Raw genomic sequence first — 56,547 nt, forward strand, 5'->3', positions numbered from 1 at the left:
CAGCGGACCGGAGCGGGACCATGCCGGAAACGCCGCCTTGGCCGCGGCGATTGCCTGGCCGGCCTGTTCGACGCCAGCCGAGGCATATTCGCCGACCACATCGCCGGTATCCGAGGGGTTGATGTTGCGGGAGCCGGCGTCGCCGACCCACTCGCCATCGATGAGGTTCTTGCGAAATACGTTCATGATCTTGCCTTCCTTGCCTTGGCTGCTGGCTTGGCTGCTGGCCGCGCGGCGGCATCCGTCTGAATTGGTATTTGCCAGACAATTGCCTTGCGGGAAAGCACGCACTGGCCGAGACGCCGCGACAAAAATGCCCAGGCTTGTCTCCGCGCTGATGGTGCGGTGCATTCCGAAAACCAATCCGGCTAATAACCACGCGGCGTCATCCACGCCCCGATGAATCGCCCTGTACAGTAGTGTCCATGAGCTTGATTTGGCCGGTGCGGCGTGTCATGCGTCGTGCGATGGCGGCACTCGAAACGACGATCCAGCGCACCGGCGCCACCGGCAACGTCAAGGCCACTCGTGAAGACTGGCTGAAGCTTGCGCTTGAAACACTGATCTCTGATGGTGTCGAGCGCGTCCGCGTGCTGACGCTGGGCCAGCAGCTCGACGTCTCGCGCTCGAGCTTCTACTGGTATTTCAGGAGCCGGCAGGATCTCCTCGACCAGCTGCTGGATCATTGGCGGCAGACCAACACGAAATTCATCGTCGAGCGCGCCAGGCGGCCTTCCGCCACCGCGGTCCGCGGGGTGATGAGCATCTTCGAATGCTGGGTCGACGAAAGGCTGTTCGATCCCCGGCTGGATTTCGCGATCCGGGCCTGGGCGCGCCGTTCGCCGGCAATCCGGCGCGCGCTCGACGAAGCCGACGAGGAACGCGTCAACGCCATCCGCGACATGTTCATGAGTCATGGTTATGACGAGGAGGACGCATTCGTTCGTGCCCGCATCCTCTACTTCATGCAGATCGGCTATTACTCGCTCGAACTCGACGAGCCGATGAGCAGCCGTTTGCCTCACGTCGCTTCGTACCTGCGCAGCTTTACCGGCCAGGAACCCACGACCAAGGATGTCGAGGATTTCTCGCATTATGTGGTGGAGACGATGGCACGCAAACGCTAACGCCAGTCGTTGTGTACAAAGCCGGCACGCAAACTAGACATATATGTACAATGCCACTACGCTTCCCTGAGAAATCAGGCTTGTCCGCCGCACCATGACCAGACGCTATTCCGCGTTATCGCTCTTCAAGGAAGGCGTGGCCGGCCAGACCGGTTGGAAGCAGGCCTGGCGCTCGCCCGAGCCCAAGCCGGCCTATGACGCAATCGTCATTGGCGGCGGCGAACACGGGCTGGCTACGGCCTATTACCTGGCCAAGAACCACAACATCGCCCGAGTGGCCGTGCTGGAAAAGGGCTGGATCGGCGGCGGCAACACCGGCCGAAGCAAGCTGCGTATCCATGTCGACCGCGGTCTTGCCGCCTACCTCTGGACGTGGATGGAGCAGGCCACGTCGCGGCCGGAAGCTAGAGCGTGAAGGACCAGAACAGGCAGGCCAGCATCGCGGCGGCGAAGACCACGAAGAACAGGCTGCGCAGCAGCACGTTGCGGCGCAGCTCGTTCATGACGAAGTGACAGCCGATGACGACCACGGCAAACAGGAACCGCCAGTTCAATAATGCCAGCAGGGCGCTGCCCTGGCCGAAGGCCCATCTTGCAAGAAGACCACCGACAATGGTGGCAAGCAGCACGATCACTGTCCAGAAGATCGCGTCGGCGGCATGGGTCAGCACGATGCTGGCCGCACGGATCGGCAGGATCATCATCAGCAGCGCGGTGAAGAAGTAGACGGCGGCCAGCGGAATGAACGTCCCGGCATCGGCAATGCCGTCGAGACGCCTGACGCCGATCGCCCCATAGGGATAGCCGTGCCTGGCCACCGCAAGGCTCAACGCCATGAGCAAGGCCGTCAGCACAGCGACCAGCGCGAAGGATATGAGGGCTTTGCTCATGATGTTCCTGTCCCAGACGAATCAGACAGGAACGTTGTAGCCGGCGGTCGTAAACTGCGGGTAAGCGAGCTTACCCGGGACGCCGATTTCGACCTCTGCGCAAGCCGATGACGAGAGGCTATTCGGCGGCGACCCTGCCCGCCGAGCGGTTCGCCAGCACGAAGCCGACTTCGACCACGGCCTGCGCGGCGCGCTTCAGGATCGCCTCGGAGCGCAGCACGCCGTCGGTGAAATCCTTGTCGGTGGCGTAGACGGCGGTCGGCAGGGTGAAGGCCGCCCCACTGCCCGCTGGGGCCGATCGCGCTCGCCGCCTGCCTGCAGCTCGACGCGGTCAGCTACAATAGCTTCATCCAGGAGCAGAGCCTCGGCATCCATTACAACGCCGGCAACGACCTGCTCGACTATGCCGCCAACAAGGACGTCTTTCGCTACGAGGACGGCTATGTCGCCATTCCCGACGGCCCGGGCCTGGGCGTCGAGATCGACGAAGAGTCAAGGAGCGCGCCAAGGAAGGCCATCGCTGGCGCAATCCGATCTGGCGCCACAAGGACGGCTCCTTCGCAGAGTGGTGAAGAGATTAGATCGCCGGTCTCGGCAGGTCAGCTATTTCTTTGCAATCGCTAATTTAAGGCCTATGCTTGGGCATCGGCCGCCAGTTCTTCGGATGCGTCCGACAGTGAGAGGTGTGTGCTCTTGCCCGTATGGGAGAGAGCCTTGCCCCAATCCCTCTTTCGCAACCAGGTGCTGAAGGCCCTCTCCTCGCAGGACTTCGCGCTTTTGCGGCCATCGCTGCATCACGTCGAACTGGACATCAGGGACCAGTTGGAGGTCGCGCATCAGCCGATCAAGAACGTATACTTTCCCGAGAGGGGCATCGCGTCGGTGGTCGCCACCATGACCGGCGGGCGGCAAAGTGAAGTCGGCATTATCGGCTATGACGGGATGACAGGAATTGCCGTCATTCTCGGACAGGAAAGCACTGCCAACGAGACCTATATCCAGGTCGCGGGCAATGGGTGGCGCCTGCCGGTTGAAAACCTTCGCCCTGCGATTGCGGAAAGCCCGTCGCTTCGCACGTCAGTGCTGGACTATGCCCACGCATTCCTTGTGCAATCGTCGCGAACGGCACTGGTCAATGGTCATTCGAAAATCGAGGAACGCCTGGCCCGCTGGCTGCTGATGATCCATGACCGCGCCGAAGGAGACAAGATCTACCTGACGCATGAATTTCTGGCGACCATGCTCGGCGCCCACCGTCCCGGGGTCACCACGGCCCTGCAAATGCTTGAATATCGAGGACTGGTGCACGCCAAGCGCGGCGAGATAACGATCGTCGACCGCGCCGGATTGATAAAGCTCACACACGGTGCTTACGGCGAGGAGGAGCAGCGTTACTTCGGCCTGGCCGCTGCCTGAAGCATGCCCAAAAGCATATGCAGTTTTGGGCGGTTCGCAGCGACTGTCCGCTATCGGACATAGGCTTGAAGGCGGTCGAATTCGTGCCATAAAGTCGGGCTGGTCAGGGTTTCAGGGAGGAATTCTTCATGACCAATTCGTTTCGCACCATCACTGTTGAAAAAGCCGCCGAAGCCTATGTCCTTTCCAGGGGAAGGACCCGGTTTCTCTCCATCGCACAGGCGATCCTTGCCATCCGAACACTGATGCCGGCATGCAAGGCCACCGACCGCGAGTTGGAGGAATTGGTGGCGGCCGCATCCTTCGTTCATGGCGTGCCCGTCGCCTTCGACGCAAGAAGGGCCAAAGCACCACGGCTCCATTCGTAGGCCCGTTGATGTCCGCGCCCGTGGAGACGCCAACCTTGTCGGACGTCCGACTGGCGATCGTCCGGCACCTGATCGACAATGTCGAGAGCACGAGCATTTCGATATCCGAGGTGAACCGCGCCGTGAGGCGCGTGTTTCCGCTTTGCGAACTTACCGATTGGGAACTTGACGATCTCATTGCGCGAAGCGCGATCGGCGCTGGATTTGCGATCGATTTCGATGCGGGAGGATCCTGGCCGGATCGGAAACCGATCGGAAAATCAGCGGCCTAGAAGGTGACTGGTGGAGCCAATCGGAATCGAACCGACGACCTCTTGAATGCCATTCAAGCGCTCTCCCAACTGAGCTATGGCCCCACTTCCGGAGTCAACCGGCGCCGTTGCCGGCGAAGAGATCCGGCGCGGGTTGGAACACCGCGCCGTTAGTGCAGGCGGCTTCTAACCCCGCCTTTCCCAGATATCAAGCCTTGAGTTCCGGCTTTTTGTTCACAGGCCGAGAAAGCCTGCAAACACTTGCATTCCAGGCCGATCAGACCTCGTCGTCGTCGTCGCCGACGCCGATCATGTCGGCGACGTCGTCGTCTTCTTCCTCTTCGTCGGCAAGGAAGGTGTCATCCTCGTCGTCGCCCAGCTCGACATCCTCATCGTCGCCGAGATCGGGCAGATCGTCGCCCTTGGCGTCCTCGTCAGCCTCTTCGAGCGAGACGACTTCAACGCCCTCTTCGTCCTCGGCGTCCACTTCCTTCTCGGCCACTTCCTCTTCCTCCTCGAGGGCGGCGATCTTGCCTTCCTCGAAATAGGAACGCGGATAGGTCTTGCCCGTATAGGGCGAGACGATCGGGTCCTTGTTCAGGTCGTAGAATTTTCGACCCGTCTCAGGGTCGATACGCTTTGTGCCAAGTTCGTTTTTTGCCACGGCAAGCCTCGTCAATAAAAGAGTGGTCCCCTTAACCACAGTTTGGGGCGCTGTCAAAGCGAAAAGCCGGCGTCACAAAACCAAGTCCTGAAAGGCCTCGCGCCAAGTGACGGCCATGGGGATGACCATTTCGCCCCGCCGTGATACGAGACCGCCGCAACAAATGAAAAGCGCCGGCCCGCCGGCACTGCGTCCAGGGAAATTCCATGTCTCACGCCGCCGCTGCCAAGCCGGCCACCGCCCGCAAATCGTCAGCCCTTTCCGGCACCGCACGGGTGCCGGGAGACAAATCGATTTCGCACCGCTCCTTCATGTTCGGCGGCCTCGCCTCCGGCGAGACCCGCATCACCGGCCTGCTCGAAGGCGAAGACGTGATGCGCACCGGTGCGGCCATGAAGGCAATGGGCGCGCATATCGAAAAGCGCGGCACCGAGTGGGTGATCCGCGGCACCGGCAACGGCGCGCTGCTGCAGCCGGAAGGCCCGCTCGATTTCGGCAATGCGGGGACCGGCTCGCGACTGACCATGGGCCTCGTCGGCACCTATGACATGGAAACCACCTTTATCGGCGACGCCTCTCTGTCGGGCCGGCCGATGGGCCGCGTGCTTGAACCGCTGCGCCAGATGGGCGTGCAGGTGTTGAAGGCGACGCCAGGCGATCGCATGCCGATCACGCTGCATGGACCCAAGCACGCCGCCCCGATCACCTACCGCGTGCCGATGGCCTCGGCGCAGGTGAAGTCGGCGGTGCTGCTCGCCGGCCTCAACACGCCCGGCATCACCACGGTGATCGAGCCGGTGATGACACGCGACCACACCGAAAAGATGCTGAAGGGGTTTGGCGCCAATCTGTCGGTCGAAACCGACGAGCGCGGCGTGCGCCACATCTTCATCGAAGGCCAAGGCAAGCTTAACGGCCAGACGATCGCGGTGCCGGGCGACCCGTCCTCGGCCGGCTTCCCGCTGGTGGCGGCACTGATCGTGCCGGGTTCCGACATCACAATCGAAAACGTACTGATGAACCCGACCCGCACCGGCCTTCTGCTGACGCTGCAGGAGATGGGCGGCAACATCGAAATCCTCAACCCGCGCAATGCCGGCGGCGAGGATGTCGCCGACCTGCGTGTGCGTTATTCCGAGCTCAAGGGCGTCACCGTGCCGCCCGAGCGGGCGCCGTCGATGATCGACGAGTATCCGGTGCTGGCGGTCGCGGCGAGCTTTGCCGAGGGCGAGACGCTGATGCAGGGGCTGGAGGAACTGCGGGTGAAGGAATCCGACCGACTGTCGGCGGTGGCCAACGGGCTGAAGCTCAACGGCGTCGACTGCACCGAGGGCGAGGCTTCGCTCGCGGTACGCGGCAAGCCGGGCGGAAGGGGGCTGGGCGGCCATCCCAACGGGTTGGATACGACGGTGCAGACCCATCTCGATCACCGCATCGCCATGAGCTTCCTGGTGATGGGCCTGGCGACGGAAAAGCCGGTGACGATCGACGACCAGGCGATGATCGCGACGAGTTTCCCGGAATTCATGGGGCTGATGAAGGAACTGGGCGCGGAAATAGGGTAAAGGTTGATGGCAAGCGCGAAGCAAGCAGAGATGTCGCCGGGACAGCGCCCCCCTCTGTCCTGCCGGACATCTCCCCCACAAGGGGGGAGATTGGCAGCTTGGGCGCCCCGTTCAATTCTGCAACGTGGACAATTGGTGAAGGCCGCGATCATAGGCGATCTCCCCCCTCGTGGGGGAGATGTCCGGCAGGACAGAGGGGGGCGTGAAGGATCGCGGCGCTCAACCCTTTTGTTGGCCCGCCAATGACACACGTCTTCACCATCGCCATCGATGGACCCGCCGGCGCCGGCAAGGGCACGCTGGCCCGGCGACTGGCCGACCATTACCGGCTGAACCTGCTCGACACTGGCCTCACCTACCGCGCGGTGGCCCATGCGCTGCTGCGGCTCGGCCTGCCGCTCGACAATGTCTCGGCTGCCGAAACCGCCGCGCGCCAGGTCGATCTGGCGACGCTTGACCGCGCGGTTTTGTCGGCGCATGCGGTCGGCGAGGCTGCCTCGAAGGTCGCGGTGTTCCCGACCGTGCGGCGCATCCTGGTGGAAAAGCAGCGCGCGTTCGCCAAGACGCCGCCGGGCGCGGTGCTCGACGGGCGTGACATCGGCACCGTCGTCTGTCCCGACGCCGACATCAAACTCTATGTCACGGCAAGCGCCGAAGTACGCGCAAGGCGCCGGCTGGCGGAGATCGAGAGCATCGGCGGCACCGCCAATTTCACCGAAATCCTCGCCGACATCGAGCGCCGCGACGAGCGCGACATGGGCCGTGCCGACTCGCCCTTGAAGCCGGCCACCGACGCGCACTTGCTTGATACCAGCGAAATGGCTATAGAAGCCGCGTTTCTCGCGGCCATGACTGTCATCGACGACGTGCTGGCCAAGAGAAATAAAGCCTGATCCGGGTTTTCCCTCGTTTTCCGTTGCCGGAAGCGCAGAAAATACCCATATCGGGCACGAACCAGCCTGCCAGCATTCTTCATGCGCCGGAATTGCCGCTTGAAAAGCGGCCCAGGGCTTTTTTAGCCCGGAACGCCGGCAGGCCAACGCAACGCTAACCCACGGCGCCCGTCCCGCTTCAGATGCGGGACACTCCAGGAGAAAATATGTCAGCTGCAAATCCCACTCGCGATGATTTCGCGAGCCTGCTCGAAGAATCATTTACCGCCGGCCATTCCGGCGAAGGCCAGGTCGTCAAGGGCACGATCACCGCGATCGAAAAGGACATGGCCATCATCGACGTCGGCCTCAAGGTCGAAGGCCGCGTGCCGCTGAAGGAATTCGGCGTCAAGGGCAAGGACACCACCCTCAAGGTCGGTGATACCGTCGAAGTCTATGTCGAGCGCATCGAGAACGCGCTTGGCGAAGCGATGCTTTCGCGTGAGAAGGCCCGCCGCGAAGAGAGCTGGGTCCGTCTCGAAGAGAAGTTCACCAAGGGTGAGCGCGTCGAAGGCGTCATCTTCAACCAGGTCAAGGGCGGCTTCACCGTCGACCTCGACGGCGCCGTGGCCTTCCTGCCGCGCAGCCAGGTCGATATCCGCCCGATCCGCGACGTCTCCCCGCTGATGCACAACCCGCAGCCCTTCGAGATCCTCAAGATGGATCGCCGCCGCGGCAACATCGTGGTCTCGCGCCGCACCGTGCTCGAGGAAAGCCGCGCCGAACAGCGTTCGGAAATCGTGCAGAACCTCGAAGAGGGCCAGGTTGTCGAAGGCGTCGTCAAGAACATCACCGATTACGGTGCGTTCGTCGACCTCGGAGGCATCGATGGCCTGCTGCATGTCACCGACATGGCATGGCGCCGCGTCAACCATCCGACCGAAATCCTCAACATCGGTCAGACGGTCAAGGTGCAGATCATCCGCATCAACCAGGAAACCCACCGCATCTCGCTCGGCATGAAGCAGCTCGAGAGCGATCCGTGGTCCGAGATCGGCACCAAGTTCCCGATCGGCAAGAAGATCAAGGGTACCGTCACCAACATCACCGACTACGGCGCGTTCGTAGAGCTGGAGCCGGGCATCGAAGGCCTCATCCACGTTTCGGAAATGTCGTGGACCAAGAAGAACGTGCACCCCGGCAAGATCCTGTCGACGACGCAGGAAGTCGACGTCGTGGTGCTCGAGGTCGATCCGGCCAAGCGCCGCATCTCGCTCGGCCTCAAGCAGACGCTTGAGAATCCGTGGCAGGCGTTCGCCTCTAGCCATCCGGTCGGCAGCCAGGTCGAGGGCGAGGTCAAGAACAAGACCGAGTTCGGCCTGTTCATCGGCCTGGAAGGCGACGTGGACGGCATGGTGCACCTGTCCGATCTCGACTGGACCCGTCCGGGCGAGCAGGTCATCGAAGAGTACAATCGCGGCGACATGGTCAAGGCGCAGGTGCTCGACGTCGACATCGACAAGGAGCGCATCTCGCTCGGCATCAAGCAGCTGGCCAAGGATACGGTCGGCGAAGCGGCCAACAGCGGCGAACTGCGCAAGAACGCCGTCGTCACCTGCGAGGTGATCGGCGTCAAGGATGGCGGTCTGGAAGTGCGGCTTGTCGAAAGCGGCATCGAGACCTTCATCAAGCGTTCCGACCTCAGCCGCGACCGCGACGAGCAGCGCCCCGAGCGCTTCACCGTCGGCCAGAAGGTCGATGCCCGCGTCATCGCCTTCGACAAGAAGACCCGCAAGCTGCAGGTCTCGATCAAGGCGCTGGAAATCGCCGAAGAGAAGGAAGCCGTCGCTCAGTACGGCTCGACCGACTCCGGCGCTTCGCTGGGCGACATCCTGGGTGCCGCGCTGAAGAAGCAGGGCAACTAAGGCGTCAACCATCGACGGCACGCCTCGCGTGCGACCTCACAAAAAGACCCGCCGGAGCGATCCGGCGGGTCTTTTCTTTACGGGAACATAAACTTCGTCGCGTATTTGCCAGTGGTCCAAGGGAATACCTTCCATGAGCAATGGCGCCAACAATGCCGCCGCGCGACCTTCCTGGTTGCTGCGTCTTTACACCAACGCGCCTGTCCTGTTCTGCTTTTGCGCAATGGCGATCCTGATGACCGCCCTTTGGAGCCTGGGCTTCAGGCTCAACAATGACGCGGACGATCTGCTCAAGCTCCACGAAATCCGTACTTTGCTTGAGACGGGCAATATCTTCGACCGGACGCTGCCCGGTATCGTCCAGCCCGAGCCCTATGTCTCGCACTGGCCATGGATCGTGGACTTGCCCTATGCCGCCTTCGCGCGGCTGGTCACCCCGTTCGCCGGCTTCGAGCCGGCTCTGATGCTGGCAAGCTTCGCCGTCCCGCTGCTGCTGCTTGCGCCGGCGCTCTATTTCTACAACCGGCTGGTGATCGCCACCGGCTTTGCCTATCCGGCCGTTGCATTCCCGTTGGCGCTGATCTTTGCCGCGCGCACCTTCTTCGAATTCGCCCCGGGACGGATCGACTATCACAATCTGCAAATCCTGCTGCTTCTGGCAGCGCTGGTGTTGATGATGTCGCGAAATCGCTTTTCCGCCTTCTTCAACGGGCTGCTGGCGGCCCTGTCAATCGCCGTCAGCGCCGAGTTCGCGCCGTTCTATGCGCTGGTGATCGCGGTGTACGCTTTCGACTGGATCTTTGACCGCGAAGGCGGTGAAAGCCGGATCGTCGGTTTCGGCCTCGCCTTGGCCGCCGGGGCGATCGGCCTGTTCGCGGCGATCGTGCCGCCCTCCGCCTATACCGCGGTCAGATGCGACAGCTATTCAACGCCGCACGTGACGGCGCTGGTCGCGGCCGGGCTTTCATTTGCCGTCGTGCCTTTGCTTGCCGGCCGGCGTGGAGGATGGCCCATGCGCACGGCAATCCTGCTGGGGTTCGCGGCGGCAAGTGCCGCGGCGCTGGCCGTGTTGTTTCCGCAATGCCTGGCCAGCCCCTATGCCTCGCTCGACGCCTATGTTCGCGACAACATGATCAACAGAATTCTTCAGGAACTGAGTCTGTTCCGGCGCCCTGATTTCGTCCTGTCGGCTGGCTTTCCCAGCATGGCGCTGCTGTTTGTCGGCGCGCTCGCGCCAACCGTCCTCTGCGCCGGGCCGCACGGTCGATGCCGGCCTCTCGTGATATTGGCGCTGTTCTCGCTGTTATCGCTGGTGCTTGCGATCGGCTATGTCCGCTACTTCCGCTACCTTCCGGTTTTTTCCGGCATCGGCCTCATCTTCGCCCTGGCGAGCCTCCTGCCGCCAGATGCTAGTTTGGGGCGCTATTTGAAATCTTCGGTGCCGGCGGCATCGCGGAAATACGCGTTGATCCTGCCCGGTCTCGTCTTGTCCGGCGCAATGGCGCTGTACCATCTGTCGGTAAAGACGTCCGAAGCGGCGGTCCCCGCCGCCGAATTCGCCGATAGCTGCTATTCCAGCCGTTTTGAGCCGCAACAGGGTTGGCCATCGAACGCCGTCGTTCTGTCTCCACCGCTGATCGGCTCGCATTTTGTCGCCCTTGCCGAAGGTCCCAAGGTGGTGACGATCGCCAATCATCCGTCGGCCAAGGGAATCGAACGAAGCTACCGTTTTCTTGATCCGGCGACCGCCGACCCACGCGCGATACTCGATGCCACCAAGGCAACGCATGTCGCGATTTGCGCCTGGCGAGGCCCGGCTTTGCCGGCGCTGGAAGCCGCCTATCCATTCGCGGCGGGGTTGATTGAAGGCCGGCCGCCGGCATGGTTGCGCGAGTGCCCCACAGCCGCTTCATCGCCGCTGCGGATCTACAGCTATCGCAATGCCGATGGATCGGATGCCGTGTGCCCGGCTTCGACGCTCGCGGTTCAGGCCCGGCCGTAGAGCGGCACCAGCGTTCCGCTCATCGCCTGATTGGCGGGTGAGGCCAGGTAGGCGATGGCCTCGGCCGCGGCTTCGAGGCTGACCCATCTGGTGAAATCGGCGTCCGGCATATCGGCACGGTTCGCCGGCGTGTCGAGCGTCGACGGCGCCACGGCATTGACCAGGATACCCTCGGCCTTGAGTTCCTCCGCCATCGCCACCGTCATCGCCGCGACGGCTGCCTTGCTGGCCGCGTAGGCAACCATGCCGGCACCGCGCCTGAGGTCGAGCCCGGCGCGCGCGGTGACATTGACGATGCGGCCGGCGGTGCCTGACTCCAGCATCGAGCGGATGGCCGCGCGGCTGCACAGGAAGGTGGTGCGGGCGTTGGTGTCCATCATCTCGGCAAAGGACGCCGATTCGATCTTTTCCACCGGCGCCGCGGCAAAGCCGCCGGCCAGATGGACCGATCCCCACAAGGCGGGAACCTGAGCATAGAAGGCCTCGACCTTGGCGGAGTCCGACAGGTCGACATTGTGTGCCAGCATGACGTTCTCGTGCGCGGCGAAAGGAAAATGCTGGGGTGCCGCGGCGTGCGCGTTCGGCACGTGGCAGATCGCACCTTGCTCCAGCAGCCTGCCGACCACCGCGCCACCGAGCGCGCCGGTTCCGCCGGTCACAACGATATGCCTGCCCTTAAGTGTTTCCGTCATCCTGGACCGCTCCTGTCGTTTTTTATGATTTTGTCGCTTGTTGCCGCCCGACGCGAAGCGTCGCGCCTTTCGGGCGATCACTCAATTGATATATCGACATGGCAGCCGTCACGTCTTTGCATGCGTCAGGCAGCCGCGCGACAGGCAGAGCCGCCGCGCGCGGCTCAACCTGCGCAAAAGCCAAGCCGGCGAAGGATACGATACTGGATGGAAAATCAACGCTGTCCCGAAGGCTTCAATCGATCGTGATTTCGATGACGCATGGCAGTCCCGTCGCCCGGGCGCGCTTCAGGGCCCGCGGCAAGGCGCCGACATCGGCCAGCCGTTCGGCGCCGATGCCATAGGCCTCGGCCAGCTTGCAGAAATCCGGCGGCGCCGGCGATACGCCGACAGGTTCCACGCCGACATCGAGCATCGAGGTTTCGATCTCGCGATAGCCGCGATTGTTCCAGACGATGAAGATGACGGGGGCCGCGGCATCGAGCGCCGCGCCGAGCTCCGGCAACGTGAACTGGAACCCGCCGTCGCCGGTCAGGCAAATGACCGGCGCATCGGGCACGGCAAGTGCTGCGCCGATCGCCGCCGGCGGGCCGTAGCCGAGCGCGCCGAAGCCGGTGGAGGCGTTGAACCAGCCGCCTGGCCGGTCGTGATCATAGTAGAGGTTGGCGGCGTAGATCGGCTGTGTCGAATCACCGACGATAATCGCGCCCGGCAAGGTGTCGCGTATCATTTCCACCGCATGCACCTGCGCCACATAGGCCGGGCTCAGCTCGGCAAAGCCGGCCTCGCGTGCAGCCGCGGCGCGTACCTGGCCGTCCGGCGCGGCCGGGTGAGCGGCGCCGATCGCGGCAAGCAGGGCCTCGATCGCCTCGGTGCAATCGGCCTGGATGGCGACCGTCACCGGACGTCGCGCAAGCTGGTCGGCGCCGATGTCGATGCGGATCAGATTGGAAGGCAGGACGAAGCCGCCGTCGCCATAGCCGTCATAGTCGGTCGGCCCGAATTCCGTGCCGGCGGCAATCACCAGATCGGCGTCCGCCATCAGGGCGCGAACCGCCTTCAGGCTCGGGCTTGCCGGAACGCAGAGCGGATGGCGGTGCAGCAGGCCGCGCGCATTGGTGGTCTCGACGACCGGTGCGCCCATCGTCTCGGCCAGGCGACGCAGCGCCATGTCGGCACGCTTGGCGCCGCCGCCGGCAAGGATCAGCGGACGGCGCGCGGCGGCGATGAGTTTGGCCGCATCCGCAATTGCCGCGCCGTCGGGCGCCGGCGGTGCGACGTTGCTCAACAGGGCGGCGATGCCGTCCGCCGGCTCGACCATGACATCGGTCGGGATCTCGATATGCACCGGGCCGGGGCGGGAAGACGAAAACAGCGCGAAGGCCCGTGCCAGCGCGCCGGGCAATTCATCGGCTTCGGTTATGCGTTGCGAAAACAGGGCCACCGTTTCCATCATGCCGCGCTGATCCGGCAGCTCATGCAGGAAGCCCAGCCCCTTGCCCAGCGTCGGCATGGCGTTGACGCCCGAGATGACCAGCATCGGCACCGAATCGGCGCGCGCCTGGCCCATGGCGGTGATGGTGTTGGTCAGCCCCGGTCCGGTGATGACGAAGGCGACGCCGGGCCTGCCGCTGGCGCGGGCATAGCCGTCGGCCATGAAGCCGGCGCCCTGCTCATGGCGCGGCGTGACGTGACGGATTTTCGAGCGCGCCAGGCCACGGTAGAGCTCGACCGTGTGGACGCCTGGAATGCCGAAGACGGTATCGACGCCATGCGCTTCAAGCAGCGTGATGAGGGCTTCGCCGAGTGTCGTCATTGGTTTTCCTCCCCTTCCGGCTCGAGGCCCAGTTCGGCCTCGACGGTCTTGATGCCAATCGCCGCCAGTTCGCCGGGCGAGAACATCTCGCCGGCCAGGCAGCCTTCGATCCAGAGTCCGTCGATGATCGCATTGATCGCGATGGCATGGTGGCGCAATTGGCTTGTGTCCGGATTGCGCTGCTCGGCGGCGAGTACCTCGGCCACAACCGCCTCCACCTCATTGCGAAAACCAAGGTAGCCTTCGCGGTGGGCATGAGCCAGGGTCGGATCCGCGCTGGCGCGGCCGATGAAGGTTGCCCAGAGCGAAAACACCCGCGTATCGATGATCGGCGCATCGAGGTTGGCGGTGATGAAAGCCGCAAGACGCTGACGAGGCGAGGCGTCTTCCATGACCAACGCCGCTTTCGCCTGCTCGGTCATGCGGCCCATCAGCGCCGCATAGGCTTCCTGCAGCAATTCTTCCTTGCTGGGAAAATAGTGCCGGATCAGCCCGGCGGTGACGCCGGCCCGCAATGCGATGGTGCGCAAGGTGGCGCCCTGCAGGCCATGTTCCGCCACGCTGTCCAGGGTGGCCTCGATCAGATCCTGCCGCCGCCGCTCCTCGCCCTCGCGACGGAAGCTGCGGCGGGATGGCGTATTCATTGGCGCAGGATCGGCCGCGTCAGGCATGTCGGCCCGCCCTCGCAGGCGATGCAGAGCGCATCCGCCTCGAAGATTTCGACCGTGCAGCCGGCGGCTTCCATCGCGGCTTTGGTCTTTGGAAAGCCTGCAACGGCAATGACCTTGAGCGGGCTGGTCGGCAACACGTTCAGGCTGAGGCCATTGGAAGCCGCGAACTCTTCCGCGTCGCCTTCGACCAGGCGGATGTTGCGCGCCTTCAGCATCTGATAGAACGGAGCCGGCAAAAGCGGTGAATAGACCAGTGCGAGGTCGTCGGCCAGCGGGCTGATCACCGACATCAGATGCAGGCACGCCTCCTCGCCCTGCCACAGCGGCAGGTCAAAGCCGTAGACGGAAACGCCGAGCGGCGTCAGCAGGTTGGAAACCTGCTGGATGCCTTCCTGGTTGGAGCGGACACCGCGCCCGATCACCAGCGTGCGGGCATCAAGCCATACACAATCACCGCCTTCGACCTGGCCGGGAGCCTCGACCCGGCCGAGGATTGGAATGCCCAGCCTTCGGTAGGTTTCCTCATGCAGCGAGGGCTCCCTGGCGCGCAAGGGCTTGCCCATGGACAGGATCAACGCGCCGCGGTCGGTCATCAGCGACGGGTCGTGCGTGAACACCGAGTCCGAAAGTCCATCCGCGGTGTCCTCGATCCATTCGATCTCGGCACCGGAAGCCGTCACCAGTTCAGCAAGGAGCGCGTGCTGCGATGCCGCTTTCGCCGGGTCGAAACCCGGGCCATAGTGCCAGGCAGCCCTGTCGGCATTGCGCATGGCGTTGGCCGCCGACCGCATCAGCACGCGTCGCAGCGGTGCCGCCATGGACTGTGATCCGAAAGCGCTCATAGAGGCCCTTTTTCTGCTGAAAAAAATCGAAAAAATTTCATGGAAGGCTATTTATACACTTGCACAACAAGCTCGCAAGTGCCGTAATGAGCAGGATTGACGGGCTCTCGCCGTTGGGTCCATGCTGAAGTCTGGAGTGGGCAGTACAGCGTATATGTTGATTAGCTGGATAGACGTTCGACGAACCGCCGACCCTACAGAGGTCACCCAGTGACCGTGGTGGAAGCTGCCACAGTCCAATCCGGCAAGGTGCAGGACGGTGCCGCCGAAGCCATCCACGTCGAGAACCTGCACAAGAAATTCGGCGAACTGCACGTGCTGAAGGGCGTGTCGCTGTCGGCGCGCGACGGCGAGGTGATCGCCATTATCGGCGGCTCGGGCTCGGGCAAATCGACACTGCTGCGCTGCATCAACTGCCTGGAAAATCCAACCAGCGGCATCATCCGCGTCAATGGCGAGGAGATCAAGCTCAGGGCCGACAGCTATGGCCACACTGTTCCGGCGGACCGCAAGCAGATCGAGCGCATCCGCTCCAAGCTCGGCATGGTGTTCCAGAATTTCAACCTGTGGAGCCACATGACGCTGATCGAGAACGTCATCGAGGTTCCGGTGCATGTGCTCGGCGTCAAGCGCGACGAGGCGATCGCCCAGGCCGAGAAATTGCTGGCGCGCGTCGGGCTTGCCGAAAAGCGCGATGTCTATCCGGCCTATCTTTCAGGCGGCCAGCAGCAGCGCGCCGCGATCGCTCGCGCGCTTGCCATCAATCCGCGCGTCATGCTGTTCGACGAGCCGACCTCGGCGCTCGACCCCGAACTGGTCGGCGAGGTGCTGAAGGTGATCGGCGACCTGGCGCGCGAAGGCCGCACCATGGTGCTGGTCACCCACGAGATGAAGTTCGCCCGCGAGGTCGCGACCCACGTCGTCTATCTCTACAACGGGCTGGTCGAGGAAGAAGGGCCGCCGGAGCAGATCTTCGGCGCACCGAAATCCGAAAGGCTCAAGCAGTTCATCCGCAACATCGGCTAGGGACAGGCCGGGACGGAAGAAAACCGGGAACCAACAACAACTGGGAGTTTGAAATGAAGACTGTTCTGAAGACATTCGCCGCGGCACTGCTGCTCGGCGTCGCCGCCATAGGCGTGGCCAAGGCCGACCCGGTGAAGGTCGGCGTCGCCGCCGAACCCTATCCGCCCTTCGCCTCGCCGGATGCCTCGGGCAAGTGGGTCGGCTGGGAGATCGAATTCATCGACGCCGTTTGCGCCGAGGAGAAACTCGACTGTGTCATCACCCCGGTCGCCTGGGACGGTATCATCCCGGCGCTGACGACCAAGAAGATCGATCTGATCGCCGCTTCGATGTCGATCACCGCCGAGCGCGAGAAGACGATCGCCTTCTCGGACAAGTACTACAACACGCCGACCGCCATCATCGGACCGAAGGACCAGAAGTTCGGCGCCACGCCTGAAGACCTCAAGGGCAAGGTGGTCGGCGTCCAAGTGTCGACCGTGCATGCCGTTTACGCCAAGAAGCACTTCGGCGCCACGGCTTCCGAGATCAAGGAATACCAGACCCAGGACGAAGCCAACCAGGATCTCGCCGCCGGCCGCGTCGACGCGGTGCAAGCCGATGCCATCGCGCTTGGCGAGTTTCTGAAATCCGATCAGGGCAAGGCGTGCTGCGACATGAAGGGCAACGTGGCTCCTGATCTCGAGGTCCTTGGACCTGGCGTCGGCGCCGGCCTCCGCAAGGAAGACACAGAGCTGAAGGACAAGATCAACGCCGGCATCAAAGCCATCCGCGCGAACGGCAAATATGCCGAGATCACCAAGAAATACTTCGACTTCGATGTCTATGGTGACGATCCGCAGTCGAACTGACATCGCCAAGGCATGAGCAACAGCCGCACGGCATCCGCCGTGCGGTTTCGCCGAAACCTGTCCAGGCACGCTTGCCGCTGACGAGAATTGACAGCGGCAGACGCCAGCAATTCGGGGGCGACGCTGATCGACGCATTTCTTTCGGCCTCCGCGGCCGGCATCATCGAACTGCTCTCGCCCTATCCGCCAGGCTGGGGCGGAACGCTTCTGTTCGGACTCCTGCATTCGATCGAGATCGCGCTCGGGGCCACCTGCCTGGGCCTTTTGATCGGCACTGGCGGCGCCTTCGGCAAGCTTTATGGCGGCCCGGTGGTACGCGATCTGCTGGCGGTTTACACCACCATAGTGCGCGCCGTGCCCGAACTGGTGCTGATCCTGCTGCTTTATTATGCCGGAACCGATCTGATCAACCAGGCGCTGACGGCAATGGGCTATCAGCGCATCGACATCAGTGGCCTTGCCGCCGGCATCGCCGTGCTCGGCTTCGTCCAGGGCGCGTATTCGACGGAGGTGATACGCGGCGCGATCCTGGCTATTCCCCAGGGACAGATCGAAGCCGCCCGTGCCTACGGAATGTCTCCCGGGCTGATGCTGCGGCGCATAACACTGCCGGCCATGCTGCCGTTTGCCATACCGGGCCTCGCCAATCTCTGGTTGATCGCCACCAAGGACACCGCCCTGCTGGCGGTCGTCGGATTCTACGAACTGGCGCTGGCAACGCGGCAGGCCGCAGGCGTCACCAAAGCCTATTTCACCTTCTTTTTCGCCGCAGCCGTTCTCTACCTGCTGCTATCGCTGATTTCCAATTTCCTCATCGGCCGCGTCGAGGCATGGTCGCGGCGCGGCATGCCTTCGCTCAAGGAAACACGCTGATGGCGAACGAAGCGGCCATCATCAACGTTGTCGCGCGAACATCGCTGTGGCTGCAGCCGCACCGCATCGTGCTGATCCTGATCGCTCTGGCGCTGGTGCTGTCGGCGGTGTTTTTCATGCGCTGGGATTGGCTGCCGCAATATTGGGAAATGGGATTGATCGGCATCTGGCGCTCGCTGTGGATCCTGGCCGTCACTTGCGTGCTGGGCTTCCTGTTCGCCGTGCCGCTCGGGCTGGCGCAGGCCACCGGCTCGTTCTGGTTCGCGGCACCAGCCAAGGCCTTCTGTACGGTGATCCGGGGAACACCGCTGCTGATCCAGCTGTGGCTGCTCTATTACGGTCTGGGTTCGCTGTTTCCCCAATATCCGTGGATCCGTGAATCGTGGATGTGGCCGTATCTGCGGCAAGCCTGGCCTTATGGCGTGCTGGCGCTGACCCTGTCGTTCGCCGGTTACGAGGGCGAGGTGATGCGCGGTGCCTTTGCCGGCGTGCCTAAGGGACAATTGGAGGCGGCTCGCGCCTTTGGCATGAGCCGCTGGAAAATCTTTCGGCGCATCTGGCTGCCGCAGGCCTTCTACAGGGCGCTGCCGACACTGACCGGCGAGACCGTGCTGCAATTGAAATCGACGCCGCTGGTGGCGACGATCAGCGTCATCGATATCTTCGCCGTTTCGTCCAAGGTGCGGCAGGACACCTACCTCACCTATGAACCCTTGCTGCTGCTGGCGCTGATCTACATGACGATTACCGGCATCCTGGTGTTCGCCTTCGGCAGGATAGAGGCGCGCATCCCGAACAAGATCGGCTAGAGCATTTCACCGTTTCACGGAAACGGCGAACCGCTCTATCTCTTTGTTTTTACGCAATTCCCAAGGGAAAGCGCTACGCGCTTTTCCCGGGAAAACCGTGTCACACTTTTCCTGGAATTGCTCTCGTGAGGAGTGAGTAGCGAATAGTGAGTGGAAGCGGCTCGCCGCATCCTCTATTCACTACCCACCACTCCCTACCCACTTAAAGGCAGCTACGATGCAACTCAGTCTCGACCAGGCAAGAGGACTGTGCCGGATGGCGGCACTCGGCGCCGGCGCCAATGAGGAAGCGGCGCAATCGCTCACCGCCTCCATCATTTCGGCCGAGGCGGAAGGGCTTTCGAGCGTCGGGCTCACGCATTTCATCGACTATCTCGAAGCGCTCGAGGCCGGCCGCATCGACGGCAATGCCGATCCGGTGATCACGAGGCCGGCGCTGGCGGTCTATCTCTCCGACGCGCGCGGCGGGCTGGCGCATACCGGCTTCGACCGCACCATCGACGACCTCGCCAAGGCGGCAAGGCTGTTCGGCGTCGCCATCTTCTCGCAGAAGAATGCCTATACATGCGGCGCGCTCGGCTACTTCACCGGCCGGCTGGCGGCGCAGGGGCTGGTGTCGTTCGCCGCCACCAATGGCCCGGCCGTTCTGGCCGGCTCCGGCTCGGTCAAGCCGGTCTATTGCACCAACCCGATGTCGTTCGCCGCCCCTGCCGCCGACGGCGCGCCGCTGGTCATCGACCAGTCATCGAGCGCCACCGCTTTCGTCAACATCCGCAAGGCGGCCGAGGACGGCAAGAAAATTCCCGAAGGCTGGGCGCTGGACGAGAGCGGCAACCCGACCACCGATCCGGCGGCCGCCATGAAGGGCGCCATGCTTGCTTTCGGCGGCCAGCGCGGCGCCAACATCGCGCTGATGGTCGAAGTGCTGGCGGCCGGCCTGTCGGGCGCCAACTGGTCGCTCGACGCGCCATGGTTCAGCGGCGGCCCGGACAGCCCCGGAACCGGCCTGTTCGTGCTTGCCGTCGAACCCAAGCTGCTCGATCCGGATTTCGAGCAGCGCATGAAGGACCAACTCGACCGGCTGCGCCGCCGCTACGGTGTGCATGTGCCGGGGCGCGCCCGGGCAGAGGCAGCCGAGAAGGCGCAGGCACGCGGCATCACCGCGCCGAAGGCGGTCGTGCAGCGCATTTCCGAATTCGCCGAGCGCTATTCGGCCTGAACAGCCCAATATTTCAGACAGTTACCTGAAAGCCGCCGGCGCAGAGAGCGGCGCGGTGCGTTTTTTTCTGCGCGCTGCTGAACCTTTTTGCGCGTTGCAAACACCCAGCTTTGTCCAGGGCAAGGCGAGCTTGCCCGATCCAAACCGGGGGAAACAGCAAACCGAAAGCGAAAGCCTGCTTCACGCGGAGGATGTCCCTTCGCGCCTCGGAAAACCCAACCGAAATCAAAAGGAAAATTGCCATGACCAACACCAAGATCACCATACTCACCGCGGTCCTTCTTCTCGGCTCGTTCATGGGCGCCACCCAGGCAGCCACATTGAAGGCCGCTTCGGTGAAACCGTCCACGCCCGGCGTCATCACCGCCCCGAGCGGCGGCGCCACCGAGGACCACTACTGCAAGAACGGCCACGCCAAATTCGCCAATTGCAGCGCCGATTTCGTCGCGGCCTGCAAGAAGGTTGGTGGCACCATGTCGGATGTTCAGGGCTGGGGTGGGCGTACTTGCTTCACGCCCTCCTGATACCGTCTCAGGTCAGGCCGCTCCGTCGGCCCCTGGCTTCGCATGATGTCATCCGGAAAACCCCGCTTCGGCGGGGTTTTCTGCGTCGACGCCCGCATCGGCAAGGCGTTCTGGGGTGTTTTTGTCCTGACGCAATTCCCAAGGAAGAACCGCCTTGCACTTTTCCTGGAATTGCTCGGAGACAAGGGTGACAGCGACGTAGCGTCACCCTTTGCCTTTGGCGCAAAACGGACTATGAAACGGCTTCAGCCAAGCCATCTGGAACGTGCGCCGGAGCCCGCCATGACCGAAATCCTGCAGACCCCGAAGCTCGTCGTCGTGTTTGGCGGGTCCGGCTTTGTCGGCCGCCATGTCGTGCGCGCGCTGGCCAAGCGCGGCTATCGCATCCGGGTCGCCTGCCGGCGGCCTGACCTTGCAGGCCATTTGCAGCCGCTCGGCAATGTCGGCCAGATCCAGCCGGTACAGGCCAATGTGCGGGTCCGCTGGTCGGTCGACCGCGCCGTCCAAGGCGCCGATCACGTCATCAACCTGGTCGCCGTCCTGCATGAGAGCGGCCGGCAGAAATTCTCCGCCGTGCACGAGTTCGGCGCCCGCGCGGTGGCCGAAGCGGCGCGCTCCGTCGGCGCCGGCCTCACCCATATTTCGGCGATTGGCGCCGATCCGAACTCCCAATCGGATTACGCGCGCACCAAGGCGCTTGGCGAAAAGGCCGTGCTGGAGACGATCGCGGATGCCGTGATCTTCCGGCCATCAATCAATTTCGGGCCTGAGGACTCCTTCTTCAACCGCTTCGCCAATATGGCGCGCTATTCACCGGTGCTGCCACTGATCGGCGGCGGCAACAACAAGCTGCAGCCGGTCTATGTCGGCGATGTCGCCGAAGCGGTGGCGCGCTCGGTCGACGGCAAGGTCGATGGCGGCCATATCTACGAGCTTGGCGGCCCCCAGGTGCTCACCTTCAAGGAATGCATGGAAGAGCTGCTCGAGGTGATCGAGCGCAAACGCCTGCTGGTGCCGGTGCCGTGGTGGGTGGCCAACATCCAGGCCTCTATCCTCGGACTGTTGCCCAATCCGCTGCTGACCAAGGACCAGGTGAGGCAGCTGCGCGAGCACAACATCGTTTCCGACGCGGCGGCCAAGGCCAACCGGACACTCACCGGGCTGGGCATCCAGCCGCAATCGATCGCGACGGTCCTGCCCAGCTATCTCTGGCGCTTCCGCGCCGCCGGCCAGTTCCAGCAGCGCAAGCCCGCGGCATAAACTGCCGCAACCGATCCAAAGGTCAGGCCGGCACCACCTGACTATTGGCACGCCTAGCGGGGCGTGACCTGCATGGGCAAGCCACCTTGCGGCTGCGTGGTGAGTTTCTGCACCGGCCAGGGCCTCGTTTCAGCGGTCACATCGAAGCGGAAGCGCGATAGCAGGATGGCGAGCGCGATGATCGCCTCCTGCATGGCGAAGCTGGCGCCGATGCAGACGCGCGGCCCCGCGCCGAACGGTAGATACTGGAAGCGGTTGATCTTTTCGCGGTTTCCTGGGTGAAAGCGCTCCGGCAGGAAGGCATCGGGCCTGTCCCAAAGCTTGCGGTGGCGGTGAACGACCCATGGCATGACCAGCACGGCCGCGTGCTTGGGGATGTAAAGATCCTTCCACATCTCGGGCACGATCGGCTCACGGTTGATGGATGGCGCCGGCGGATAGAGCCGGAGCGCCTCTTCGAAGGCGGCGCGCGTCAATGGCATGGCGTCCAGCCACTTCGTCGGATCGGCTTCGCGCGCCAACACGTGATCTATCTCCTGTTCGACCCTGTTGCGCTCCCATGGCGATTCGGCCAGGCAATAAAGCGTCCAGCCGAGTGCGCGCGCCGTGGTCTCATGGCCGGCGCCAATGAAGGTGATGATGTTGTCCTCGACCTCGGCCCGTGTCAGCCCCTCCGGGCCTTCGGCCTTGAGCAGGAGCGTCAGGAAATCCTGCGGCACGGCATCGGGATCGCGCCTGACCTTCTCTTCGCGCATCTTGACCGTGTCGGTGACGATCTTGCGGAAATAGGCCATGGTCTTGCGGCCGCGGATGCGGGTGAGCCGCGGCAGCCAGTCGGGCGCGCGCAACAGGTCGAGCGGATCGACACGGCCCATGGTCTCGAACAGACGATCGATCTCATTGGCGAAACTGCCCTGCTCGCCGGCGATCTCGCCGGAAAACAGCGTCTCGGCCAGGATGTCGTAGGTGAGCATCGTCATGTCATGGGCGATATCGGACATGCCGCCCGCTTCGTAGCGGGTGGCGAACTCGCGCGTGCGCTTCAGCATCGGCTGGGCGAAGCCAAAAATGTGGCGCGGGGTGAACACCGGCGCCATCGCCTTGCGCGACCGCTTCCAAACCTCGCCCTCGGCGGTCAGCAGGCCATCGCGCAGGATCGGGCGCAGGATCTTCTGGCGCACCGTCGCCATCTTGTAGTTCCTGGCATTGTCGACCAGCACATGGCGGATAAGACCGGGGTCGTTGGCGATGACCAGCGGCCCGCCGGCGCCGTTGGCCGAAATCCAGGGTTCGTTGTAGGTCTGCTCGCCCCAAAGTTCGAGCGGGTTGCGGTAGACGATGCGGATCATCTCCAGCGTCGAAGGCGGCGACGTGCGCGGCTTCGGCGCGGGCGGAACGAATGGGGCGGGCTGCGTGTCCATGAAGTGCTCCGCTGTTCGCCCTCAATGTAGTGACTGGCGATGCGGGCGTCCATGTGGCCGAACGGCAGGACGAACCAGGCCAGCACGAGAAGCGAAAGCAGACGGTTTGTTCATCCGATCGTGACCGCCGGGCGCAGGCTCCCGCCTTGTCCGTCGCTGCGCTCTGCCGTAGGGACCGTCACCAACGGATACCGCCAATAGAAGGAGCCCGCCTTGAAGCACCAGTTGAACATCATCATCGGCAGCACGCGGCCCGGCCGCGCCGGTCCGGTTTTTGCCGAGTGGCTGGAGGCGTTCGCGCGCGAGCATGGAAAATTCGAGCCGGTGCTGACCGATATCGCGGCGTTCGACCTGCCGGTGCTGGACGAGCCACACCATCCGAGACTTGGCAATTACCAGAACGACCACACCAAGGCCTGGTCGAAGGCGACCGACGCCGCCGACGCGTTTGTGTTCGTGGCGCCGGAGTACAATTATTTCGTCGCGCCGGCGATCGTCAACGCGATCGATTACCTCGCGCGGGAATGGAAATACAAACCCGCCGCCATTTTCAGCTATGGCGGCGTTTCCGGTGGCCTGCGCGCGGCGCAGGCGCTGAAGCCGTTGCTGACATCGGTCGGAATCATGCCTATCCCGGAAGGCGTCGCGCTGCCGATGTACCAGAAGCTGCTCGACGAAAACCGCGCTTTCAACGCCAGCGAGCAGGTGGCTGGCGGAGCCAAGACCATGCTGGACGAGCTGTCGCGCTGGAGCGAGGCACTGAAGCCGATGCGCGCGGCCTGAACGAGCCGGTTCGAGCCGGCTTGCCCGCGCGATAAAGAGGTGGAATGGTCGGCAAACGACCGAGCCGGGGGGCGGTTCCACTTGCGTTTGCTGTTTGCCTTGCTGCTGATGCTCGCGACCACCGCCACGGCGGTGGCCGAGCGGCGCGTGGCGCTGGTCATGGCCGACGACGACTACCGGCTGGTCCGGCCGCTCGCCAATCCCGTCCATGACGGCGAGGCGATGGAAGCGGCGCTGAAGAAGCTCGGTTTCGAGGTGGTGCTCGAAACCAACCGGGATCTGCGGCGCATGCGGCGCGCACTCGACGATTTTCGCGAAAACGCCAAGGGTGCCGACGTGGCGCTGGTCTATTTCTCCGGCCATGGCGTCGAAATTTCAGGCGACAACCGGCTGCTGCCGGTCGATGCCGACGCGTCCTCGCTCGACGCGCTGGACAAGACCAGCCTGCCGCTGGAAGAGGTGCGCGACGCGGTCGCCGCCACGGCCAAGGTCGGGCTGATCGTGCTCGATGCCTGCCGCAGCGATCCGTTCTCGGGGAGCAGTGGCGAAGGACGCGGCGCCACCGCCCTGGCAAAGGATGTCGCGGACAAGGTCAAGCCGGGCCTCGGGCGCGTTGGCCGGGCGGAAAACATCCTGTTTGCTTTTTCGGCCGCGCCCGGCGAGACGGCCGCCGACGGAACCGGCCAGAACTCGCCCTTCACCACGGCGCTGACCAAATATCTCGGCACCGACGGGCTCGAAATCCGCTCCGTCCTGACGCTGGTGCAGCAAGAAGTCTACGACCTATCGCGCGGCAAGCAGCTGCCCTATGTCGAGAGCGGCCTGCCGAAGCTGTTCTTCGCCGCCACCGCCAGGGAACAGTTGCCGGAGCGCGAACGCCTGCTGCTGGCCATGGCCGACGTGACGCCGGAAATGCGCGGCCAGGTCGAGCAGATCGCCAGCGATGCCGACATGCCGCTGGCGCCGCTCTATGGCGCGCTGATCGGCGCCGACACCAGCCACCTGTCGGCGGACAGCCTGAATGCCCGGCTGCGCGAGGCGGCCGATGCCTTCGTCAAAGTGCGCGCCGAGATGAAGACGCTGGCTGCCGACGATCCGCGGGTGACCGAACTGCGCCGCCAGGCCGAGGAGCAACTGGCCCTAGGCGCCTTCGACGCGGCCCAGGCGAAGCTCGCCGAAGCGGTCGCTGTCGACGAGATGTCGCGCAAGGCGCTGAAGGCCAATTTCGTCGACCGCACGCTGTCGCAGGCCGCAACACTGTTCCTGTCGGCGGGTGCGGCGCGCGCCGACCTCAGCTATGCGGCGGCCATCAAGGGCTATGAAACGGTGCTCTCGCTGTATGGCGAAGCTGGGCAGACCGCTCTCAACCTGGAACAGGCCGACCGTCAGAGCCGCACGCTGGAGGAACTCGGTCAGCTCTATACGACGGTCGGCAATGTCGAGGCGGCCGGCCGCGCCTTCACCGCCCTGTTGGGTGATCTCGAGCAGCGGTCGCGTCAGGAAGCCGATCCCAGCGTCAAGCGGGATCTCGCCATCAGCCACATCAAGCTCGCCAACATAAAAATGGCGCAAGGCGACCTGCCGACCTCGCTGGAAAATTATGAGGCGGCCAGGGGCATGCTGCAGGCGCTGACCGCAAGCATGCCGGATAAGAAGGACTGGCTCGGTGATCTTGCCATGGCCAATGACAAGATCGGCAACGTGCTGGCGACGCAAGGCGATGTGGGAGCGGCGGCCCAAGCCTATCGAGAGAGCCTGTCGATCAAGCAGAAATTGGCCGATGCCGAGCCGGACAGCGGCTATCGGCTGCGCGACCTGACCATAGGCTATGACGAGATCGGCGACCTTGCCCGCACAGCCGGCCAGTTGGACGATGCCCAGACGGCTTTTGAAGAGAGCCTGAGAATTCGGCTGGTGCTGGCCGGGAACAAACCCGATGACCCAGAGCGCCAGCGCGCTGTCGCCGTCAGCCAGGAGCGGATCGGTGACGTGCTGCGCCAACGCGGCGACGCCGCCGGTGCGCTCGTGGCCTACAGCAGGAGCCAGGCAATCGCCGAAGACCTGGTGCGCCGCGACCCCAACGATACCGACTTGAAGCGCGACCTGTCGATCAGTTACGCCAAGATCGGCAACGCGCTCAACGACCAGGAGAACTGGCCGGCGGCACTGGCTTCCTACCGGCAAGCACTGGCCGTGGCGCGTGACCTTGCCGCTGATGACCCCGCCAACACCGAATGGCAGCGCGACCTGTCGGTCTGCCTGGAGAAGGTTGCCGGCGTGCTCGACGCCCAGGGCAATACCAGCGGCGCACTGCAAAACTACCAGGACAGCCTCGCCATTGCCAACCGGCTGGCGAAGCTCGACCCAGGCAATTCCGACTGGCAACGCGATCTGTCGATCACCCTGTCGGAAATCGGTATGCTGGAGACCAAGCAGCGCCACTTCGAGGCCTCCAAGAAAACCTTCGAAGCCAGCCTTGGCATTCGCCAGCAATTGGCCCGGTCCGACCCGAACAATGCGATCTGGCAATTTGACCTGGTGCAGGCCTACATCAACTACGCGTATGTGGCCAAGGATCCGAAGGCGGTGCTGACCAAGGCCCTGAACCTGACGCTGGAGCTCGACCGCACGGGCCGGCTGGCGCCCAGGGACAAACCCACGATCAAATATCTGCGCGGCCTTGTCGCTAAATTCGGCGCCCGAAAAAAATAGCTGGCTGCCGGCTCGGCATTTGGGCCGGAAATGCCTGCAAACCTTGGAAAAACCGCCTTTAGCGCCTATATCTTGTGCATAGCAGAGGCGCGATTCGGGGCCGATTTTTCGCGCGGCACAAGCGGCATCTAGACAACAGGTTTTCATGAGCGACCAGATCGAGAACACCAACGGCGCTGAAGCCGAATACGGCGCCGATTCCATCAAGGTTTTGAAGGGGTTGGACGCCGTCCGCAAACGCCCCGGCATGTATATCGGCGACACCGACGACGGTTCGGGCCTGCATCACATGGTCTATGAGGTGGTCGACAACGCCATCGACGAGGCCCTGGCCGGTCACGCCGACCTGGTCACGGTGACGCTCAACCCCGATGGTTCGGTGACGGTTATCGACAATGGCCGCGGCATTCCGACGGATATCCACACCGGCGAAGGCATTTCGGCGGCCGAAGTGATCATGACGCAGCTGCATGCGGGCGGCAAGTTCGACCAGAATTCCTACAAGGTGTCGGGCGGCCTGCATGGTGTGGGCGTCTCGGTGGTGAACGCCCTTTCGGCGTGGCTGAAACTCAAAATCCGCCGCAATGGCCAGATCTTCGAGATGAGCTTCACGCATGGCAATGCGGACGCGCCGCTGAAGGTGACCGGCACTTATGAACAGGACAAGCAGCCGGGCACCTATGAGGGGCGCAGCGGCTCGGAAATCACCTTTTTTCCGTCGGCCGAGACTTTCACCATGGTCGAATTCGACTTCGGCACGCTGGAACACCGGCTGCGCGAACTCGCCTTCCTCAATTCTGGCGTGCGGATCGTCTTGACCGATGCCCGCCATGCCGACGTGTTGCGGCATGAGCTGCATTACGATGGCGGCCTCGAAGAGTTCGTCAAATATCTCGACCGGGTCAAGAAACCGCTGATCGACAAACCGATCGCCATCAAGGCCGAGCGCGACGGCATTACCGTCGAAGTGGCGATGTGGTGGAACGACAGCTACCACGAGAACGTGCTGGCCTTCACCAACAACATCCCGCAGCGCGATGGCGGCACCCACCTGGCCGGCTTCCGTGGCGCGCTGACGCGCCAGATCACCGGCTACGGCGACTCCTCCGGCCTGACCAAGAAGGAAAAGGTCTCGCTGATCGGCGACGATTGCCGCGAAGGCCTGACGGCGGTGCTGTCGGTCAAGGTTCCCGACCCGAAATTCTCCTCGCAGACCAAGGACAAGCTGGTCTCGTCGGAAGTCCGTCCGGTGGTCGAGGGGCTGGTCAACGAGGCGCTCGGCACCTGGCTGGAAGAGCACCCGACCGAGGGCAAGGTGGTCATCGACAAGGTGATCCAGGCCGCGGCGGCGCGCGAAGCCGCGCGCAAGGCGCGCGACATCACCCGCAAGAGCTCGCTCGGCGTCACGTCCCTGCCCGGCAAGCTGGCCGACTGCCAGGAACGCGACCCGGCGAAATCCGAAATCTTCATCGTCGAGGGTGATTCCGCCGGCGGCTCGGCCAAGGGCGGTCGTTCGCGGCAGAATCAGGCGATCCTTCCCTTGCGCGGCAAGATCCTCAATGTCGAGCGGGCACGCTTCGACCGCATGCTCGGCTCCGACATGATCGGCACGCTGATCACCGCGCTCGGCACCTCGATCGGCAAGGACGAGTTCAATGCCGACAAATTGCGCTACCACAAGATCATCCTGATGACCGACGCCGACGTCGACGGTGCCCATATCAGGACCTTGCTGTTGACCTTCTTCTTCCGGCAGATGCCGGAACTGATCGAGCGCGGCCACCTCTACATAGCCCAGCCGCCGCTCTATAAGGTGACGCGCGGCAAGAGCTCGCAATACATCAAGAACGAGAGCGCCTTCGAGGAATTCCTGATCGGCTCCGGGATCGAGGAAGCCTCGCTTGCGCTGGGCTCCGGCGAGGTTCGGGCCGGGCAGGACCTGCGCAGCGCCATCGACGATGCGCTGGCCGTGCGCCAGCTCATCAACGGCTTGCACACGCGCTACAACAGGGGCGTGGTGGAACAGGCCGCGATCGCCGGCGGGCTGAACCCCGACGTCTTTGCCGACCTCGGTCGTGCCAACGCAATGGCGGAGCGGGTCGCACAACGTCTCGACATCATAGCCGAGGATACCGAGCGCGGCTGGACGGGGCGGATGTCGACGTCGAACGAAGGGATCGGCGGCTATGTGTTCGAGCGCACCGTGCGCAGCGTCAAGGAATACGCCCATCTCGACATGGCACTGATCAATTCGGCCGACGCCCGCCAGCTCGACCGCTACGCACAGCGCCTCAGCGAGGTCTATGGGACGCCGCCGGTGCTGCGCCGCAAGGATGTGTCCGAAACCGTGTCGGGGCCGCTGGCGCTGCTCAACGCCGTCTTTGCGACCGGCCGCAAGGGGCTGACCATGCAGCGCTACAAGGGTCTCGGCGAGATGAATGCCGAGCAGCTCTGGGAAACCACGCTCGACCCGAATGTGCGCTCGCTGCTGCAGGTCAAGGTCAATGACGCCACCGACGCGGACTCGCTGTTCTCGCGGCTGATGGGCGACGAGGTCGAGCCGCGGCGCGAGTTCATCCAGGACAATGCGCTGTCGGTCGCCAATCTCGATATTTGAGGTCTCGGCAAGCTTTTTTGAGACATTGGCGTGCCCCAGGGCCCGCCAATGTCGGCTTGCACAATCAAAATCATTGAGGAGCTGCCGGAACAGAAGGCCTTCAAAGACATTGTGACAGTGTCGATCACAATTTCTTACAGGAGGCTTTCATGGGACGCGGCATTCTACTGTGGCTGCTTGGAGTTCCGATTCCGATCATCATTCTACTCATGCTTTTCATGCGATAGGAGGCCTCCATGCAGTCCTCCACCCTATCGGCTGTCGGCGTATCGACTGCAACGGAATCATCCTCCACGGCTGTCAGCTGGGGACCGATCATCGCCGGTGCCTTCGCGGCCTCGACGCTGACCTTCATCCTCATGCTGCTCGGCTCCGGGCTTGGGCTAACGATGGTTTCACCCTGGTCGGGCTCTGGCCTCTCGGCGACCAGTTTCGCGGTATCGACTGCGATCTGGCTGGTCGTCGTGCAGTGGTTGTCGTCGGGTGTCGGCGGCTATCTGGCGGGCCGGCTGCGCACCAAATGGGTCGGCATCCACACCGACGAAGTCTATTTCCGTGACACCGCTCACGGCTTCCTCGCTTGGGCATTGGCCACCTTGCTCGTCGTCGGCGTGCTTGGCTCGGCACTTTCGGCGGCGATTGGAACGGGCGTGCAGGCAGCATCCAATGTGGCTTCGGGCGCCGCCATGGGAGCGTCGGCGGGCGCCTCCGCCAATGCCAGCAACGCATCGGCATCGGCCGACAATGCGACCTCCTATCTGGTGGATTCGCTGTTCCGGCCGGCCGATCCGGCCAAGCTCGCGACCGGCAACCCCGGCGATCAGGCCGCCGCGGCGGGGCAGGCCTCGCGCATCCTGATCGCCGGTGCCGTCGCGGGTGAAGTATCCGCGGAGGACAAGACATACCTGTCGCAACTGGTGGCCGCGCGCACCGGCCTCTCCGAGGCGGACGCCAAAACGCGTGTCGATGCTGTCCTGGCCAAGGCGCAGGATGCCAAGGTCAAGGCACAGCAGGCGGCCGACACAGCCCGAAAAGCAAGCGCGACTTTCGCCCTGCTCGGCGCCCTGTCACTCGTCATCGGCGCCTTCATCGCCAGTGCCGCCGCGGCGCTGGGCGGCAGGCAGCGCGACGACGAGGAAGCGGTATTTCTCGCGAACCCCTGAACGCAATCGTCCATGGAAACGAGAAGAGCCCGGCTTTGAAACTGGGCTCTTTGCGTTTGTACGTCGAGATTTCTGCCGGCCGGATCAGTGATCCATGGCCTTGACGATTTCCTCGGTCATTTTCTTGGCGTCGCCGAGCAGCATCATGGTGCCGTCCTTATAGAACAGCGTGTTGTCGATGCCGGCATAGCCCGAGCCGAGCGAGCGCTTGACGAACAGGCAGGTGCGCGCCTTGTCGACGTCGAGGATCGGCATGCCGTAAATAGGTGAGCTCTTGTCATCCCGCGCGGACGGGTTGGTGACGTCGTTGGCGCCGATGACATAGGCGACGTCGGCCTGCGCGAATTCGGAGTTGATGTCCTCGAGTTCGAACACCTCGTCATAGGGCACGTTGGCCTCAGCGAGCAGCACGTTCATGTGGCCAGGCATGCGGCCCGCGACCGGATGGATGGCGTATTTGACGTCGACGCCGTTGGCCTTGAGCTTGTCGGCCATTTCGCGCAGCGCGTGCTGCGCCTGGGCGACCGCCATGCCGTAGCCCGGCACGATGATGACCTTCTGTGCATTCATCATCAGATAGGCCGCATCGTCGGCAGAACCCTGCTTGACGGTGCGTTCGATGCCATCGTCGGCAGCAGCAGTCGTCTCACCGCCGAAGCCGCCGAGGATGACCGAGATGAAGCTGCGGTTCATGCCTTTGCACATGATGTAGGACAGGATCGCACCGGACGAGCCGACCAGCGCGCCGGTGATGATCAGCGCCAGATTGCCGAGCGTGAAACCGAGTGCGGCCGCCGCCCAGCCCGAATAGGAATTCAGCATCGAGACGACCACCGGCATGTCGGCGCCGCCGATCGGGATGATCAACAGGATGCCGAGCACCAGCGAGGCGGCGACGATCAGCCAGAAAACCAGTTTTGACTCGGTGGTGACGAGCAGGATGATCAGCACGATCAGCGCCACGCCGAGCGCCGCGTTGATGAAATGGCGGCCGCCGATCATTATCGGCTTGCCCGACATGCGACCGTCGAGCTTGAGGAAGGCGATGACGGAGCCGGTGAAGGTGATGGCGCCGATGGCGACGCCAAGGCTCATCTCGATCAGCGCCTGGGCATGGATGTCGCCCGCGGTGCCGATGCCGAAGCTTTCCGGCGCGTAGATGGCCGCAGCAGCGACCATGACGGCGGCGAGGCCGACCAGCGAGTGAAAGGCGGCGACCAGCTGCGGCATCGAGGTCATGGCGATGCGGCGCGCGGTGACGGCGCCGACACCGCCGCCAATGGCGAGGCCAAGCACGATCAGGCCGAAGCGCGGGGCGGATGGGGTTGCCAGCGCCAGCGTGGTGGCGATCGCGATGCCCATCCCGATCATGCCGTAGAGATTGCCCTGGCGGCTGGTGGTCGGATGCGACAGGCCGCGCAGCGCCATGATGAACAGGACGCCGGAAACGAGGTAGAGGAAGGACGCGAAGTTGGCGTTCATGGCGCTCTACTTGTCCTTCTTCTTGTACATGGCCAGCATGCGCTGGGTGACCAGGAAGCCGCCGAAGATGTTGACCGAAACCAGCATCAGCGCAACGAAGCCGAAGCCGGCGGCAACACCGGAGGCGGCGATGCCGACGGCCAACAGCGCGCCGACGACGATGACCGAGGAGATGGCGTTGGTGACGGCCATCAGCGGCGTGTGCAGTGCGGGGGTCACCGACCAGACGACGTAATAGCCGACGAAGATCGCCAGCACGAAGATGGCGAAACGGAAGACGAAGGGGTCGATGGCGCCGCCCGACAGCGCATGCGCGGCATCACCCGCCGCATCGGCGCCGGGAGCATTGGCCAGGTTCTGCACCGCAAGCCGGACGGCGGCACTTGCCTGGTCGAGCTGGTCGAGGGCTTTCTGCAGGGTCTGGTCCATCACGCGATCCCTTTCGGCTTCGACGAGGGCGACTTGGGTGCGGCTGCCTTCTTGGGCGCGGCTTTCTTAGGCGAAGCGTCGGCGACCATGGTCTTGGCCGGGATCGCGGCCGGCTCGACATATTGGCCCTTTGGCGGCCGTTGATCGGCCTTGGCGAAGGCCGGATGAACGACCTTGCCGCCATCGGTCAGCATCGTTGCCTTGACCAGATCGTCATCGCGGTTGATGGCGAGCGTCTTCGTCGTCTTGTCGACCAGCGTCTCGAGGAAAGCGAACAGGTTCCTGGCGTAGAGCAGCGAGGCGGATGCGGCGACGCGGCCGGGCACGTTGAGGTGGCCGACGATTTTTACACCATTGGCCGTGTTCACCACCTGACCTGGAACCGCGCCTTCGACATTGCCGCCACGCTCGACCGCGAGGTCGACGAGCACCGAGCCCGGCTTCATCGACGCGACCATGGCCGCCGACACCAGCTTGGGCGCCGGCCGGCCGGGGATCAGTGCCGTGGTGATGACGATGTCCTGCTTGGCGATGTGCTCGGCGGTGAGCGCCGCCTGCTTGGCCTGGTATTCCCTGGACATTTCCTTGGCGTAGCCGCCTGCCGTCTCGGCGGCCTTGAACTCGTCGTCCTCGACGGCCAGGAATTTTGCACCGAGCGAGGCGACCTGTTCCTTGGCGGCGGGGCGCACGTCGGTGGCGGTGACGACCGCACCGAGGCGGCGCGCGGTGGCGATCGCCTGCAGGCCGGCGACGCCGACGCCCATGATGAACACCTTGGCGGCAGGAACAGTGCCGGCCGCCGTCATCATCATCGGCAGCGCGCGGTCATATTCCGAGGCGCCGTCGATCACCGCCTGATAGCCGGCGAGGTTGGCCTGGCTGGACAGGACGTCCATTGATTGCGCGCGGGTGATGCGCGGCATGAATTCCATCGAGAAGGCGGTGACACCGGCCTTGGCCAGGGCCGCGACGGCGGCATCGTTGCCATAGGGGTCCATGATGGCGATGACGGCGGCGCCGGATTTGTAACCCTTCAGCTCGGCTTCCGATGGCCTGCGCACCTTGAGCACGACATCGGCCTTGCCAACATCCGCGGCCTTGCCGATGGCAGCTCCCGCCTTGGCGAACTCTTCGTCGGGAATGCGCGACCTGGTGCCGGCACCGGTCTCGACGACGACATCGAAGCCAAGCCCGGCCAGCCGCTTCACCGTATCTGGCGAGGCCGCGACACGCGGCTCGTTCGCGTCAAGCTCACGAGGGATGAAAACCGTCTGTCCCACCGCATGATCCTTTCGGCTGGAACCTGTCTGCGCAAAGTGTCGGCCGGGGTGTCCGGCGATCAAGGCAAGAGGGTTTTGGAAAGTCTACCGCAGAATGAAGGCGCCAACGGCCATGATCAGGATGAACAGGATGGTCGCCGAGAAGAAGCCGCCAGCGAAGAAGCCGAAAGCCATCGCCAGGAGTATGGCGCCGCAGAAAAGCGATCCGTATTTGGCCAGCATGAGAAAGCCCGCATAGGTGCGGTCATGCTCGGCGTAGTCCATCTTCGCGCCCAGTTCTACAGGACCGCTCGGCGTGTGATCAGCCATAGGAATACCCCTTCGAAGACATCTTTGAGGCACATAGCGAAAAGCCGGGCCAAGAGCAATGGCGCTATTGCCGCATCGCAGATGACAACTGCCTCAAGGGAAAATTGAAACTGCCGGCATCATGTGTCAGCTCCGTTGAAGCTGCTGTGAGAATTTGGCGGTTCTGGACGTTGTCGCGGGGGAGTATCGTCGCCGGATGAACAGCCGGCTGGTGAAGCGCCATGACCACACAGACATTTGACTGGAACGGCACTGCCATTGCGTGGGGGACCGCCGGCTCAGGCCCTCCGATCGTGCTCGTGCATGGCACGCCGTTCTCCTCGCATGTCTGGCATCGCGTCGCACCGGAACTGGCTCGCGAGCACACGCTGTATTTCTACGATCTTCCCGGATATGGGCGATCCACCAAACGGGAAGGCCAGGATGTTTCGCTGGGCATCCAGAACGAGGCGCTGGCGGCGATGCTGGCCTTTTGGAAGCTCGATCGACCCAAGGTCATCGCCCATGATTTCGGCGGCGCCACGGCGCTACGCGCGCACCTGATCGACGGCCGTGACTATGACAGGTTGCTTTTGATCGACCCGGTGGCGGTGCGGCCATGGGGCTCGCCCTTCGTTCAGCATGTCCGGCGACATGAGGCCGCCTTCTCCGGCATGCCTGACTACATACAGGTGGCGATCCTGAAGGCGTATGTTTCGGGCGCTGCGGCCAGGCCTCTGTCGGACAGCGAACTGGAACCCTACATCGCGCCTTGGACCGGGCCTGTTGGCCAGCCAGCCTTCTATCGGCAGATCGCCCAGATGGATCAGCGTTTCACCGACGAGGTGGAACCGCTCTACGGCGAACTCCGCTGCCCCGTCGCTTTGCTGTGGGGAGAGGACGACCGCTGGATATCGCCGCAAAGCGGCCAAAGGCTCGCGGCCATGTTGCCGGATTGCGCCTTGACCCTCGTCCCCGGTTCCGGCCATCTCATGCAGGAGGACAGGCCGGAGGCCGTCGTCGCCGCAGCGCTACGCTTCTTCGCCGGCTGAGAGTTGATGCTGACGCAACTCCCAAGGGAAAGCGCCTTACACTTTCCTGAAATTGCGCCGGCTTCAGCCGGCGAGGTGCGGGAACAATCCAAGCACGCCGGCGATGATCAGGTAGATCGCGACAATGTAGTTCAACAATCGTGGCATCACGAGGATCAGCACGCCGGCTATCAAGGAGATCAGCGGCGTGAGCGCGAGCGTTGAAACGGTCATATGGGAACTCCTTTTGACCCCTGTCTGTTCGACGACTGTCTGGCCCGCGCGATAACGACGCCGCTGCCGCCGGCGCACATTCCCGGCGCGCCCGCCGTCACCCAGAACGCGGAAACCGCCTGGAAGCTCCACGGATGTCGGGAAAATTGCGCGCGGCGTTGGTCGCGAGGCCTCAGGCGGCTTCGCGAAAATACTTTGCCGTCGGCAGGATGGTCAGCGGTGCCAGTTCGCCCGCACCAGGCGTCTCGAACAGCATGCGCTGCTCCAGCGGCGTCGAGCGGAAGAAGGGGAACCGGGAGAAGGAGCGCTCGCGGATTGCGTTGACGTTGGCGCGGTAGAGCACGACCTTGTAGTTCAGGCCCGGATAGTCGCGCAATTCGCCGATCTGCTCCGAGCAATAGATGCGGCGATAGAAGCCCGCATGCTCAGGCCGGATGGTGGAAAGGCAGTAGGGCGCATCGAAATAGAAGCAGGCCATGCCGGCAAGGCGCAGCGTGAGATAAGGGATCTGCGGATAAACCCTCGACCAATCCGGGTCGGCGGCAAAGCGGCTCGGATCGGCAAAATGCGCGCCGGTGGCAAGCATTGGCCGCAGGATATCACCGTAAACCGTGGTGGAAGGCGACTGTGGCGTCTCGTGGCAGGCATGGTGGATGCGCAGCGTGCTGACCAGGTCGCCGTCAATGTAGATGCCGAACTTCGAACAGTTCTCGGCTTCATCGAGCTCGTCATGGATAATATGATCCGGATTCTCCGGGACCATGTCGCTCAACCGATACGATTTGTAGCGCAACCTGTAGATGTCTTCGAGGTCTTCGCCCTTGTCGCAGCGGCGATATTCAGTGCGCTCCAACATCGCTGAGATGTTTCGGGCAAAGCTCGACATGTTGTCGGGCGAATTTTCTTCGCTCACGCCCGCCACCTGGCGAAGCGCTGTCAAATGCGCGTCCATGGACTTTCCCCGTAAATGCCGCCGCGTTTCAACCCTACGACGAGACCACGGGATGTAAAGATGAAAATGATCCGGGCACTGTTTACCGAACGTTAAGGTTAACAATCGGTAAACTTTTACTAAAATCAAAAGCACCCCTCCGCAAACTAGCCGCGGGATGCCCTCTTGGCGCTTTTGATTTCCTTGGCAAAGGGCCAGACCGTGGTCGACATGGTCTCGATACCCGACGCGCTGAGCGCGGAGCCGAACAGGAAGCCCTGCACGAGATCCGGCTTGACCTCGAGCGCCAGGATCTTGAGCTGTTCGAAGGTTTCGACGCCTTCGACCGTTACCGAAAGCCCCAGCGGCCGCGAAAGATTGACGATGCCCTTGAGCAGCTCCAGCGAACGGGAGTTCTGGGTGACGTCCATGAGGAACGAACGATCGATCTTGATCTTGTCGAGCGGCAGCTTGTGCAGATAGCTCAGGCTCGAATAGCCGGTGCCGAAGTCGTCGAGCGCGATGCGCACGCCAATCTGCTTCAGCTCCTCGATGTACTGGCGCGTCAGCGACTTATCGTCGAGCAGCGCCGTTTCGGTGACCTCGATCTCCAGCCGGCCGGCAGCGAGACCGGAGTTCGCCAAGGCATCGCGAACCTTCTGGATGACGTCGCGGCTGCGGAAATCCTTGGCGGAGAGGTTGACCGAGACGCTGGTCTGGTCAGGCCATTTGGCACATTCGGTGCAGGCCGCATGCAGCACGAAGGTGCTGATTTCCGAAATGATGCCCATTTCCTCTGCCAGCGGAATGAAGATGCCTGGTGAGACCGGGCCGAGATCGGGATGGTCCCAGCGGCACAGCGCCTCGCAACTGGCGATGCGCATGGTGCTCATCGCCACGATCGGCTGGTAGACCACCCGCAGGCCCTTGCTTTCCACCGCGCTGCGCAGGTCAGCTTTCATCAGCTGGCGATTGCGGAAGGCGGCGTCCATCGCCGCCTCGAACAGGCGCCACCCGTTCTTGCCGAGTTCCTTGGCCTTGTAGAGCGCCAGATCCGCCTTGACGATCATGGCATCGACATCGCTGTCGCTGACACGCGACAGCACCGCGCCGCCGCTGGCCTGGATGCGCAGCCCGTGACCGGCGACGTCCACTTCGCCCTGCAATGCGGCAAAGATCTCGTCGATCTCGATGGTCAGGTGGCTCTCATCCTCGATGCGGTCGAAGAAAACCATGAACTCGTCGCCGCCGAAACGGCTGACGGTGATGCCTTGCCCGGCGACGGCGGCAAGACGTTCGGCGACCGCATAGATCAACCCGTCGCCGATCGGATGCCCAAGCGTATCGTTGACGCTCTTGAAGTCGTCGAGGTCGAGCACGGCGAGGCCGCAGAGACGGTCGCGATCGCCCGAAGCCATCGCCTCGCCGATCAGTTCATGGAAATAGGCTCGATTGGGCAGGCCGGTGAGATTGTCGTAGCGCGCCATGAAGCGGATCTTGTCTTCCGCCTCGACGCGCGCCGTCACGTCCTCGAAGGTGATGACCCCCAGTTCCTGGCTGCCTTCGCGGGCCGAGAATTCATAATGCTGGCCATTGGCGAGGGAAACCAGAACCTTGCGGTCGCGGCCTTCGCGCAGCGCGCGCGTCAGCTGGGCCTCGATGTAGCGGCAGTCCTTCGGCGCCAGCATGCCGCCGGCGACGCCGCGCATCAAGAGACCGTGGATTGATCGTCCGAGCAGCGCGTCGGCCGATTTGAGCGACATCAAATGCGCGGCCTCGGCATTGGCGACCGCCACCCGGCCGTCCGGGCCAAGCATGACAAGGCCGTGCGACATGGTGTTGAGCGCCCGGTTGAAACGCTGGGCGAGGCGGTTTGCCTTCTTTTCCTCCGACAGCGCCGCGAAAAGCACCTCGCGGACCAGATCGGCGAAGCGCTTGATGGCGAACAGGAAGGGCGCCGAAAGCAGGCCAAGAATGAAATGGTAGGGATCGCCGCGCAGGATAAAGCCGAGAGAGATCGGCCATGTCATGGTCATGATGAAGATCATCACCATCCTGGGCGAACCATAGTTGCGGCCGGCGATGGACGTGGCTGACGCCAGCGTCACGCAGACCGCGGCGATCTCGGCAAACCCGTCATAGGCGAGATAGATGCCGACGAAACAGAAGGCTCCCAGCATGAAACCATGCATGGAGCCGTACAAAATATAGTCGTTCTCGCGCCGGCGGGCCTCCTCCCAGCTCTTGGGCGTCGGTGCGTGCCGGTACTTGCGGATGTTGCGCAAGCGCAGGAAGGCGACGGTCAGGAAACCAAACGTCACCGCAAGGTAAGCCGGGTCCCTGGTCTTCCAGTAGACGAGCACCACCAGCAGGGTCTGGGCAAAGAATCCGATCGAAAGCGTCAATCCGTCGCGAAACAGGGTTTCCACGAACGGAATGTAGACGTCGACCGGGATCTCGTTCTTTTTTCTCAGATTCACGCCTGAATCCCAACCCTTGGGAGCCAAGCAGTGCCATATTCGCCTTAAGAAACATTTAGAGGGGCGGCCGCCCGCTCGCGGTCAAGGGAGTTGACGCAAGGGAAAGTCGGGAAAATGCGGTTCAGGTAAACAAGCCGTATCCGTCATTCGGCGGCCTGGAGTTCCGGCCGCTTCGAGGCGGCTGACAGCCGTTCGAGGAGCCTTTGGCGCTCTCCAGCGGCCTTTTCGGCGCTGGCCTGCCGGACATGGCCATAGCCACGGATGAGTGCCGGAACCGACATGAGGGCGGTCGCTGCCTCGACCTTGCCCGGCGCCAGCGACTTCGAGACAAGCTCGAGATCGCTCTCATACCGTGCCAAAAGCTGCCGTTCCATGCGCCGCTCGCCGGTGTATCCGAACAGGTCGAAAGCGGTGCCGCGCAGGCCCTTGAGCGCCGCAAGCAGGCGAAACCCCTTCATCATCCAAGGGCCGAAGCTCGATTTCCTCGGTTTGCCGTCATTGCCGCGCCGTCCCATGATCGGCGGCGCGAGATGGAATTCGAGCTTTTCGTAGCTCTGGAACTGCTTGCCAAGCTCGGCGGCGAAGGAACCGTCGGTGTAAAGCCGCGCCACCTCGTACTCGTCCTTGATCGCCATCAGCTTGAACAGGTTCCTGGCCGCGGCCTCGGTCACGGCGGTCGAACCCGGCACGGCCTTCGTTTCGGCAGCACGCAGGCGGGCCAGCGTGTGGGCATAACGCTTACCGTAGGCCGCGTTCTGGTAGGCGGTCAGGAAGGCGACACGGCGGCCAATGATCTCGTCCAGCGTCTGCGCGACCGGGGCGGCCTGCCCGGCCTTGCCCGGCTGCGCGACGAGGCCCCGCACGAAATCCGGCTCGTGTGCCGCGCGGCGGCCCCAGCGGAAGGCGGCGATGTTCATCGCCACGGCTTCGCCGTTGAGTTCGATCGCCCTTTCGACCGCCTCGGCCGACAGCGGCAGGCCGCCATGCTGGAAGGCGAAGCCGAGCATGAACATGTTGGCGCCGAGCGAATTGCCGAACAGCGCGGTGGCGGTGCGGGTGGCATCGAAGAAATGCGCCTTGTCGTCGCCGGCCGCGCTCCGGATCGCCTTCTTCAGGCGCTCGATGGGCAGCGAGAAATCGGCCGAGCGCGCAAACTCGCCGGGCATGATCTCGGCGGTGTTGGCGAGAAAGATCGTATGGCCCTCGCGCACCGCCGTCAGCACCTTCTTGGCGCCCGACACGACGAGGTCGCAGCCAAGCACCAGGTCGGCCTTGCCCGCCGAAACGCGGATGGCATGGATGTCGTCCGGTGTGCGGGCGATGCGCACATGGGTAAACACCGAACCGCCCTTCTGGGCGAGGCCGGCCATGTCGATCATGCCGCAGCCCTTGTCCTCGAGATGGGCCGCCATGCCGAGCACCGCACCTACGGTGACCACGCCGGTGCCGCCGACGCCGTCGATGATCGCCGCCCAGCCCTCGGAGCCCAGCGGGAATTCGGCAGGGGTCGGCACGCCGTCGAGCGGATCGGCCTTGCCGGCCAGGCCTTCGGCCTTCCTGATCTTGGCACCGTGCACGGTGACGAAGGAGGGGCAGAAGCCGTTGACGCAGGAGAAGTCCTTGTTGCAGCTCGACTGGTCGATCTTGCGCTTGCGGCCGAATTCGGTTTCGACCGGCTGGATCGAGACGCAGTTCGACTGCACGCCGCAGTCTCCGCAGCCCTCGCAGACCAGCTCGTTGATGAAGACGCGCTTGTCGGGATCGGGAAAGGTGCCGCGCTTGCGGCGCCGGCGCTTTTCGGCCGCGCAGGTCTGGTCGTAGATCAGGATCGACACGCCCTTGACGTCGCGCAGCTCGCGCTGGACGAGATCGAGGTCGTCGCGGTGATGGATGGATGCGCCGGCCGGGAATTCGACCTTGCCCGCATATTTGTCGGGCTCGTCGGTGACGATGGCGATGCGGTCGACGCCCTCCGCCCGCACCTGCCTGGCGATCATGTCGACGGTCAGGCCGCCCTCATGCGGCTGGCCGCCGGTCATCGCGACGGCGTCGTTGTAGAGGATCTTGTAGGTGATGTTGGCCTCGCTCGACAGGGCGAAGCGGATCGCCAGCGTGCCGGAATGGTTGTAGGTGCCGTCGCCGAGATTCTGGAAGATGTGGTCGCGCTTGGAGAACGGCGCCTGGCCGACCCATTGCGCGCCCTCGCCGCCCATGGCCGTGAAGCCGAGCGTGTTGCGGTCCATCCACAGCGCCATGAAATGGCAGCCGATGCCGGCGGCGGCGATCGAGCCGTCCGGCACCTTGGTCGAGGAATTGTGCGGACAACCCGAACAGAAGAAGGGCGTGCGCGAGCCGATGTCGGTGGCGTCCGCCAGCATCGCCTGGAACTGGCGCAGCTTGCCCACCCGCGCCGAAATCTCTTCCGACGGACCAATGGTCTTCACGATCCTCTCGCCGAGGGCAATCGCGATCTCGTTGGGATCGAGCGCGCCCTTGGCGGGAAACAGCCAGTCGCCGCGCTCGTCCTTCTTGCCGACGATGACCGGCTGCGAGGCGGTTCCGTAGAGGCTTTCGCGCAGTTGCACCTCGATCAGCGAGCGCTTTTCCTCGACCACGACGATAGTATCGAGGCCGCGGGCAAAGTCGGCGATGTGATGCAGGTCGAGCGGCCACGGGCAGCCGACCTTGAACAGCCGCACGCCGATACGGTTGGCGGCCGCCTCGTCGATGCCGATGTCCTCCAGCGCCTGGCGCACATCCAGATAGCTCTTGCCCAGGGTGATGATGCCGATCTTCGGGCTGCGGCCGCCCGAATAGACGATGCGGTTCAAACCGTTGGCATGGATGAAGGCGGATGCCGCGGCGCGCTTGTGTTCATGCAGGCGCTCCTCCTGGCCCAGCATGTCGATCTCGTGGCGGATGTTGAGGCCGCCGGGCGGCATGTCGAACTCCGGCACGACGATGCTCAGCCGCTCGAGCGAGGCATCGACCGAGGCCGTCGATTCGATATTGTCCTTGACGCATTTGATCGCCGCCCAGGTGCCGGCAAAGCGCGACATGGCAAAGCCGTAGAGGCCGTAATCGATGATCTCCTGGACACCGGCCGGGTTGAGGATCGGCACCATGGTGTCGACGAACAGGAATTCGGTGGCATGCGCATTGGTCGAGGATTCGGCCATATGGTCGTCGCCCATCAGCGCAAGCACGCCGCCATGCTTCGACGAGCCGGCGAGATTGGCGTGGCGGAACACGTCGCCCGAACGATCGACGCCAGGCCCCTTGCCGTACCAGACGGAAAACACGCCGTCATGGGTGCCCTCGCCCAGCAATTCCGTCTGCTGCGATCCCCAGCAGGCGGTCGCGGCAAGCTCCTCGTTGAGGCCGGGCTGGAAGACGATGTCGGCTCCCGCGAGCTGCTTCTTGGCCTTCCACAGCTGCATGTCGAGGCCGCCGAGCGGCGAACCGCGATAGCCGGAGACGAAACCGGCCGTGTTCAAGCCGGCGCGACGGTCGCGCTCGCGCTGCATTAGAAGCATGCGAATGACCGCCTGCGCGCCGGACAGGAAGATGCGCTCCTTCCCGAGATCGAACTTGTCGTCGAGCGCGACATCGTGCAGCGTCATCAGGATTTCCTCTGCGAAGGCCGCGTGGGGCAGCAGCCAACGTCGGGATCGGATGACGCATCCTTTCTCCCCTTGCAAGGCAGGTCAAACAAAATCGAAGGGACCAGGCGACGCGCAACAACAGTCCGGCAGGTGCCGGATCGCGCACGAACCAGCGCGCCGATCGTGCGACGACGCACGAAAATTCCAGCCAAATCCATGCCGGTCGGAAAGTGTCAGCCGGCTTTCGAACAATCCGGCTTCGGCTCGCCCGGCAGCTTGCCGTCGGGATGGCCTGCGAGGTCGGGATTGGCCGTATAGAGCTGGTCGATGACCAGCGGCCGGTCGGGCAGGATCGACTGGTCTTCCGTCGACATCAGCGTGGTGTCGATCTTCTGCAGGACCGCACCGTCGGCGCCCTTGATGCTGATGGCGATGGCATAGGGCTTGTTCTTGACGATGCAGGTCAGCGCCGGGCTCTCAAGGCTCACCTTGCCGAGCTTCGGCCAGACCTTCTGCTCGACCACGATAGGGGCACCGCCGGCCGGATTCTGGAAACTGGCAACCGCCACCTGGCCCTCACCCATCGGCTGCAAGGGCCGCAGCGTCACGACATAGGTCGCCCGGGCGAGACGGTAGTTGAAGACGAATATCTTGCCCGAAACCTCGAACAGCTTGCCTTCGCCGTCCTTGCCCGTATCCCGGCAGGCGCCGATAGCAACGGCGGCGATCAGCATGGCGCCGACAACGACCGAACGGGAAATCCTTCTAAGCATTCTTGACCTCATGGGCCGCCATGCGGCGGCGGCGATAGTGACGGCTTGCCTTCTGCCGGTTGCCGCACACCGCCATGTCGCACCAAAGGCGGCTGGAATTGCGGCTCCTGTCGACGAACAGCCAGGTGCAGTTGGGACAGATCCTCAATCTCGCGACTGTATCGTCCCGAAGCAGCGACAGCGCCGAAACCGCCAGCGCCGCCTCGAAGGCGATCGGCGTCACGGGGTCGCCGAACGGCCTTCCCGGTGCGCCGATCTCGGTCCGGCTGCCAGCCAGACCCTCGGCACAGGCCCTCAGGAACCCGGGCATATCCGCGGTCTCGAGCACCCCTTTCGACACCGCACCGCGAAACAGCCGGTCGGTCGCCTCGCGGATCGACAGCACGACGGGCGCGATCGCTGAGGGAGAGGAAACCGCAAGCCGCCTGTCGCCAAGCTCGTCGGCGCGAAAACCGCTGGCTGCCTCGGCAAAGCGGGCGATTTCGGCGGGATCGTCGAAGCGGTCGAAGGTGCGCTGCGGATCGCCGCGCAGCACGACGGTGTTCGCCGTATCGAGCGCGAGCAGGCCGCCGGTGAAGCGATGCGGGGTCCAGGCAACTGTCATACCCAAAATCTAACCGATAAATCGCATTTGACAAGTTAGATTCGCCGATGCAAACCTCCTGTGGTTACGCTATCGTCGCCTTTGTCTTGAGCATTCCGTCTGCCCAAACCGCTGCGCTTTGGGCGACATGCTTTGCAGGTTTTGCATGCTCTATTTGTTCCAGCAGGTGCTGAACGGGCTGCATTCGGGTGCGCTCTATGCGTTGCTTGCCTTCGGCTACGTACTGACCAACGGCATCCTGCACCGCACCAACCTTGCCTATGGCGCGCTGTTCGCCTTCTGCGGCCAGGCAATGATCCTGACCGTCGCCTTTGGCTATCAGGTGCTGTGGCTGACGCTGCTGGCTTCGGTGCTGCTCGGCGTCGTCGCGGCCTTGCTCTATGCCGCGCTCATCAGCCATGTCCTGTCGCGCAGCGTCTTCGAGCCGCTGGCCGACCGCACGCCCAATGCCATCGTGGTGACGACGCTCGGCATCCTGCTGGTGCTATCGGAAGCGAGCCGCATCGCGGCCGACACGCATGATCTGTGGCTGCCGCCAATGCTGGCCCAGCCTATCGTTTTCGCCGAGGGCGCCGGCTTCATGGCGACGTTGACGCTGATCCAGGTGCTCGACTGCGCGGCTGTCCTGGCAGCGGTTCTGCTCGCCACCTGGGTGTTTGCTCGCTCGAGCTTCGGCCGGTCCTGGCGCGCGGTCTCCGACGACCCGGGCGCGGCCGCGCTGTGCGGCGTTGACGTGCGCGCTGTGTTCCGGCGCGCCGTGTTATACGGTGGCTTGTGCGCGGCGCTGGCCGGCGTCATGGCCAGCCTCTACTACGGCAATGTCAGCTTCGGGTCCGGTCTCGTCTACGGGTTGAAGATCCTGTTCGTGACGGCGGTCGGCGGCTATCTCTCGCCGCCACGGGCAGCGCTGGGCGCAGCCGCCTTCGGCATGGCCGAATCGCTTTGGGCCGGCTATTTCCCGATCGAATGGCGCGATGCGTGGATGTATCTGTTCCTGGTGGCCATGCTGGTGCTGATCGGCGCCGGCCGCGACACCAGCAAAGTCGTCTGAACCGATCAGACTTTGGTTGCATGACGCGCGGGCAGACCGCCAGTCTTTGGCCCCCGCTTTAATCGATGCTGTTTTGTTGCCTCCATCCTTGTTGACCCGTCCGGCCACGCGCGGCATACCGTTGGGCCACGCGGCGTGACGACAAAAAGGGGGAGTCGGCACGCCTCCGATAAAAGGGAGGAATGCATGGCAGGGCTTCTCGCTCTCTCCAGGGCGATCGACCGCCTCAACGAATTCATCGGCAAGTCGGTGTCCTGGCTGATCCTGCTGGCGATCCTCGTGAGCGCGGTCAACGCCGTGATCCGCAAGGTTTTCGACATTTCGTCGAATGCGTGGCTGGAGCTGCAATGGTATCTGTTCGGCGCAGCCTTCATGCTGGCTGCCGCCTATACGCTGAAGCAGAACGAGCATATCCGCATCGACATCGTCTACGGCCTGTTCTCACGCCGCGTGCAGCACTGGATCGACCTTCTCGGTCATCTCCTGTTCCTGATGCCGTTCGTGACGCTGATGGTGTTCTATTTCGTGCCCTACGTGCGGCTGTCGTTTCACAGCGGCGAAATGTCCAACAATTCCGGAGGCCTGATCGTTTGGCCGGCCAAGGCCATCCTGCTGGTCGGCTTTTTCCTGCTGGCGCTGCAGGGCATTTCCGAGATCATCAAGAAGATCGCCATCATACGCGGCGACATGGACGATCCCAACCCCTTCATTTCCGTGCACGAACAGGCTGAGCTCGAAGCCAAGGCGCTCGCCGACGAGGTGCGCTCGTGATGGAGTTCATTGCCCAGAACATGGCGCCGATCATGTTCGCCTCGCTGATCCTGTTCATGCTGATCGGCTATCCTGTCGCCTTTTCGCTGGCCGCCAACGGATTGATGTTCTTTTTTATCGGCGTGCTCCTGACGCCCTATTCGGGCGGTGCGATCAACCTCGCCTGGCCGCTGCTCTATGCGCTTCCGGACAATTTCTACGGCAGTCGGGTGATGTCGAACGACACGCTGCTGGCGATCCCGTTTTTCACCTTCATGGGCATCGTGCTCGAGCGATCGGGCATGGCCGAGGACCTGCTCGACACGATCGGCCAGCTGTTCGGACCGATCCGCGGCGGTCTCGCCTACGCGGTGATCTTCGTCGGCGCTCTGCTGGCGGCGACCACCGGCGTGGTGGCGGCATCGGTCATCGCCATGGGACTGATCTCGCTGCCGATCATGCTGCGCTATGGCTATGACCGCCGGCTGGCGTCCGGCGTCATCGCCGCCTCCGGCACGCTCGCGCAGATCATCCCACCGTCGTTGGTGCTGATCGTGCTCGCCGACCAGCTCGGCCGCTCGGTCGGCGACATGTATGCCGGCGCGCTGATCCCCGGCCTGGTGCTGACAGGACTCTACGCGCTTTACATTCTCATCGTGTCGATCTTCCGGCCGAAGATGATGCCGGCGCTGCCACTCGAAGCACGCACGCTTGGACATGGCGTGATGTCGCTGCTGGTGGCGCTGGTGGCAGCGGTGGCCATATCCTATGCGGCGTACCGCTATCTGGCGCCGGCGCATGGCGACAATGCCGATATTCTGGGCGCCACGGCCGGCGTGATCGTGATCTATATCGTCGCGATTGCCGACCGGCGGCTGAATATCCACATGATGTCCAGGCTGGCGCAGCAGGTGGTCATCGTGCTGATCCCGCCGCTGGCGCTGATCTTCCTGGTGCTGGGCACCATCTTCCTCGGCATTGCCACGCCGACGGAAGGCGGCGCCATGGGCGCGGTCGGCGCATTGGCGATGGCCGCGGCAAAGGGCCGGCTGTCGCTGGATGTGATCAAGCAAGCACTCGCCTCGACGACGCGACTATCGTCCTTCGTGCTGTTCATCCTGATCGGCGCGCGCGTGTTCTCGCTGACCTTCTACGGCGTCAACGGCCAGATATGGGTCGAGCACCTTTTGACTTCGCTGCCGGGCGGCGAAGTCGGCTTCCTGATCGGCGTCAACATCCTCGTCTTCTTCCTGGCCTTCTTCCTCGATTTCTTCGAGCTGGCCTTCATCATCGTGCCGCTGCTGGCGCCGGCGGCCGACAAGCTCGGCATCGACCTGATCTGGTTCGGCGTGCTGCTCGGCGTCAACATGCAGACCAGCTTCATGCACCCGCCCTTCGGCTTCGCGCTGTTCTACCTGCGCTCGGTCGCCGCGAGGGTGCCCTATCTCGACCGCCTCACCGGCAAGCAGGTCGCGCCGGTGACGACAGGCCAGATCTATTGGGGCGCGGTGCCGTTCGTCCTGATCCAGGTGATCATGATCGGGCTGACCATCTCCTTCCCGCAAATGGTGATGCGCTACAAAGGCACGGCGACCGATCCAGGCACGATCGACTACAAGGTACCGGAAATGCCCTCTCTATCGCCGCTCGGCGCCCCGCAGGACGGCAGCGCACCTGCCAATGGCGGCAATGCACCGGCCGCGCCCGGCACGCCGGACCTGTCGCAACCGCCGAGTTTCGGCGATGCGCCGCCGGCTAAGCCGGCGACGCCGACGCCGGACCTTTCGCAGCCACCAAGCTTCAACTGATGGGGACCACGCCATGAGAGCGGTGCGGCTGGAAGCGGTAGGCAGCATTTCGCTGCGCAAGGTCGACAAACCCGTTCCCGGACCGGACGATCTTCTGGTGCGGGTCGAAGCCTGTGGCGTCTGCGGCACCGACCGGCATCTTTTCCACGGCGAATTTCCCTGCAGGCCGCCAGTGACGCCCGGCCACGAATTCTCGGGCATCATCGAGGCTGTTGGAGCCGAAGTCTCCGGCTTTGCCATCGGCGACCGCGTCACCGGCGACCCCAATATCGCCTGCGGGCGGTGTCCGCATTGCCATGCCGGCCGGGTCAATCTCTGCCGCAATCTCAACGCCATCGGCATCCACCGCGACGGCGGGTTTGCCGACTATGTCGTGCTGCCGCAGAAACAGGCTTTTATCCTGCCCGCCGGTTTGAAGCCGACGCATGGCGCGTTCTGCGAGCCGCTCGGCTGCTGCCTGCATGGCGTGGACCTGGCCGAGATCAAGCCCGGCAGCTCGGTGGTCGTGCTCGGCGGCGGCGTGATTGGCCTGCTCACCGTGCAACTGGCGCGGCTGGCCGGCGCCACGACCATCATCCTGTCGACCAGGCAGGCCTCGCGGCGCGCACTCGCCGAGGAGTTAGGCGCGACAGCGATGGTTGACCCGACCGCCGGCGACGTCATCGATGCCATCGCCGGGCCGGCGGGCCTGATGCCGGGCGGCGTTGACGTGGTGTTCGAATGCGCCGGGGTGCGCGAGACCGTCGAGCAGTCGATGCGGCTGGCAAGGGCCGGTGGCACCGTCGTCGTCGTCGGCGTGACGCCGCAAGGCATGAAGGTGGAATTCGAACCCTTCGACCTGTTGTTTCGGGAACTCAAGGTGCTGGGCTCGTTTCTCAATCCCTACACGCACCGCCGCGCCGCCGAGCTGATCGCGTCGGGCGCGATCGAGATCGACCGGCTGATCTCCAGGCAAGTGCCGCTCGAAGAGGCGGCTGACGTGATTGTCAACCCACCAGCTCCAGGCGAGGTCAAGGTGCTGGTGGTGCCCGGTTTGGGCTGACAGGCGAGCTTTCGGAGTTGGCGCCGCCCCTTGGCGCCCTGCCGGGCGGATGAGGGGCGGCGCAGACTTCGACAGCGCTACAGTTTGCCGTTGCGCTGCTGGACCATCATGAAGGTGTCGTAATTGTATTCGGCCACCTGCGCCCAGAGATAGTGCTCCTTGCGGAAGCCCTTGATCGAATCCCAGATCTTCTTGAACGGCGCGTTGGAGGCTTCCATTTCGGTGTAGACTTCGTTGGCCTTCTCGAAACAGGCGGCCATGATGTCCTGGCTGAACGGACGCAGCTTCGCTCCCCCGGCCACCAGCCGTTTCACCGCTGGAGGGTTCAAATAGTCGTATTTCTGCAGCATGTTCGCATCGGCGGCCTGGGCGCATGTGCGCAACAGCGACTTGTAGGTCGGCGAAAGCTCTTCGTATTTCGCCTTGTTGAACATCAGGTGGACGGTCGGTCCGCCCTCCCACCAGCCGGGATAGTAGTAATAGGGCGCGACCTTGTAGAAGCCGAGCTTCTCGTCGTCATAGGGGCCGACCCATTCGGCGGCGTCGATGGTGCCTTTTTCCAGCGCCGGATAGATGTCGCCGCCGGCGATCTGCTGCGGCACGACGCCGAGCTTCTGCACCACCTTGCCGGCGAAGCCGCCGATGCGCATCTTGAGGCCGGAGAGGTCGGCGACCGTGTTGATCTCCTTGCGGAACCAGCCGCCCATCTGCACGCCGGTGTTGCCGCCGGGCAGGCCGAACAACCCTTGCGTGGCGAGAAACTCGTTGAACAGGTCGATGCCGCCGCCATGGTAGTGCCAGGCGTTCATGCCGCGCGCGTTGAGCGAGAAGGGAACGGCCGCACCCAGCGCCCATGTCGGATCCTTGCCCCAGTAGTAATATGCCACCGTGTGGCAGGCTTCGACGGTGCCGGCCGTGGTGGCGTCGGCGGCCTGCAGGCCGGGCACGAGTTCACCGGCGGCAAACACCTGGATCTGGAAATTGCCGTCGGTGGCTTCCGACAGCATCTTGGAGAACACCTCGGCGCCGCCATAGATGGTGTCGAGCGACTTCGGGAAGGACGACGCAAGCCGCCATGTCACCTTGGGATTTGACTGGGCTATTGCCGGTGCCGCAAGCGTGGCCGCCGCGGCGGCGGCGCCGACGCCGGTCACGCCGGCCCTGCGGATGAATGAACGACGATCCATGAAGTTCCTCCCTATTGGATCAACAGACCGAGTTCGGGAAATCCTCAACTCCCGCATCGGTTGGCCGAAACAATACACAGGCGAGAAGCCTAGTCCAGCACGGCGGCCGGATTTGGTGACCAAGCCGTGCAGCCCTGCAACTATAGTCTAACAGGCGGTTTCGTGGCCCATGCGAGATGCTGAAACTTGGCATGGAAAAATTTCGGGAGATCGCCTATTTTGGAGGCAGGACATCCTTGCCCAGATGGAAAACAGAGCCAAAATGCACCAGCCGCTCGTCGCCATATCGACCGACGTCCGTCAGTTCGACAACTACACCTGGCATGCCGCCCCACAGCAGTACCTGGAAGCCGCGATCACCGGCGCTGGCGTGTTCCCGCTGCTGGTGCCGTCATTCGGCGACAGGCTCGACTTCGACGAACTCCTGTCCTCAGTCGACGGCGTCATGGTCACCGGCTCGAAGTCCAACGTACATCCCTCGCTTTACGGCGGCGACGCCAGCGAGGCCAACGGCCCTTATGATCTGGCGCGTGACGCCACCACGCTGCCGCTGATCCGCAAGGCGATCGAGCGCGGCGTGCCGCTGCTTGCCATCTGCCGCGGCATCCAGGAGTTGAACGTCGCGCTCGGCGGCACACTCGGCACCGAGATCCAGGAGCGCGAAGGTTCGCTCGACCACCGCGCGCCCGTGAGCGACAAGCAGGACGAACGCTTCGCCATCCACCAAACCATTTCGATCAAGCCAGGCAGCTGCCTGGCCGGCGTGTTCGGTGCCGGCGACATGAAGGTCAATTCGTTGCACCGCCAGGCGATCGACCGGCTGGGGTCGAAACTCGAGGTCGAGGCTGTCGCCACTGACGGCACGGTCGAAGCGGTTTCGGTCAAGGGGGCCCGCGCCTTTGCCGTCGGGGTCCAGTGGCATCCGGAATACTGGGTCAAGTCGGACAGCAACTCGGTCAAGATTTTCCGCGCCTTCGGCGATGCGGTACGCCTGCATGCGGCTGCGAAAGCCGGTGCGCGGGCCGCTGCGGAATAATCAGTCTTCCGACTTCAAATCACCGGTTGCAGCCAGCGACAGCAAGGGCGTGGCTGGGGCATAGGATTCGTAACCGTTGCCGTCGGCAATGCTGAAAGTGACGATCGGATCGATGCCGTTGGCGCTGAAGGCGACCGAGCCGTCGGTTTGTTCACGCCAGAATTTTGCTTGCTCGATACCTGGCAGGAGCCGGCGGCAGGTCGGCGCGACGGTAACCAGCGACAAGCCGTCGGAAATTTCGGCGCCGCGGCTGACCGCGCAAGCCGCCTCGTCGCCATTGGCGACAAGCCTGTAGGTGCTGGACGGGGCGGGCTCGTTGGCCGCGCTTTCCCCAGTGCCGCCATGAAACAGCTGGATACCGCCAAAAAGCGCAGCGGCGGCGATCAATGCGGAGAGCGTCTTCATCCTGGTGTTCATCCCTGTAGACGGACAGGATAAACAATGATTTCCAAGGGTTAAGCCGACGTTAATAATTGTGGCAAACTGCCACTCAGCCGCGAGCCCTCACATTCGCAGTCTCCGGCACCGGCGTCAGCGGGCGGCGCTCGCCGAACCAGGACACAAGATTGTCGACGCACAGATCCGCCATGGCGCGGCGCGTGTGCTGCGAGGCCGACCCGACATGCGGCAACAAGGAGGTGTTCGGTGCATCGAGCAACGCCTTCGGAACATTCGGCTCGGCGGCGAAGACATCGAGGCCGGCGGCCGCGATGGTGCCGTTGGCCAGGGCTGCCGCAAGGGCGGCCTCATCGATCGTACTGCCGCGGCCGATGTTGACGAAGACGCCGTTGGCGCCGAGCGCCGACAGGATCTCGGCGTTGACCGCCTTCTGTGTCGAAGCGCCGCCGGGCGCCACCGAAATCAGCGTGTCGACCGCTTCGGCGAGGCCCTTGAGCGTCGGGTGATACTGGTAGGCAAGACCTTCGACGCGACGCCGGTTGTGGTAGGCGACCGGTAGGCCGAACGCTTCCAGCCGCCGGGCGATGGCTCGTCCGATGCGGCCCATGCCGAAAATGCCGACGCGGCGTGCACGCAAGGTCAGCCGGCTCAGCGGATAGTCGCCCTTCTTCGCCCAGCTGCCGTCGCGCAGCCAGGTTTCGGCGCGCGGCAGGTCGCGGATGGTGTTGATAAGCAGCCCGATCGCGGTGTCGGCGACCTCCTCGGTCAAGACGTCGGGCGTGTTGGTGACCATGATGTTGTTCGCCGCCGCATGGCCAACATCGACCGAATCATAACCGACGCCGAAGGAGGCGATCAGTTCGAGATTGGGCAGCGCATCCATCATCGCCGCGTTGATGCCGGCAAACGAAGCAATGCCCCGCACCGTGCTGCGCATCTCGTCGGTGACCAGCGCCGGATCGGCGCGCTCGATGGCGATGCGCCTGAAGGTCCGCTCGATGCGCCCAACCGCGTGGTCGCTGAAACCCGCCGGGACCAGAATGGCGACGGCTTGCAACTCTTCGGCCTTCGTCATGCACGCTCCACCGGTTTGCCGGTCGACTGGCGCACATGCAGTTCCGGCTTGATCAATTCCTGCGAGGGCCGCACCGTCTGCCCGTTGAGCTTGTCGAGCAGTGCGCTGGCGGCGCGGCGGCCAACCTCGCGCTGCCCGTTCCAGACGGTGGTCAGCGCCGGCGTGGCGATCGCCGCCTCTTCGAGATCGTCATAGCCGGTGACGGAGATGTCGACGCCGGGCACCAGGCCGGCACGCGCGATACCGTTCATCAATCCGATGGCGACAAGGTCGTTCCAGCAGCAGGCCGCGGTCGGCTTGTCCTTCAGTGCCAGGAACTGCCCGGCGGCCTCGAAGCCGGCCTGCTTGGTGCGCGGGCCGGCAATGCGCCAGGACGGCCTGACTTCCAGTCCTGCCGCTTCCATGGCGTTGACATAGCCCTGATAGCGGTCGCGTCCGGTCGAGGTCTGGTCGGTGCCGCCGATCATGGCGATGCGCTTATGGCCGAGCGAGATCAGGTGATTGGTGGCGAGCCCCGTTCCATAGGCATCGTCGCCGCGAAACACCGGCACGTCGGCGCCCTCGACAGTGCGCGCGATCAGCACCGCCGGCAGGCCGTTCTCCTCGGCCATCAGGATGTCGGAAGCCGGGGTGCCGATGGCCGGTGACATGATGACGCCATCGGCGCCGAGCTGCAGCAGCGTGTCGATGAAGGTGCGCTGTTTCTCGAGCTGGTCGTAGTGGTTGGACAGGATGAAGGTCTGCCGGCTGCGGTCGAGCTCGCTTTCGATCGAGCGCAGGATCTCGGCGAAGAACGGGTTCATGATGTCGTGCACGACGACGCCGACAATGCCCGAGCGCGAGGTGCGCAGGCTGGCGGCGCGGCGGTTGTAGATATAGCCGATGGCGCGGGCATGTTCCTTGATGCGATCGCGTGTCGAGCCGGCGACCAATGGGCTGTCGCGCAGCGCCAGCGAAACCGTGGCCGTGGACACGCCGAGCGCATCCGCGATCGTCGAAAGCTTGATTTTTTGTGCCAGCGCCTTGCGCTCCCCGAACGACCTGAATTCTGACCTAAACTGTTTAAAGGCGGCGTTATGCCACCGATCGAAGGCAAATCAAAGTTTTTTTGCCAGCGCTTCCGCCTCGACATCGGAGGCAGCGCGGCTCTGCAGCCGAAGCCGGTGTTCGCGGTGCACGATGTAGAGGCCGCTGGCGACGATGATGGCCGCGCCGAGCAGCGTCCAGCGGTCGGGGAACTGCTTGAACACGATCCAGCCGGAAATGATCATCCACACCATCTGCGAATAGGGATAGGGAGCGAGCGCCGTTGTCGTCGCCAGCCGGTAGGCCTGGACCAGCAGCCAGTGGCCGACGCCGCCGAACACGCCAAGCATGAGCAGAATGAACCAGTGCCAGCCATCATGCGGCAGCGAGAACGAGAACGGCAGCAGGGGCAACAGCAGCACCGTCGGCGCGAGCGCCGAAAACAAGATGAGGCTTTCCGAGGTTTCGGTCGCCGACATGCGGCGGGTCATGATGACGTAGAAGCAGTTCGACAGCATCGAGCCGAGCGCGAAGAGATGCCCGATGCCGAAAACGCCGACACCCGGCCTGGTGATGATCAGAACACCGGTGAAGGCAGCCACGATAGCCAGCCAACGCCGCCAGCCGGCCCATTCGCCGAGCAGCGGGCCGGCAAGTGCGGTGATCACCATCGGTCCAAAGAAATAGATCGATGTCGTCTCGGCCAATTGCAGGGACCGCAGCGCCAGGACGTTGAAAATGGTGGAGCCGAACAGGAACAGTCCGCGCAGCACATGCGCCGGCAGGTTAACCGGGCGAAACCGCACCGGCTGGCGCCAGCCGCGCAGGAGAGCGCCGACCAATACGACATGCACGGCAAAGCGTACCCAGGCGACGATCAGCACCGAGACCCCGGCCAGGACGAGATATTTGCTTGAGGTGTCGAGGAAGGTGAAGAAGACATAGGTGGAAAGCATGCACAGGATCGCCACCGGCGGCGTCGCGCTTTCTAAGTGTCTTTGGGGAGCATTCACTTGCAGGCCGGGAAAAGCTGGGCTGAAGCCCTTCTTTGCGGGAATTGCCGCTTGCCGGCAAGCCAATTGTCGCCCGCTGCCGCGCCTGAGCGTGCTGGCCTAACAACAGGTGCCGCCAGGCTTAGTCCATGCCTATGTCGCTAGGCGTGCATGCGGGCGCCCTTGGTGACCTTGTCGACCACCTTCTTCTCGGCGCGCAGCGCGATGCCGACCACCTTGGCGTCTTCGGGCGCAAACTCGGCGAAGACGGCGCGATTGGCGGCGTCGAAGCCGGTCGAAAACATCTCCTCGACATAGAGCGAGGTCGTCACGCCACGCTCGAGCGTGCGCCGGTGGATCGCGGCGAGCGTCGCCTGATCCGCCGACAGCACGATGACCGGCTGGATCGACAGCGGATTGTAAAGATTGCCTGACCGGTCGCGGTAGGGTTCGCCAATGATGCCAGGGAACTGGGCGACGACGCCGCTGGTCAGGAAGGCCGTGACGTTGAGTTTCTGCCAGACCGGCAGGTCCTCCCTGAGCACGATTGCAAATTTCGTATCGAACATGAGACATTACCCATTCGAACTGTCCCCATTCGAGGCTGAAGGAGACGATGTCGCACGATCTAGGCAGCCAGGCCTTCGAGGGTCTTGGACGTTTGTGCGCCGATGCGGCGCAAAACTGCATCATTTCCGCTCCCGACCCTGCGGGCATGGAGCGGATCGAGGCGCGGTTCCACGGCAGCGCCTTTGACCTGCACCGCCATGACACCTATGCGATCGGGCTGACGCTGCAGGGCGTGCAGACCTTTCGCTATCGTGGTGCGACGCGGGTAAGCCTGCCCGGCCAGATCATCGTGCTGCATCCCGACGAATTGCATGACGGCGGCGCCGGCACCGAGGACGGGTTGCGCTACAGGATGCTCTATCTCGAACCGTCGCTGATGCTCGACTGCCTTGGCGGCGCATCGTTGCCCTTCGTCAGGGACGCCGTGGTGACGGACGATGCCTTTTGCGCAACGCTGCTTTCGGCACTGGGGCCGCTGGAGCAGGAACTCGACGAATTGTTCGTCGACGACTTCCTGGCGCAGCTGATGCAGAGGCTCTCGCGGCATGCCGGGCAGCCGGGCAAGCCGATAGCCAGGACGGCGTGGCAAGCGGCCGCGGCCGCGCGTGACTATCTCACGGAAAACCTGAACCGTCCGGTGGGTTCGAGCGAATTGGAGGCGATCACCGGGCTCGACCGCTATGCCTTGTCACGGCATTTCCGCGCCGCCTTCTCAACCAGCCCGCATCGTTTCCTGGTGATGCGCCGGCTTCAGCACGCGCGGCGGATGATCATGGCCGGCGAACCATTGGCGCAGATTGCCGTCGAGGCCGGCTTCAGCGACCAGAGCCATTTCAACAGGCAATTCAAGAAGGCGTTCGGCATGACGCCGGGACGCTGGTCTTCGCTGATCCGTGGACCGGCCGCGATGGCGGCGGCCTGATCGTCGTACCGGACGATCAGTCGTCCGACTCGGCGTCGTCGTCCATCAACACCAGCTCCTCGTTGGAGAGGTTGGCCTCGATGCGGGCAAGCAGCTTGAACAGCGCCTTCTGGTCCTTCTTGTCGAGGCCTTTCAGCGCCTGCTTCTCGGTCTTCTTCACCGACTTTTCGATGGCGCGGATGGTTTCGCGGCCGGTGTCGGTCAAGAAGATGTGCGCCTGGCGGGCATCGGCCTCGGAGGCGCGCTTTTCCAGGAAACCCTGCGCCTGCAGCCTGTTGATGGTCTTGGTGATGGTGGGCGGGCGCACGCCGAGGCGACCGGCAAGATTGCCCGGCGTCTGGCCGTCCTCGCGGTCGAGCGCCAGCATGATCTGGTCCTGGCCGGCATAGAAGCCGTGCGCCAGAAGCCGAGCCGCCAGTGCGGTCCTTGCCAGCCTTGCCGCGGAATGCAGCCGGCTCATCGTTGCAGTCTTGTCCGCCTTGGCCATGGTCATCCCTCTTCGGCCGTACCGGTGCGTGCAGCATAGACGCAGCCGGCCGGTTGGCAATCGACGATCGAAAAGATTCCGGCGCTTCAAACAGCTTTGCCGGCAAGCATTGCGGTGTCCGCCGTGGCTAATGCCAGATGTTTATTTCAGTTAGATGACAAACGAGTTTCGGCAGTTGCGGATTCACAGCCACCGAGCGGGCGCGATGTGATGGTCGGCAGACCTGGACGGACGCCCCGTTTGTCGTCACGTCGCGGAGGCAGCGAAGCTTTTCGCAGCCAGGATCGTGGGACAATCCCGGGGGGCCGCCTTGGCCCATTGGTTTGCCCCGTGCAAAAGCCCGGCACACATCCTATATGGAACCGACAATCCCTTTCGCGGCCCCAGATTTTGGCCCAGTCAGTTCGAGGCAAGCCATGAGCGACGCACAGACGCAGATCCCCGTAACCGTTCTCACCGGCTATCTCGGTGCCGGCAAGACGACGCTGCTCAACCGCATCCTGTCGGAGAGCCACGGCAAGCGTTACGCCGTCATCGTCAATGAATTCGGCGAAATCGGCATCGACAACGACCTGATCGTGGAATCCGACGAGGAAATCTACGAGATGAACAATGGCTGCGTCTGCTGCACGGTGCGCGGCGACCTGATCCGCGTCGTCGAAGGCCTGATGCGCCGCCCCGGCCGCTTCGACGCCATCGTGGTCGA

General features: G+C 63.6%; 52 protein-coding genes, 1 tRNA gene and 2 pseudogenes (2 of these 55 only partly in view). 28 read left to right on the forward strand and 27 right to left on the reverse strand.

Annotated features, from left to right (window positions below; all coding sequences use genetic code 11):
• Positions 1-186 carry the beginning of an aldehyde dehydrogenase family protein gene (locus LB577_RS18520; RefSeq protein ID WP_224687795.1) on the reverse strand. 1,254 nt of this gene lie to the left of the window's left edge, so 186 of the gene's 1,440 nt are visible here — the first part of the coding sequence; its start codon is at positions 184-186; its stop codon lies off the left edge, out of view.
• A gap of 281 nt (positions 187-467) precedes the next feature.
• On the opposite strand from LB577_RS18520, the gene LB577_RS18525 reads away from it, so the two are divergent.
• Both LB577_RS18525 and LB577_RS18530 read left to right on the forward strand, forming a co-directional pair.
• A complete protein-coding gene (locus LB577_RS18525; RefSeq protein ID WP_224687844.1) occupies positions 468-1,127 on the forward strand; it encodes a TetR/AcrR family transcriptional regulator in 660 nt (219 codons plus the stop codon).
• 94 nt (positions 1,128-1,221) lie between these two features.
• Positions 1,222-1,452, forward strand: a pseudogene (locus tag LB577_RS18530) (FAD-dependent oxidoreductase); the annotation flags it as partial.
• Between the two features lie 79 nt (positions 1,453-1,531).
• Here LB577_RS18530 and LB577_RS18535 read toward each other — a convergent pair.
• A complete protein-coding gene (locus LB577_RS18535; RefSeq protein ID WP_023775862.1) occupies positions 1,532-2,017 on the reverse strand; it encodes a hypothetical protein in 486 nt (161 codons plus the stop codon).
• A gap of 279 nt (positions 2,018-2,296) precedes the next feature.
• Here LB577_RS18535 and LB577_RS18540 point away from each other — a divergent pair.
• From LB577_RS18540 to LB577_RS18550, 3 genes and pseudogenes are all read left to right on the forward strand, one after another.
• Positions 2,297-2,589 (forward strand): annotated as a pseudogene (locus LB577_RS18540) (enolase C-terminal domain-like protein); the annotation flags it as partial.
• Positions 2,590-2,704: 115 nt separating this feature from the next.
• A complete protein-coding gene (locus LB577_RS18545; protein WP_318013509.1) occupies positions 2,705-3,433 on the forward strand; it encodes a Crp/Fnr family transcriptional regulator in 729 nt (242 codons plus the stop codon).
• A 128-nt stretch (positions 3,434-3,561) separates the two neighbouring features.
• The gene (locus LB577_RS18550) at positions 3,562-3,801 is read left to right on the forward strand and encodes a hypothetical protein (protein WP_023767476.1); all 240 of its coding nucleotides are present in this window, start codon (positions 3,562-3,564) and stop codon (positions 3,799-3,801) included.
• 280 nt (positions 3,802-4,081) lie between these two features.
• Here the strand turns inward: LB577_RS18550 and LB577_RS18555 are convergent.
• Together LB577_RS18555 and LB577_RS18560 are read right to left on the reverse strand one after the other, a co-directional pair.
• A tRNA-Ala gene (locus LB577_RS18555) sits at positions 4,082-4,157 on the reverse strand.
• 172 nt (positions 4,158-4,329) lie between these two features.
• Positions 4,330-4,716 (reverse strand): TIGR02300 family protein, encoded by a 387-nt coding sequence (locus LB577_RS18560; RefSeq protein WP_023767474.1) that lies wholly within the window; start codon positions 4,714-4,716, stop codon positions 4,330-4,332.
• 206 nt (positions 4,717-4,922) lie between these two features.
• On the opposite strand from LB577_RS18560, the gene aroA reads away from it, so the two are divergent.
• The 4 genes from aroA (at position 4,923) to LB577_RS18580 (ending at position 11,080) form a co-directional block, all read left to right on the forward strand.
• Positions 4,923-6,281, forward strand: coding sequence for a 3-phosphoshikimate 1-carboxyvinyltransferase (aroA, locus tag LB577_RS18565; protein ID WP_224687797.1), 1,359 nt, complete (start codon positions 4,923-4,925; stop codon positions 6,279-6,281).
• Positions 6,282-6,523: 242 nt separating this feature from the next.
• Positions 6,524-7,174: a (d)CMP kinase gene (cmk, locus tag LB577_RS18570; protein ID WP_224687798.1), complete on the forward strand. Its 651-nt coding sequence runs from the start codon at positions 6,524-6,526 to the stop codon at positions 7,172-7,174.
• Positions 7,175-7,380: 206 nt separating this feature from the next.
• Positions 7,381-9,078 (forward strand): 30S ribosomal protein S1, encoded by a 1,698-nt coding sequence (gene rpsA, locus LB577_RS18575; protein ID WP_013891536.1) that lies wholly within the window; start codon positions 7,381-7,383, stop codon positions 9,076-9,078.
• Positions 9,079-9,211: 133 nt separating this feature from the next.
• A complete protein-coding gene (locus LB577_RS18580) occupies positions 9,212-11,080 on the forward strand; it encodes a hypothetical protein (protein ID WP_224687799.1) in 1,869 nt (622 codons plus the stop codon).
• Here the strand turns inward: LB577_RS18580 and LB577_RS18585 are convergent.
• The 4 genes from LB577_RS18585 to LB577_RS18600 all read right to left on the reverse strand — a co-directional run bounded on the left by LB577_RS18585 (position 11,065) and on the right by LB577_RS18600 (position 15,101).
• Positions 11,065-11,772: an SDR family NAD(P)-dependent oxidoreductase gene (locus tag LB577_RS18585; RefSeq protein ID WP_023767470.1), complete on the reverse strand. Its 708-nt coding sequence runs from the start codon at positions 11,770-11,772 to the stop codon at positions 11,065-11,067. The two genes, LB577_RS18580 and LB577_RS18585, sit on opposite strands and share 16 nt — an antisense overlap.
• 235 nt (positions 11,773-12,007) lie before the next feature.
• The gene (locus LB577_RS18590; protein ID WP_224687800.1) at positions 12,008-13,588 is read right to left on the reverse strand and encodes a 5-guanidino-2-oxopentanoate decarboxylase; all 1,581 of its coding nucleotides are present in this window, start codon (positions 13,586-13,588) and stop codon (positions 12,008-12,010) included.
• Entirely contained in the window at positions 13,585-14,259 is a 675-nt protein-coding gene (locus tag LB577_RS18595) for a TetR family transcriptional regulator C-terminal domain-containing protein (protein WP_023775881.1), read from the reverse strand. The genes LB577_RS18590 and LB577_RS18595 overlap by 4 nt, the downstream gene beginning before the upstream one ends.
• Positions 14,229-15,101: a dimethylarginine dimethylaminohydrolase family protein gene (locus tag LB577_RS18600; protein WP_224687801.1), complete on the reverse strand. Its 873-nt coding sequence runs from the start codon at positions 15,099-15,101 to the stop codon at positions 14,229-14,231. Before LB577_RS18600 ends, LB577_RS18595 begins: the two co-directional genes overlap by 31 nt.
• A 210-nt stretch (positions 15,102-15,311) precedes the next feature.
• Between LB577_RS18600 and LB577_RS18605 the strand changes: the two genes are divergently transcribed.
• From LB577_RS18605 to LB577_RS18625, 5 genes are all read left to right on the forward strand, one after another.
• A complete protein-coding gene (locus LB577_RS18605) occupies positions 15,312-16,127 on the forward strand; it encodes an ABC transporter ATP-binding protein (RefSeq protein ID WP_013891542.1) in 816 nt (271 codons plus the stop codon).
• A gap of 53 nt (positions 16,128-16,180) precedes the next feature.
• Positions 16,181-16,978, forward strand: coding sequence for a transporter substrate-binding domain-containing protein (locus tag LB577_RS18610; protein ID WP_224687802.1), 798 nt, complete (start codon positions 16,181-16,183; stop codon positions 16,976-16,978).
• 159 nt (positions 16,979-17,137) lie between these two features.
• Entirely contained in the window at positions 17,138-17,851 is a 714-nt protein-coding gene (locus LB577_RS18615) for an ABC transporter permease (protein ID WP_224687845.1), read from the forward strand.
• Positions 17,851-18,660 carry an ABC transporter permease gene (locus LB577_RS18620; protein WP_224687803.1) on the forward strand — a complete coding sequence of 270 codons (810 nt, stop codon included), beginning with the start codon at positions 17,851-17,853 and terminating at the stop codon, positions 18,658-18,660. The genes LB577_RS18615 and LB577_RS18620 overlap by 1 nt, the downstream gene beginning before the upstream one ends.
• A 217-nt stretch (positions 18,661-18,877) precedes the next feature.
• Complete coding sequence (locus LB577_RS18625; RefSeq protein ID WP_140570568.1) at positions 18,878-19,879, forward strand: Ldh family oxidoreductase; 1,002 nt, start codon at positions 18,878-18,880, stop codon at positions 19,877-19,879.
• 13 nt (positions 19,880-19,892) lie between these two features.
• Here LB577_RS18625 and LB577_RS18630 read toward each other — a convergent pair whose 3' ends face one another.
• On the reverse strand, positions 19,893-20,123 hold the full coding sequence (locus LB577_RS18630) for a hypothetical protein (RefSeq protein WP_224687804.1): 231 nt from the start codon (positions 20,121-20,123) through the stop codon (positions 19,893-19,895).
• Here LB577_RS18630 and LB577_RS18635 point away from each other — a divergent pair.
• The gene (locus LB577_RS18635) at positions 20,122-20,403 is read left to right on the forward strand and encodes a hypothetical protein (protein ID WP_224687805.1); all 282 of its coding nucleotides are present in this window, start codon (positions 20,122-20,124) and stop codon (positions 20,401-20,403) included. The genes LB577_RS18630 and LB577_RS18635 overlap by 2 nt on opposite strands.
• Positions 20,404-20,685: 282 nt before the next feature.
• Entirely contained in the window at positions 20,686-21,663 is a 978-nt protein-coding gene (locus LB577_RS18640; RefSeq protein WP_224687806.1) for a complex I NDUFA9 subunit family protein, read from the forward strand.
• Positions 21,664-21,716: 53 nt separating this feature from the next.
• On the opposite strand, the gene LB577_RS18645 is transcribed toward LB577_RS18640, so the two are convergent.
• On the reverse strand, positions 21,717-23,084 hold the full coding sequence (locus LB577_RS18645; protein ID WP_224687807.1) for a cytochrome P450: 1,368 nt from the start codon (positions 23,082-23,084) through the stop codon (positions 21,717-21,719).
• A 213-nt stretch (positions 23,085-23,297) separates the two neighbouring features.
• On the opposite strand from LB577_RS18645, the gene LB577_RS18650 reads away from it, so the two are divergent.
• The 4 genes from LB577_RS18650 to LB577_RS18665 all read left to right on the forward strand — a co-directional run bounded on the left by LB577_RS18650 (position 23,298) and on the right by LB577_RS18665 (position 30,359).
• Positions 23,298-23,867 carry an NADPH-dependent FMN reductase gene (locus LB577_RS18650; RefSeq protein ID WP_224687808.1) on the forward strand — a complete coding sequence of 190 codons (570 nt, stop codon included), beginning with the start codon at positions 23,298-23,300 and terminating at the stop codon, positions 23,865-23,867.
• 81 nt (positions 23,868-23,948) lie between these two features.
• Positions 23,949-26,579, forward strand: a complete 2,631-nt coding sequence (locus tag LB577_RS18655) for a caspase family protein (protein WP_224687809.1) — start codon at positions 23,949-23,951, stop codon at positions 26,577-26,579.
• A gap of 145 nt (positions 26,580-26,724) precedes the next feature.
• Positions 26,725-29,196: a DNA topoisomerase (ATP-hydrolyzing) subunit B gene (gene gyrB, locus LB577_RS18660; RefSeq protein WP_224687810.1), complete on the forward strand. Its 2,472-nt coding sequence runs from the start codon at positions 26,725-26,727 to the stop codon at positions 29,194-29,196.
• Between the two features lie 236 nt (positions 29,197-29,432).
• Positions 29,433-30,359 (forward strand): membrane protein, encoded by a 927-nt coding sequence (locus tag LB577_RS18665; protein ID WP_023775891.1) that lies wholly within the window; start codon positions 29,433-29,435, stop codon positions 30,357-30,359.
• A gap of 84 nt (positions 30,360-30,443) precedes the next feature.
• Here LB577_RS18665 and LB577_RS18670 read toward each other — a convergent pair whose 3' ends face one another.
• From LB577_RS18670 to LB577_RS18685, 4 genes are all read right to left on the reverse strand, one after another.
• Entirely contained in the window at positions 30,444-31,841 is a 1,398-nt protein-coding gene (locus LB577_RS18670) for an NAD(P)(+) transhydrogenase (Re/Si-specific) subunit beta (RefSeq protein WP_013891555.1), read from the reverse strand.
• A gap of 6 nt (positions 31,842-31,847) precedes the next feature.
• A complete protein-coding gene (locus LB577_RS18675; protein ID WP_032927363.1) occupies positions 31,848-32,270 on the reverse strand; it encodes an NAD(P) transhydrogenase subunit alpha in 423 nt (140 codons plus the stop codon).
• Complete coding sequence (locus tag LB577_RS18680) at positions 32,270-33,550, reverse strand: Re/Si-specific NAD(P)(+) transhydrogenase subunit alpha (protein WP_224687811.1); 1,281 nt, start codon at positions 33,548-33,550, stop codon at positions 32,270-32,272. The genes LB577_RS18675 and LB577_RS18680 overlap by 1 nt, the downstream gene beginning before the upstream one ends.
• An 84-nt stretch (positions 33,551-33,634) precedes the next feature.
• The gene (locus LB577_RS18685; RefSeq protein ID WP_013891558.1) at positions 33,635-33,859 is read right to left on the reverse strand and encodes an aa3-type cytochrome c oxidase subunit IV; all 225 of its coding nucleotides are present in this window, start codon (positions 33,857-33,859) and stop codon (positions 33,635-33,637) included.
• 221 nt (positions 33,860-34,080) lie between these two features.
• Between LB577_RS18685 and LB577_RS18690 the strand changes: the two genes are divergently transcribed.
• On the forward strand, positions 34,081-34,890 hold the full coding sequence (locus LB577_RS18690; protein WP_224687812.1) for an alpha/beta fold hydrolase: 810 nt from the start codon (positions 34,081-34,083) through the stop codon (positions 34,888-34,890).
• A 63-nt stretch (positions 34,891-34,953) separates the two neighbouring features.
• Here LB577_RS18690 and LB577_RS18695 read toward each other — a convergent pair whose 3' ends face one another.
• From LB577_RS18695 to LB577_RS18720, 6 genes are all read right to left on the reverse strand, one after another.
• Complete coding sequence (locus LB577_RS18695) at positions 34,954-35,103, reverse strand: DUF3096 domain-containing protein (protein ID WP_224687813.1); 150 nt, start codon at positions 35,101-35,103, stop codon at positions 34,954-34,956.
• A 172-nt stretch (positions 35,104-35,275) separates the two neighbouring features.
• Positions 35,276-36,016 (reverse strand): N-acyl amino acid synthase FeeM domain-containing protein, encoded by a 741-nt coding sequence (locus LB577_RS18700; RefSeq protein ID WP_411969295.1) that lies wholly within the window; start codon positions 36,014-36,016, stop codon positions 35,276-35,278.
• 185 nt (positions 36,017-36,201) lie between these two features.
• Complete coding sequence (locus LB577_RS18705; protein ID WP_224687814.1) at positions 36,202-38,514, reverse strand: putative bifunctional diguanylate cyclase/phosphodiesterase; 2,313 nt, start codon at positions 38,512-38,514, stop codon at positions 36,202-36,204.
• Between the two features lie 143 nt (positions 38,515-38,657).
• On the reverse strand, positions 38,658-42,140 hold the full coding sequence (locus LB577_RS18710; protein ID WP_263496155.1) for an indolepyruvate ferredoxin oxidoreductase family protein: 3,483 nt from the start codon (positions 42,138-42,140) through the stop codon (positions 38,658-38,660).
• Positions 42,141-42,352: 212 nt separating this feature from the next.
• Complete coding sequence (locus LB577_RS18715; RefSeq protein WP_224687816.1) at positions 42,353-42,892, reverse strand: hypothetical protein; 540 nt, start codon at positions 42,890-42,892, stop codon at positions 42,353-42,355.
• The gene (locus tag LB577_RS18720) at positions 42,885-43,496 is read right to left on the reverse strand and encodes a CGNR zinc finger domain-containing protein (RefSeq protein WP_224687817.1); all 612 of its coding nucleotides are present in this window, start codon (positions 43,494-43,496) and stop codon (positions 42,885-42,887) included. Before LB577_RS18720 ends, LB577_RS18715 begins: the two co-directional genes overlap by 8 nt.
• A 145-nt stretch (positions 43,497-43,641) precedes the next feature.
• Here LB577_RS18720 and LB577_RS18725 point away from each other — a divergent pair, with 145 nt between their 5' ends.
• The 4 genes from LB577_RS18725 to LB577_RS18740 all read left to right on the forward strand — a co-directional run bounded on the left by LB577_RS18725 (position 43,642) and on the right by LB577_RS18740 (position 48,147).
• Positions 43,642-44,547, forward strand: coding sequence for a branched-chain amino acid ABC transporter permease (locus LB577_RS18725; RefSeq protein WP_224687818.1), 906 nt, complete (start codon positions 43,642-43,644; stop codon positions 44,545-44,547).
• A 186-nt stretch (positions 44,548-44,733) separates the two neighbouring features.
• Entirely contained in the window at positions 44,734-45,318 is a 585-nt protein-coding gene (locus tag LB577_RS18730; RefSeq protein ID WP_023775902.1) for a TRAP transporter small permease subunit, read from the forward strand.
• Positions 45,318-47,105 carry a TRAP transporter large permease subunit gene (locus tag LB577_RS18735; RefSeq protein WP_031249645.1) on the forward strand — a complete coding sequence of 596 codons (1,788 nt, stop codon included), beginning with the start codon at positions 45,318-45,320 and terminating at the stop codon, positions 47,103-47,105. The genes LB577_RS18730 and LB577_RS18735 overlap by 1 nt, the downstream gene beginning before the upstream one ends.
• A gap of 13 nt (positions 47,106-47,118) precedes the next feature.
• Positions 47,119-48,147 (forward strand): zinc-dependent alcohol dehydrogenase family protein, encoded by a 1,029-nt coding sequence (locus tag LB577_RS18740; protein ID WP_224687819.1) that lies wholly within the window; start codon positions 47,119-47,121, stop codon positions 48,145-48,147.
• Positions 48,148-48,224: 77 nt separating this feature from the next.
• Here LB577_RS18740 and LB577_RS18745 read toward each other — a convergent pair whose 3' ends face one another.
• Positions 48,225-49,334 (reverse strand): TRAP transporter substrate-binding protein, encoded by a 1,110-nt coding sequence (locus LB577_RS18745; RefSeq protein ID WP_224687820.1) that lies wholly within the window; start codon positions 49,332-49,334, stop codon positions 48,225-48,227.
• A 262-nt stretch (positions 49,335-49,596) separates the two neighbouring features.
• Here LB577_RS18745 and LB577_RS18750 point away from each other — a divergent pair, with 262 nt between their 5' ends.
• Positions 49,597-50,370 (forward strand): gamma-glutamyl-gamma-aminobutyrate hydrolase family protein, encoded by a 774-nt coding sequence (locus LB577_RS18750; protein ID WP_411969298.1) that lies wholly within the window; start codon positions 49,597-49,599, stop codon positions 50,368-50,370.
• On the opposite strand, the gene LB577_RS18755 is transcribed toward LB577_RS18750, so the two are convergent.
• The 5 genes from LB577_RS18755 to LB577_RS18775 all read right to left on the reverse strand — a co-directional run bounded on the left by LB577_RS18755 (position 50,371) and on the right by LB577_RS18775 (position 54,431).
• The gene (locus tag LB577_RS18755; protein ID WP_224687822.1) at positions 50,371-50,775 is read right to left on the reverse strand and encodes a hypothetical protein; all 405 of its coding nucleotides are present in this window, start codon (positions 50,773-50,775) and stop codon (positions 50,371-50,373) included.
• Between the two features lie 85 nt (positions 50,776-50,860).
• On the reverse strand, positions 50,861-51,844 hold the full coding sequence (locus LB577_RS18760; protein WP_224687823.1) for a 2-hydroxyacid dehydrogenase: 984 nt from the start codon (positions 51,842-51,844) through the stop codon (positions 50,861-50,863).
• A complete protein-coding gene (locus LB577_RS18765; protein ID WP_224687846.1) occupies positions 51,841-52,863 on the reverse strand; it encodes a LacI family DNA-binding transcriptional regulator in 1,023 nt (340 codons plus the stop codon). Before LB577_RS18765 ends, LB577_RS18760 begins: the two co-directional genes overlap by 4 nt.
• Before the next feature lie 78 nt (positions 52,864-52,941).
• On the reverse strand, positions 52,942-53,826 hold the full coding sequence (locus LB577_RS18770) for a DMT family transporter (protein ID WP_224687824.1): 885 nt from the start codon (positions 53,824-53,826) through the stop codon (positions 52,942-52,944).
• Positions 53,827-54,023: 197 nt separating this feature from the next.
• Positions 54,024-54,431, reverse strand: coding sequence for a DUF2000 family protein (locus LB577_RS18775; protein WP_224687825.1), 408 nt, complete (start codon positions 54,429-54,431; stop codon positions 54,024-54,026).
• A 47-nt stretch (positions 54,432-54,478) separates the two neighbouring features.
• Between LB577_RS18775 and LB577_RS18780 the strand changes: the two genes are divergently transcribed.
• Entirely contained in the window at positions 54,479-55,354 is an 876-nt protein-coding gene (locus tag LB577_RS18780) for an AraC family transcriptional regulator (protein WP_224687826.1), read from the forward strand.
• Between the two features lie 16 nt (positions 55,355-55,370).
• On the opposite strand, the gene LB577_RS18785 is transcribed toward LB577_RS18780, so the two are convergent.
• Positions 55,371-55,841, reverse strand: a complete 471-nt coding sequence (locus LB577_RS18785) for a MarR family winged helix-turn-helix transcriptional regulator (RefSeq protein WP_013891578.1) — start codon at positions 55,839-55,841, stop codon at positions 55,371-55,373.
• Between the two features lie 416 nt (positions 55,842-56,257).
• On the opposite strand from LB577_RS18785, the gene LB577_RS18790 reads away from it, so the two are divergent.
• A protein-coding gene (locus LB577_RS18790) for a CobW family GTP-binding protein (RefSeq protein ID WP_224687827.1) crosses the window boundary here: on the forward strand, positions 56,258-56,547 show its beginning. Its footprint extends 778 nt past the window's final position; 290 of the gene's 1,068 nt are visible here — the first part of the coding sequence; its start codon is at positions 56,258-56,260; the stop codon falls past the right edge of the window.

Origin of the sequence: Mesorhizobium sp. B283B1A (assembly GCF_020165735.1) — a bacterium.
Classification (GTDB): domain Bacteria; phylum Pseudomonadota; class Alphaproteobacteria; order Rhizobiales; family Rhizobiaceae; genus Mesorhizobium; species Mesorhizobium opportunistum.

Bases quoted from the DNA above. Each gene is read 5' to 3' on its own strand.
- LB577_RS18645 (WP_224687807.1), bottom strand. From the start codon at position 23,084: ATGGACACGCAGCCCGCCCCATTCGTTCCGCCCGCGCCGAAGCCGCGC.
- LB577_RS18745 (WP_224687820.1), bottom strand. From the start codon at position 49,334: ATGGATCGTCGTTCATTCATCCGCAGGGCCGGCGTGACCGGCGTCGGC.
- LB577_RS18665 (WP_023775891.1), top strand. From the start codon at position 29,433: ATGCAGTCCTCCACCCTATCGGCTGTCGGCGTATCGACTGCAACGGAA.
- LB577_RS18630 (WP_224687804.1), bottom strand. From the start codon at position 20,123: ATGGCAATTTTCCTTTTGATTTCGGTTGGGTTTTCCGAGGCGCGAAGG.
- aroA (WP_224687797.1), top strand. From the start codon at position 4,923: ATGTCTCACGCCGCCGCTGCCAAGCCGGCCACCGCCCGCAAATCGTCA.
- LB577_RS18635 (WP_224687805.1), top strand. From the start codon at position 20,122: ATGACCAACACCAAGATCACCATACTCACCGCGGTCCTTCTTCTCGGC.
- gyrB (WP_224687810.1), top strand. From the start codon at position 26,725: ATGAGCGACCAGATCGAGAACACCAACGGCGCTGAAGCCGAATACGGC.
- LB577_RS18755 (WP_224687822.1), bottom strand. From the start codon at position 50,775: ATGAAGACGCTCTCCGCATTGATCGCCGCCGCTGCGCTTTTTGGCGGT.
- cmk (WP_224687798.1), top strand. From the start codon at position 6,524: ATGACACACGTCTTCACCATCGCCATCGATGGACCCGCCGGCGCCGGC.
- LB577_RS18525 (WP_224687844.1), top strand. From the start codon at position 468: ATGGCGGCACTCGAAACGACGATCCAGCGCACCGGCGCCACCGGCAAC.
- LB577_RS18715 (WP_224687816.1), bottom strand. From the start codon at position 42,892: ATGCTTAGAAGGATTTCCCGTTCGGTCGTTGTCGGCGCCATGCTGATC.
- LB577_RS18735 (WP_031249645.1), top strand. From the start codon at position 45,318: ATGGAGTTCATTGCCCAGAACATGGCGCCGATCATGTTCGCCTCGCTG.
- LB577_RS18585 (WP_023767470.1), bottom strand. From the start codon at position 11,772: ATGACGGAAACACTTAAGGGCAGGCATATCGTTGTGACCGGCGGAACC.
- LB577_RS18760 (WP_224687823.1), bottom strand. From the start codon at position 51,844: ATGACGAAGGCCGAAGAGTTGCAAGCCGTCGCCATTCTGGTCCCGGCG.
- LB577_RS18580 (WP_224687799.1), top strand. From the start codon at position 9,212: ATGAGCAATGGCGCCAACAATGCCGCCGCGCGACCTTCCTGGTTGCTG.
- LB577_RS18590 (WP_224687800.1), bottom strand. From the start codon at position 13,588: ATGACGACACTCGGCGAAGCCCTCATCACGCTGCTTGAAGCGCATGGC.
- LB577_RS18675 (WP_032927363.1), bottom strand. From the start codon at position 32,270: ATGGACCAGACCCTGCAGAAAGCCCTCGACCAGCTCGACCAGGCAAGT.
- LB577_RS18535 (WP_023775862.1), bottom strand. From the start codon at position 2,017: ATGAGCAAAGCCCTCATATCCTTCGCGCTGGTCGCTGTGCTGACGGCC.
- LB577_RS18670 (WP_013891555.1), bottom strand. From the start codon at position 31,841: ATGAACGCCAACTTCGCGTCCTTCCTCTACCTCGTTTCCGGCGTCCTG.
- rpsA (WP_013891536.1), top strand. From the start codon at position 7,381: ATGTCAGCTGCAAATCCCACTCGCGATGATTTCGCGAGCCTGCTCGAA.
- LB577_RS18550 (WP_023767476.1), top strand. From the start codon at position 3,562: ATGACCAATTCGTTTCGCACCATCACTGTTGAAAAAGCCGCCGAAGCC.
- LB577_RS18720 (WP_224687817.1), bottom strand. From the start codon at position 43,496: ATGACAGTTGCCTGGACCCCGCATCGCTTCACCGGCGGCCTGCTCGCG.
- LB577_RS18685 (WP_013891558.1), bottom strand. From the start codon at position 33,859: ATGGCTGATCACACGCCGAGCGGTCCTGTAGAACTGGGCGCGAAGATG.
- LB577_RS18770 (WP_224687824.1), bottom strand. From the start codon at position 53,826: ATGCTTTCCACCTATGTCTTCTTCACCTTCCTCGACACCTCAAGCAAA.
- LB577_RS18640 (WP_224687806.1), top strand. From the start codon at position 20,686: ATGACCGAAATCCTGCAGACCCCGAAGCTCGTCGTCGTGTTTGGCGGG.
- LB577_RS18785 (WP_013891578.1), bottom strand. From the start codon at position 55,841: ATGGCCAAGGCGGACAAGACTGCAACGATGAGCCGGCTGCATTCCGCG.
- LB577_RS18690 (WP_224687812.1), top strand. From the start codon at position 34,081: ATGACCACACAGACATTTGACTGGAACGGCACTGCCATTGCGTGGGGG.
- LB577_RS18730 (WP_023775902.1), top strand. From the start codon at position 44,734: ATGGCAGGGCTTCTCGCTCTCTCCAGGGCGATCGACCGCCTCAACGAA.
- LB577_RS18695 (WP_224687813.1), bottom strand. From the start codon at position 35,103: ATGACCGTTTCAACGCTCGCGCTCACGCCGCTGATCTCCTTGATAGCC.
- LB577_RS18780 (WP_224687826.1), top strand. From the start codon at position 54,479: ATGTCGCACGATCTAGGCAGCCAGGCCTTCGAGGGTCTTGGACGTTTG.
- LB577_RS18750 (WP_411969298.1), top strand. From the start codon at position 49,597: ATGCACCAGCCGCTCGTCGCCATATCGACCGACGTCCGTCAGTTCGAC.
- LB577_RS18740 (WP_224687819.1), top strand. From the start codon at position 47,119: ATGAGAGCGGTGCGGCTGGAAGCGGTAGGCAGCATTTCGCTGCGCAAG.
- LB577_RS18775 (WP_224687825.1), bottom strand. From the start codon at position 54,431: ATGTTCGATACGAAATTTGCAATCGTGCTCAGGGAGGACCTGCCGGTC.
- LB577_RS18610 (WP_224687802.1), top strand. From the start codon at position 16,181: ATGAAGACTGTTCTGAAGACATTCGCCGCGGCACTGCTGCTCGGCGTC.
- LB577_RS18595 (WP_023775881.1), bottom strand. From the start codon at position 14,259: ATGCCTGACGCGGCCGATCCTGCGCCAATGAATACGCCATCCCGCCGC.
- LB577_RS18600 (WP_224687801.1), bottom strand. From the start codon at position 15,101: ATGAGCGCTTTCGGATCACAGTCCATGGCGGCACCGCTGCGACGCGTG.
- LB577_RS18620 (WP_224687803.1), top strand. From the start codon at position 17,851: ATGGCGAACGAAGCGGCCATCATCAACGTTGTCGCGCGAACATCGCTG.
- LB577_RS18725 (WP_224687818.1), top strand. From the start codon at position 43,642: ATGCTCTATTTGTTCCAGCAGGTGCTGAACGGGCTGCATTCGGGTGCG.
- LB577_RS18625 (WP_140570568.1), top strand. From the start codon at position 18,878: ATGCAACTCAGTCTCGACCAGGCAAGAGGACTGTGCCGGATGGCGGCA.